This is a genomic window from Myxococcus sp. RHSTA-1-4 (assembly GCF_020037125.1).
Lineage (GTDB): Bacteria > Myxococcota > Myxococcia > Myxococcales > Myxococcaceae > Myxococcus.
On the sequence record NZ_JAIQDG010000053.1, the window covers coordinates 1 to 51,324 of the forward strand.

Annotated in this window: 42 protein-coding genes; 22 read left to right on the plus strand and 20 right to left on the minus strand. The window is 69.9% G+C overall.

The features are described 5' to 3' along the window. Nucleotides 1-173 precede the first annotated feature (173 nt). The 4 genes from K8638_RS41175 to K8638_RS41190 all read left to right on the plus strand — a co-directional run bounded on the left by K8638_RS41175 (nucleotide 174) and on the right by K8638_RS41190 (nucleotide 4,306). Nucleotides 174-1,043 (plus strand): hypothetical protein, encoded by an 870-nt coding sequence (locus tag K8638_RS41175; RefSeq protein WP_223760251.1) that lies wholly within the window; start codon nucleotides 174-176, stop codon nucleotides 1,041-1,043. A 193-nt stretch (nucleotides 1,044-1,236) separates the two neighbouring features. Then, a complete protein-coding gene (locus K8638_RS41180) occupies nucleotides 1,237-2,157 on the plus strand; it encodes an alpha/beta hydrolase (protein ID WP_223760252.1) in 921 nt (306 codons plus the stop codon). 139 nt (nucleotides 2,158-2,296) lie between these two features. Next, complete coding sequence (locus K8638_RS41185) at nucleotides 2,297-3,595, plus strand: glycerophosphodiester phosphodiesterase family protein (RefSeq protein WP_223760253.1); 1,299 nt, start codon at nucleotides 2,297-2,299, stop codon at nucleotides 3,593-3,595. Between the two features lie 117 nt (nucleotides 3,596-3,712). Next, a complete protein-coding gene (locus K8638_RS41190; RefSeq protein ID WP_223760254.1) occupies nucleotides 3,713-4,306 on the plus strand; it encodes a Uma2 family endonuclease in 594 nt (197 codons plus the stop codon). Nucleotides 4,307-4,319: 13 nt separating this feature from the next. Here the strand turns inward: K8638_RS41190 and K8638_RS41195 are convergent, their stop codons facing one another. The 5 genes from K8638_RS41195 to K8638_RS41215 form a co-directional block, all read right to left on the minus strand. Then, nucleotides 4,320-5,195, minus strand: a complete 876-nt coding sequence (locus tag K8638_RS41195) for an aminotransferase class IV (protein WP_223760255.1) — start codon at nucleotides 5,193-5,195, stop codon at nucleotides 4,320-4,322. Nucleotides 5,196-5,215: 20 nt separating this feature from the next. Beyond that, the gene (locus K8638_RS41200) at nucleotides 5,216-6,322 is read right to left on the minus strand and encodes a P1 family peptidase (protein ID WP_223760256.1); all 1,107 of its coding nucleotides are present in this window, start codon (nucleotides 6,320-6,322) and stop codon (nucleotides 5,216-5,218) included. 21 nt (nucleotides 6,323-6,343) lie between these two features. Beyond that, nucleotides 6,344-7,129 (minus strand): class I SAM-dependent methyltransferase, encoded by a 786-nt coding sequence (locus tag K8638_RS41205; protein WP_223760257.1) that lies wholly within the window; start codon nucleotides 7,127-7,129, stop codon nucleotides 6,344-6,346. Nucleotides 7,130-7,220: 91 nt separating this feature from the next. After that, complete coding sequence (locus K8638_RS41210; protein ID WP_223760258.1) at nucleotides 7,221-9,386, minus strand: diguanylate cyclase; 2,166 nt, start codon at nucleotides 9,384-9,386, stop codon at nucleotides 7,221-7,223. Further along, nucleotides 9,383-9,664 carry a septum formation initiator family protein gene (locus K8638_RS41215; protein ID WP_223760259.1) on the minus strand — a complete coding sequence of 94 codons (282 nt, stop codon included), beginning with the start codon at nucleotides 9,662-9,664 and terminating at the stop codon, nucleotides 9,383-9,385. The genes K8638_RS41210 and K8638_RS41215 overlap by 4 nt, the downstream gene beginning before the upstream one ends. A 510-nt stretch (nucleotides 9,665-10,174) precedes the next feature. Here K8638_RS41215 and K8638_RS41220 point away from each other — a divergent pair. Together K8638_RS41220 and K8638_RS41225 are read left to right on the plus strand one after the other, a co-directional pair. After that, nucleotides 10,175-11,203: a hypothetical protein gene (locus tag K8638_RS41220; protein ID WP_223760260.1), complete on the plus strand. Its 1,029-nt coding sequence runs from the start codon at nucleotides 10,175-10,177 to the stop codon at nucleotides 11,201-11,203. Next, nucleotides 11,203-12,414, plus strand: a complete 1,212-nt coding sequence (locus K8638_RS41225; RefSeq protein ID WP_223760261.1) for an acyltransferase — start codon at nucleotides 11,203-11,205, stop codon at nucleotides 12,412-12,414. The genes K8638_RS41220 and K8638_RS41225 overlap by 1 nt, the downstream gene beginning before the upstream one ends. Nucleotides 12,415-12,425: 11 nt before the next feature. Here the strand turns inward: K8638_RS41225 and K8638_RS41230 are convergent, their stop codons facing one another. Further along, on the minus strand, nucleotides 12,426-12,944 hold the full coding sequence (locus tag K8638_RS41230) for a TlpA disulfide reductase family protein (protein WP_223760262.1): 519 nt from the start codon (nucleotides 12,942-12,944) through the stop codon (nucleotides 12,426-12,428). Then, nucleotides 12,941-13,429 (minus strand): Fur family transcriptional regulator, encoded by a 489-nt coding sequence (locus tag K8638_RS41235; RefSeq protein WP_223760263.1) that lies wholly within the window; start codon nucleotides 13,427-13,429, stop codon nucleotides 12,941-12,943. The genes K8638_RS41230 and K8638_RS41235 overlap by 4 nt, the downstream gene beginning before the upstream one ends. A 389-nt stretch (nucleotides 13,430-13,818) precedes the next feature. Here K8638_RS41235 and K8638_RS41240 point away from each other — a divergent pair, with 389 nt between their 5' ends. From K8638_RS41240 to K8638_RS41250, 3 genes are all read left to right on the plus strand, one after another. Then, entirely contained in the window at nucleotides 13,819-15,036 is a 1,218-nt protein-coding gene (locus K8638_RS41240) for a hypothetical protein (protein ID WP_225938026.1), read from the plus strand. Nucleotides 15,037-15,052: 16 nt separating this feature from the next. Next, on the plus strand, nucleotides 15,053-15,358 hold the full coding sequence (locus K8638_RS41245; RefSeq protein WP_223760265.1) for an FmdB family zinc ribbon protein: 306 nt from the start codon (nucleotides 15,053-15,055) through the stop codon (nucleotides 15,356-15,358). A gap of 310 nt (nucleotides 15,359-15,668) precedes the next feature. After that, nucleotides 15,669-16,421, plus strand: coding sequence for a hypothetical protein (locus K8638_RS41250; RefSeq protein WP_223760266.1), 753 nt, complete (start codon nucleotides 15,669-15,671; stop codon nucleotides 16,419-16,421). A 21-nt stretch (nucleotides 16,422-16,442) separates the two neighbouring features. Here the strand turns inward: K8638_RS41250 and K8638_RS41255 are convergent, their stop codons facing one another. After that, a complete protein-coding gene (locus tag K8638_RS41255) occupies nucleotides 16,443-17,168 on the minus strand; it encodes a PHP domain-containing protein (protein WP_223760267.1) in 726 nt (241 codons plus the stop codon). Nucleotides 17,169-17,230: 62 nt separating this feature from the next. Beyond that, nucleotides 17,231-17,506: a hypothetical protein gene (locus tag K8638_RS41260; RefSeq protein ID WP_206727828.1), complete on the minus strand. Its 276-nt coding sequence runs from the start codon at nucleotides 17,504-17,506 to the stop codon at nucleotides 17,231-17,233. A gap of 229 nt (nucleotides 17,507-17,735) precedes the next feature. Here K8638_RS41260 and K8638_RS41265 point away from each other — a divergent pair, with 229 nt between their 5' ends. Continuing rightward, nucleotides 17,736-17,936: a hypothetical protein gene (locus K8638_RS41265; RefSeq protein WP_223760268.1), complete on the plus strand. Its 201-nt coding sequence runs from the start codon at nucleotides 17,736-17,738 to the stop codon at nucleotides 17,934-17,936. Between the two features lie 76 nt (nucleotides 17,937-18,012). On the opposite strand, the gene K8638_RS41270 is transcribed toward K8638_RS41265, so the two are convergent. Beyond that, on the minus strand, nucleotides 18,013-20,181 hold the full coding sequence (locus K8638_RS41270) for an alpha-amylase family glycosyl hydrolase (RefSeq protein ID WP_223760269.1): 2,169 nt from the start codon (nucleotides 20,179-20,181) through the stop codon (nucleotides 18,013-18,015). A 121-nt stretch (nucleotides 20,182-20,302) separates the two neighbouring features. Then, a complete protein-coding gene (locus K8638_RS45475; protein ID WP_370644241.1) occupies nucleotides 20,303-22,804 on the minus strand; it encodes a protein kinase in 2,502 nt (833 codons plus the stop codon). 136 nt (nucleotides 22,805-22,940) lie between these two features. Here K8638_RS45475 and K8638_RS41280 point away from each other — a divergent pair, with 136 nt between their 5' ends. From K8638_RS41280 to K8638_RS41300, 5 genes are all read left to right on the plus strand, one after another. After that, nucleotides 22,941-24,320 (plus strand): sigma 54-interacting transcriptional regulator, encoded by a 1,380-nt coding sequence (locus K8638_RS41280; protein WP_223760290.1) that lies wholly within the window; start codon nucleotides 22,941-22,943, stop codon nucleotides 24,318-24,320. Nucleotides 24,321-24,498: 178 nt separating this feature from the next. Continuing rightward, nucleotides 24,499-25,770 (plus strand): hypothetical protein, encoded by a 1,272-nt coding sequence (locus K8638_RS41285; protein WP_223760270.1) that lies wholly within the window; start codon nucleotides 24,499-24,501, stop codon nucleotides 25,768-25,770. 117 nt (nucleotides 25,771-25,887) lie between these two features. Next, entirely contained in the window at nucleotides 25,888-27,759 is a 1,872-nt protein-coding gene (locus tag K8638_RS41290) for a hypothetical protein (RefSeq protein WP_223760271.1), read from the plus strand. A 21-nt stretch (nucleotides 27,760-27,780) separates the two neighbouring features. Next, nucleotides 27,781-28,206 (plus strand): DUF5666 domain-containing protein, encoded by a 426-nt coding sequence (locus tag K8638_RS41295; RefSeq protein WP_223760272.1) that lies wholly within the window; start codon nucleotides 27,781-27,783, stop codon nucleotides 28,204-28,206. Between the two features lie 138 nt (nucleotides 28,207-28,344). After that, entirely contained in the window at nucleotides 28,345-29,325 is a 981-nt protein-coding gene (locus K8638_RS41300) for a DUF4382 domain-containing protein (RefSeq protein WP_223760273.1), read from the plus strand. Nucleotides 29,326-29,484: 159 nt separating this feature from the next. Here K8638_RS41300 and K8638_RS41305 read toward each other — a convergent pair whose 3' ends face one another. The 4 genes from K8638_RS41305 to K8638_RS41320 are packed head-to-tail and all read right to left on the minus strand — an operon-like array spanning nucleotide 29,485 to nucleotide 34,541. After that, on the minus strand, nucleotides 29,485-30,441 hold the full coding sequence (locus K8638_RS41305; protein WP_223760274.1) for a hypothetical protein: 957 nt from the start codon (nucleotides 30,439-30,441) through the stop codon (nucleotides 29,485-29,487). A gap of 11 nt (nucleotides 30,442-30,452) precedes the next feature. Next, nucleotides 30,453-31,151: a hypothetical protein gene (locus K8638_RS41310; RefSeq protein WP_223760275.1), complete on the minus strand. Its 699-nt coding sequence runs from the start codon at nucleotides 31,149-31,151 to the stop codon at nucleotides 30,453-30,455. Nucleotides 31,152-31,157: 6 nt separating this feature from the next. Then, nucleotides 31,158-32,966, minus strand: a complete 1,809-nt coding sequence (locus tag K8638_RS41315) for a metallophosphoesterase (protein ID WP_223760276.1) — start codon at nucleotides 32,964-32,966, stop codon at nucleotides 31,158-31,160. A gap of 60 nt (nucleotides 32,967-33,026) precedes the next feature. Further along, entirely contained in the window at nucleotides 33,027-34,541 is a 1,515-nt protein-coding gene (locus K8638_RS41320) for a patatin-like phospholipase family protein (protein WP_255663132.1), read from the minus strand. Nucleotides 34,542-35,734: 1,193 nt separating this feature from the next. Between K8638_RS41320 and K8638_RS41325 the strand changes: the two genes are divergently transcribed. Both K8638_RS41325 and K8638_RS41330 read left to right on the plus strand, forming a co-directional pair. Next, complete coding sequence (locus tag K8638_RS41325) at nucleotides 35,735-36,085, plus strand: hypothetical protein (RefSeq protein WP_223760278.1); 351 nt, start codon at nucleotides 35,735-35,737, stop codon at nucleotides 36,083-36,085. 108 nt (nucleotides 36,086-36,193) lie between these two features. Then, nucleotides 36,194-37,864: an Ig-like domain repeat protein gene (locus tag K8638_RS41330; RefSeq protein ID WP_223760279.1), complete on the plus strand. Its 1,671-nt coding sequence runs from the start codon at nucleotides 36,194-36,196 to the stop codon at nucleotides 37,862-37,864. A gap of 125 nt (nucleotides 37,865-37,989) precedes the next feature. On the opposite strand, the gene K8638_RS41335 is transcribed toward K8638_RS41330, so the two are convergent. From K8638_RS41335 to K8638_RS41350, 4 genes are all read right to left on the minus strand, one after another. After that, entirely contained in the window at nucleotides 37,990-39,489 is a 1,500-nt protein-coding gene (locus K8638_RS41335; RefSeq protein ID WP_223760280.1) for a HAMP domain-containing sensor histidine kinase, read from the minus strand. Continuing rightward, on the minus strand, nucleotides 39,486-40,160 hold the full coding sequence (locus K8638_RS41340; protein WP_223760281.1) for a response regulator transcription factor: 675 nt from the start codon (nucleotides 40,158-40,160) through the stop codon (nucleotides 39,486-39,488). The genes K8638_RS41335 and K8638_RS41340 overlap by 4 nt, the downstream gene beginning before the upstream one ends. 121 nt (nucleotides 40,161-40,281) lie before the next feature. Then, on the minus strand, nucleotides 40,282-41,250 hold the full coding sequence (locus tag K8638_RS41345) for a protocatechuate 3,4-dioxygenase (protein ID WP_223760282.1): 969 nt from the start codon (nucleotides 41,248-41,250) through the stop codon (nucleotides 40,282-40,284). A gap of 131 nt (nucleotides 41,251-41,381) precedes the next feature. Continuing rightward, nucleotides 41,382-41,981, minus strand: a complete 600-nt coding sequence (locus tag K8638_RS41350) for a sigma-70 family RNA polymerase sigma factor (RefSeq protein ID WP_223760283.1) — start codon at nucleotides 41,979-41,981, stop codon at nucleotides 41,382-41,384. Nucleotides 41,982-42,169: 188 nt separating this feature from the next. On the opposite strand from K8638_RS41350, the gene K8638_RS41355 reads away from it, so the two are divergent. The 5 genes from K8638_RS41355 (at nucleotide 42,170) to K8638_RS41375 (ending at nucleotide 50,663) form a co-directional block, all read left to right on the plus strand. Beyond that, nucleotides 42,170-44,164: an alpha-1,4-glucan--maltose-1-phosphate maltosyltransferase gene (locus tag K8638_RS41355; protein WP_223760284.1), complete on the plus strand. Its 1,995-nt coding sequence runs from the start codon at nucleotides 42,170-42,172 to the stop codon at nucleotides 44,162-44,164. Between the two features lie 14 nt (nucleotides 44,165-44,178). Continuing rightward, nucleotides 44,179-45,834: a maltose alpha-D-glucosyltransferase gene (treS, locus tag K8638_RS41360; RefSeq protein WP_223760285.1), complete on the plus strand. Its 1,656-nt coding sequence runs from the start codon at nucleotides 44,179-44,181 to the stop codon at nucleotides 45,832-45,834. Then, the gene (locus K8638_RS41365; protein WP_223760286.1) at nucleotides 45,831-47,165 is read left to right on the plus strand and encodes a phosphotransferase; all 1,335 of its coding nucleotides are present in this window, start codon (nucleotides 45,831-45,833) and stop codon (nucleotides 47,163-47,165) included. The genes treS and K8638_RS41365 overlap by 4 nt, the downstream gene beginning before the upstream one ends. Beyond that, nucleotides 47,162-49,366 carry a 1,4-alpha-glucan branching protein GlgB gene (glgB, locus tag K8638_RS41370; protein ID WP_223760287.1) on the plus strand — a complete coding sequence of 735 codons (2,205 nt, stop codon included), beginning with the start codon at nucleotides 47,162-47,164 and terminating at the stop codon, nucleotides 49,364-49,366. Before K8638_RS41365 ends, glgB begins: the two co-directional genes overlap by 4 nt. A gap of 79 nt (nucleotides 49,367-49,445) precedes the next feature. Further along, nucleotides 49,446-50,663: a glycosyl transferase family 39 gene (locus K8638_RS41375; RefSeq protein ID WP_223760288.1), complete on the plus strand. Its 1,218-nt coding sequence runs from the start codon at nucleotides 49,446-49,448 to the stop codon at nucleotides 50,661-50,663. A gap of 126 nt (nucleotides 50,664-50,789) precedes the next feature. Here K8638_RS41375 and K8638_RS41380 read toward each other — a convergent pair whose 3' ends face one another. Next, a complete protein-coding gene (locus K8638_RS41380; RefSeq protein ID WP_223760289.1) occupies nucleotides 50,790-51,248 on the minus strand; it encodes a hypothetical protein in 459 nt (152 codons plus the stop codon). Nucleotides 51,249-51,324: the final 76 nt, after the last annotated feature.

A 51,324-nucleotide genomic window follows, 5' to 3' on the forward strand; every position in this document is an offset into this window, starting at 1 on the left:
AGGGCGCGAGGGCCCCTGCTGGCTACGCTACGACACCAGCCCTATGTCCGTGCCCGGTGTGACCGATTCGGGCTAGCACCTTCGACCAGTTCAAACTTCTTTGGGAGTTAGCCTGCTGGGTCGCAGCAGATGGCGACGCGGCACGACAGGCCCAAGAAGACATCGAAACGCTGATGTTTCTGTCGCCAATCATCAGCCTGCCAAGGGCGAGTTCTTTAAGTGAAATATGGAAATATCTTGGCGATACGCCGCCACATCGCCTGGTGGGCGATGCTCCACTTGAGAAATTCTGCCAGCAGACAACGGAGTTACTCCAACGAATTCTTAAGGCAGAAGAGTCGATCCGCTTAGCTCTAAGAAAACAAAGGGTCAGAAAAAACAGGTCGCAGCCTGTCTCTGCGCAACTAGAGATCTCGCGCGAATCTACCTCGGCAGAGTCCGCCTTGCTCGAAGGAGTCCGACCACGCCCAACTCGCGACTTAGCGCTCGATATCATCGTCGGCGACAGCCCAATCAACCTTGGCATGGAGCCGGATCAACTCCTCTTCTGCTTGGGATTTCATTGGCTTGCCCCGCGGCCCCCTGACGAAATGCCCTGGACTGGAACGCGACTTGCCCAAACACTTCGTAGTCGCGTCGAAACCATCAGGCAGACCGCACAGCTTGCGCTTGTGGACCCATTGCTCTGGACTGCATCGTGGGATGCGGATCAGACGTTAGCTCAAATTCGCATTATGTCCCTGATGGGTTCTCTTTCGGAAAACACTGACAGTGTCGCCGGTCTTGATCGCCAACCCACAGAGGACGCAGGCCGATTTCAAATCTCCGGCCAAGTCCAGGGGATATCCGCAGCGCTTTGGCTGTACCCCCAGATCGGCATAGCCAAGGGATATGCTATCGTTCTGAATCGCGGGGATTCGCTTGATAGCGCACAGGAGCGACTGAAGTCCTTGATTGATGAGCTATCTCAAGCTCTTGCCCAGAGGAACTTGAAGCTTTCGTCTGGATTCAGCCGACGGCCGCCCACGCCAACCAAGCGGTAGCCCGTATTGGGCACGGGTGGAGGGAGCGCCATGTGGAGCCGGCGGCTACTGACAGGCTATGCTGCGGCACCTGCCCTATGTCCACGCCCGGTGTGACCGATTCGGGCCCAATCCGTGCCCAGTGTGATCAATCCAGATTAGGGCCGGGAGCGCTTGCCGCAGCCCCGCACATTCAACTGGACGGAGCGAAATCATGGAGCCCGCGAGCCCGCGCAGCCTTCGCAGTCGCCTGCTCTATCACTACCTGAAGTTCAAGCTGGCGCGGCGCGACCCGGGGGGCTCGCTGGTCGATGGACGCCGGCGGCTGGAGGGGCTGAGCGCGAAGCTGCCCATGCCCCAAGGCGTGGACGTCGAGCCCCTCACTGTCGCGGGCCGTCCCGCGGAGTGGCTCCGGCCCCATGGCGGAAAGCCGGGCCGAGCGGTCCTCTACCTTCATGGTGGTGCGTACTCGGCGGGCTCGCTCGCCTCGCATCGCGCCCTCGCCGCGCGCATCGCCCTCGCATGCGCGTGCCCGGTGCTGCTCCTGGATTACCGGCTCGCTCCCGAACATCCCTTCCCGGCCGCGATCGATGATTCGGCTGCCGCATTCACGTGGATGTGCTCACCCTCGGTGGGGCTCGATGCGAGGCGCGTGGCCCTGGTGGGGGACTCGGCTGGGGGCGGACTCAGCCTCGCGCTCACGTTGAGGTTGCGAGACGAGGGCCACCCACTGCCCGGGGCCGTGGTGGCGCTGTCTCCCTGGACCGACCTGGAGCTCGCGGGCGAGTCCATTACCTCCCGGGCCGCGGTCGACCCGTTCTTCCCTTCAACGCGAAGGCTGCGGGAGAGTGCGGCCGCGTATGCGGGAGCAACGTCCCTGCGTCATCCCTACGTCTCCCCCATACACGCGGACCTGCGCGGCCTGCCCCCGCTCTACGTCCAGGTGGGTGAGTGCGAGATTCTGCTCAGTGATTCGGAAGCCGTGGCCCGGCGGGCGCGAGATGCGGGCACGGAGGTCACGCTCGAGGTCTGGCCCGGCCTCTGGCACGTGTGGCACGTCCTCGCCGCGTATCTGCCCGAGGCTTGCCACGCCATCGAAGGCATCGGCGCGTTTGTGAGGTCGAGGACGGGCTGACACCGTTCTTCACATCTTCGCAACACTGCGTGGAGGGCCCGCTGAATCGTGGCGGACTCTTGACGCAACGGGCTTGAAGAGGAAGTGCATGGTTCGCGCGCTTTTCCACTCCGCTCTCCTGCAAGGAGCCGTGCGCCTCATGAACCCGACGAGGTTGATGTCACTCGCCGCCGTGACCCTTACCGCGTGCCTCGCCTCCCCCACTGTCGTGTCCGCCCGGGACAACGACGACTTCCGCGACCGGGGCACGGAGAAGCACAAGCCCCACCGCCGCCTCAACGTCCAGGTCGGCCCCCGTCCCTACTACCTCGTCGAGGACATGGACGAGAGCGCCCTGAAGCGGAAGCTCCAGCAGTGCTCCGAGGGCCCGTTCTACAAGACGGACTTCTCCATCGGCCACCGCGGCGCCCCGCTCCAGTTCCCGGAGCATACGAAGGAGTCCTACGAGGCCGCGGCCCGCATGGGCGCCGGCATCCTCGAGTGCGACGTCACCTTCACGAAGGACCGGCAGCTCGTGTGCCGTCATTCGCAGTGCGACCTGCACACCACCACGAACATCCTCGCCATGCCCGAGCTGGCGGCGAAGTGCACGCAGCCCTTCCAGCCCGCGAACCCGGCCACGGGCCGTCCGGCCTCGGCGCTGTGCTGCACCAGCGACATCACCCTCGCCGAGTTCAAGCAGCTCTGCGGGAAGATGGACGCGTCCAACCCGGCGGCGACGACGGTGGCCCAGTACCTCGGGGGCACTGCCAACTGGCGCACGGACCTGTACTCCACCTGCGGCACCGTCCTCTCCCACAAGGAGAGCATCGAGCTGTTCAAGAAGCTCGGCACGAAGTTCACGCCGGAGCTCAAGGCGCCCAGCGTGCCCATGCCGTTCCAGGGCGAGTACACGCAGCAGCAGTACGCGCAGCAGATGATCGACGAGTACAAGCAGGCCGGCGTGCACCCGAACGACGTCTGGCCGCAGTCGTTCAACCTCGACGACGTGCTGTACTGGATCCAGAACGAGCCGCGGTTCGGCAAGCAGGGCGTGTACCTGGACGGCCGCTACGAGATTCCGGGCACCGTCTTCGACCCGAACAACCCGACCACCTGGGTCCCCAGCATGGACGAGCTGGTGGACTCGGGCGTGAAGGTCATCGCACCGCCCATCTACGTGCTGCTCACGCTGGACGCGGAGGGGAAGATCGTCCCGTCCGCGTACGCGAAGGCCGCGCGGGCCGCGGGCCTGGACATCATCGCCTGGTCGTTCGAGCGCTCGGGCCCGCTGAAGACGGGCGGCGGCTTCTACTACCAGTCCGTCTCCCCGGCGATTGACAACGATGGCGACATGCTCGTGGCGCTCGATGTGCTCGCCCGGCATGTCGGCATCATCGGCATGTTCAGCGACTGGCCCGGCACCGTGACGTACTACGCGAACTGCATGGGGCTGTAGCCAGGCCGGTCGCACACGTCAGACCGGCCCGTAGACTCGTGACCTGACAGGTTGCCACCCTGATGAATCGGATGCGATAATGACAACCTGTCAGGTCAATTCTTCTGGGGCGTGTGCATGGGGAAGGACAAGGGGAAGAAGCCGGTCACGTATGAGGACATCGAGGCGCTTCCGCCTGGGTGGGTGGGGGAAATCCTCGCGGGAGAGCTGTACGCTTCACCACGACCGACGTTCGGGCACCTCCGTGTCGCGACGCGGTTATCGGCGCTGCTGAGTACACCGTTCGAGTTGTCGCCGACGGGCCCGGGGGGATGGTGGTTCCTGGTCGAACCGGAACTGCACTTCGAGCCCAACGTCCTGGTTCCGGACGTGGCGGGATGGCGACGTGAGCGGGTGCCAGAACCGCCGGATCCAGAGACTCCCTGGCTCACGGCCGCGCCGGATTGGGTATGCGAAGTGCTGTCGCCCTCGACACGCTCCCTGGACCGGGTGCGCAAGATGCCGCTGTACCACCGTGAAGGCGTGGAACACGCGTGGCTCATCGACCCCGTGCGCCGCACGCTCGAAGTGTATGGACGCGGGGTCGATGGCTGGGTTCGGACGGGCCTGCACGAAGGGAGCGCCACGATACGCGTGGAGCCCTTCGAGGCTGTCCCACTGGAACTGGGACTCTTGTGGACGCCGCAACGAAGCAGTGCGGCCCATCCCTGAGAAAGCCCCACACTCACGAACGTCCCCTTACGGCGGAGCCTCCACCCCCCATCCGCTGGAGCAGCGCCCGTTGGAGCGCGAGCGTCATAGGCCCGGGTCTCCCCTCCCCCACCTTCCCCCCGTTCACCACGACCACCGGCTGCACATCCGTCGTGGTTCCGGCGAGGAACACCTCCTGGAACCGGCCGCGCTCCGCCACCTGCACCGGTCGCTCGTGCACCGTCATGCCCAGCTCCCGCGCCAGCGCCAGGATGATGTCCCGGGTGACGCCCGGCAGGATGTGGTGGTCCTTTGGATGCGTGTAGAGCGCCCCGTCCATGACGACGAAGACGCTCGTTGACGCTCCCTCGGTGATGACGCCGTCGCGCACCAGCAGGGCCTCGAACACTCCCGCCTCCCGCGCCTGCTGCTTGGCCAGGATGTTGGGCAGCAGGTTGACTGTCTTCAAGTCGCACCGCGCCCAGCGCAGGTCCGGCAGCATCAGCGCGCTCACACCCTCCTTCCGCTGCGTCCACGGCACCTGGAACGGTGACGTGGACAGGTAGAGTGTCGGCGGAGTCCCTGGAGCCGGAAACGCGTGGCTGCGAGGCGCCGCGCCACGGGTGAGCTGCAGGTACACCGTCGCCTGCCGCCCCGTCAGCCCGTTGGCCTCCAGCAGCTCCAGGCTGATGCGCCGCACCATCTCCCGGGAGAAGCCCTCCGGCGTCTCCAGCTTCAGCTCGCGGATGCCACGCTGGAGCCGCTGCCAGTGCGCCGACTCCTCGAACAGCCCGCTCGGGAGCACGCGCGTCACCTCGTACACCCCGTCCCCGAAGAGGAAGCCCCGGTCCTCCACCGACACCCGGGCCTGCTCCAGCGGGAGGATCTCCCCGTTCAGGTACACGTGCATGAATCGCCTCCGCGCGGCCGCTACGGTGCCTCGGACTGCCCCACCCCGTGATGACGCAGCACCTCGCGCACGCGGGACAGTGGGATGGCATCCACCTTCTGGCCGTTGCCACGCACCGTGGTGGCCATGAAGAGCGAATTGTAGATGGCCTCCTCCGTGGCCTCCACCACCGCCTGGAACAGCGGTGACATCGCATCATTGCCGAGCGTCTCTCCGGGCAGCCGCTCCGTGCCGAACGGCCGGCGCACCGGCGCAGCGGTGGAGAACGCAATCACGTAGTCCCCCGAGCCATTCGACATCGAAGACCCCGTGCGCCCCAGCCCCAGCGTGGCGCGCTCCGCGAGCCGCCGCAGATTGCGATGCCCGAGCGGCGCGTCCGTGGCCACCACGATCATGATGGAGCCGTCCCCCCGCTCCTCCACGTCCTTCTGGAACGCGTACCGCCCCAGCGCCTTGCCCACGGGCGCTCCCATCACCTGCAGCACGCCACCGAAGTTCGACTGCACGAGCACTCCCACCGTGAAGCCCCCCAGCTTCGCGGGCAGCACCCGGGACGACGTGCCGGTGCCTCCCTTCCACCCGAACGCCACCGTGCCCGTCCCCGCCCCGACACTGCCCTCGGCCACGGGCCCGGAGGTGGCCTGCGCGAGCGCGGCCCGCACCTCCTTCTCCCCCACCGGCCGGGTCCGGATCGCATTGAGCCGCCCATCGTTCGTCTCGCCCACCACCGGGTTGATGGAGCGCACGTCCTCCATGCCGGGCTGCTCCAGCATCCAGCCCACCAGCGCATCCGCCACGCGCCAGACGCACAGCGTGCAGGTGATCAGCACGGGCGATTCCAGCTCGCCCAGCTCATTCACCTGCGTGCTCCCGAGCAGCTTCCCGAAGCCGTTGGCCACGTGGATGGCGGCGGGCACCCGCTCGCGGAACAGGTTCCCTCCATGCGGGAGGATGGCGGTGACGCCGGTCCGGACGGAGTCACCGGCAATCAACGTCGAGTGCCCCACCCGCACGCCGTCGACATCCGTGATTCCGTTATGAGCCCCCGGCGAGAAGATGCCAGGGGCCACCCCGAGCGCCCGCGCCCGGACCCGCGTCTCCGGGGCCGCCTTCTTCTGCTCCGACATCTTCTCCTCCTCGCGGAGCGCTCACGGCCCCGTCACGGGCCCGATGCGTCCCCAGACGACATCCGTGAACCGCGAGCCCGGCTCCGACTCGAGCCCGAGCTTCCGCAGGTCATCCGTGTACCGCGCTCCCTTCACCACCACCCACCGCCGCGCCACGCGCCGGCCCTCCGCGAGCGCCTCCGGCGTCAGCGGCGCATGTTCGGCGAAGCGGCGCAGCACCTCGAACGCGGGCTGCGCCTTCTTCGGCTTCGCGAACATCGGGTCGAAGAAGACGACGTCGAAGGACGCAGACGGCAGCGTCTTCAGGTACGCGTGCGCGTCCGCGTGGACCACCTCGATGGGACCCGAGTCCGCCCCCAGCTCGTAGCGCTTGAGCCCCTCGGAGGCGACCACCGCCAGCGCCAGGCTCTTCTCCAGCCCCACCACCCGCCCCTGGGGCCCCACGGCCAGCGACGCCACCAGCGCGTCCTGCGCCAGCCCCAGCGTGCAGTCCAGCACCGAGTCTCCGGGCCGCAGCTCCGCCACCCGGACGAAGGCGTCCGGCTCCCCGGCCCGCAGGCGCATGCGGCGCAGGTGGGCCATGCCGGCGTGGAAGCCGAACGAGCCCTCCGCGTCCCACAGCGTCACCCCGTCCCCGCCCACCGCCAGCAGCGCATCGGCCTTCACCCCGAGCCAGGGCGCGATGCCCTCCTTTCCACGCCGGGGCAGGAACGGCAGGCCCCAGCGGGCCGCCACGGCGCGGGCCTCGCGCACGAGCGCCGCGTCCACCTTCGTACTGGTCGTCACCGCGAGCGGAACCGAAGCCATGTCCGCCGCGCATCCTGCCCCACACAGCGCCCGAGACAACGCATCCGTGCCACCCACCGGCCCCGAGCGCACAATCGCGCACCCGACACGCTCAGGACGCCTCGGCGGCCTGGAGCTTGCGGCCGCCCTGCATCTTCTCCACGGTGACGGACTGGTTACGGCCGTTGCGCTTGGAGTGGTACAGGCACTGGTCCGCGAGGTCGATGAGCTGCTGCTTCTCCATGCCGTGGTCGGGGAAGGTGGCGATGCCCAGCGACATGGTGATCTTCAGCGGGCCCATCTCGGTCTGGAAGGTCTCCGCCTTCACGGCCTCGCGGATGCGCTCGGAGATGGTGAAGGCGCCCTTGGAGTCCGTCTCCGGCATGACGATGACGAACTCCTCGCCGCCGTAACGGGCCACCACGTCCGTGTCGCGGGCCAGGGACTTGATGATGCGGGCCACGCCCTTGAGCACCTGGTCGCCCGTCGGGTGGCCGTAGGTGTCGTTGACGCTCTTGAAGTGGTCCACGTCGGTGAGGATGACCGAGCACTTGCGCTGGTAGCGCCGCGCCTGCGCGAGGATCTCGTCCGCCTTCGCCTGGAAGGTGCGGTGGTTGAACAGGCCGGTGAGGCCGTCGGTGGTGGCCATCCGCTCCATCTGCTCGTAGAGCTGCGCGCGCAGCACCGCCTGCGCGGCCTGGATGGCGATGACCTCGATCATCCGCAGCACGTCCTGCTCGAAGGCCGCCTTCTTCCGCGAGCCGGCCACGAGCGTGCCGAGAATCCGGTCCCCCGCCACCAGCGGGAAGATCTTCAGCGCGCCGAGGCCGCGAATCTGCGTCTCGTCGTCGAAGATGATCTGCCGGTCCATGGCCTTGATGTCCCTGCCCGGCAGCGGCGCCCCATAGCGCACCACGTTGGCGACGAGCCCGTTGTTGTCGGGGAACGTCTGCCCCTCCAGCGCCTTGCCATGCGCCGTGACGCCCGTCATCCGGACCACGCGGTGCATCCGCTTGCCCTCGACCTCGGACACCAGCGTCACCGCGCAGAAGTCCAGGCCCGCGAGCTGGCGGGTGCTCTCCAGCACCGCGACGAACACCTGGTCCGGGCTGCCCGCGCGGTTCAGCTCCTCGATGGCGCGGAAGAACCGGTCCTTCTCGTCGCGCGTCTTGCGGATGTAGCTCATCACCCGCTCCACCTCGATGGAGCGCAGCACCTCGCCGGCGATGGTCGACAGCAGCTTCTCGTCCTGGTCGCTGAACGGCTCGTTCGCCAGCCGGTCCGCCACCAGCACGCCGCGCACCAGGCCGCTGCCCTCGAGGATGGGCACCGCGAGCAGGGCGTTCACCGAGGGGCCGCCGCTCTCGTAGTGGGTGACGCCCTTGAGTCCCTGCGGCGAGTTCATCCGCACCGGGGCCCGGCGCTTCAGCACGCCGCCGATGATGCCCTCGCCCGCGTTGAAGCGCTCGCGCTGCACGCGCTCGGAGCCGGAGCGGCAGTCGTACAGCTTGAGGCTGCGGTCATCGGAGGTCAGCAGGAACGCCGCGCAGGTGTGGGTGCGCAGGCCCGTCTCGGCGATCTCCAGCGCCGCCTGCACCGCGCCCTCGATTTCCTTCACCGAGGCGACGAGCCACTTCTCGTCGCTGCTCATCCCGCTGAAGCTGTCCTGCGTCCCGCTGGACACCAGCCGGAAGGTGCGCGCGCGCTCCTCCACCTCGCGGATGCGCTTCTGCACCGCGTCGCTCTCCGCCCGGCGCGCCGCGGCCATCCGCGTGGCCAGCACCAGGTGGTACAGCCCGGAGAACAGCGCCAGGAAGGCCGCGTGTGTGAGGAATCCGGTCGCATTGGGAACGGGGCCGCCGAGCGTCACCAGCGCGTCGAACACCAGCGCCACGCCCAGCAGCGTCAGCCCCGCGTTGCGAGGCAGGAAGGCCACCAGGAACGCCATCAGGAGGTACACGATGGGGAACAGCTCCCCGCCGCCGATGGCCACCACGATGAACGCCGCGGCGATGAGTCCGCCGCCCAGCTCCAGGTCGTCCCGCAGGTCGATGACGGCGCCCACCGCGCCGCGCATGGCCCGGCGCCACGCGGCGACGCCGATGCCCACCAGGAGGCAGCCCACCAGGGCCGCCTCGGTCCAGTCCAGGGTGTGGAGCCCCCGGAAGCCTCCGCGCGCCAGGTGGATGAACGTGGCGAGCGCGGCGGCCGCGGGGATGGCCCGTACGGCGTGACGCAGCAACCTTCCGGGAGACGGAAACGCGGTCAGCGACGTCATGGGGACTCCAGGTGAAAGACAATCTCGCCCGGCTTCACGTAGCCGAGCTCTTCGCGCACGGCCCGCTCCAGTGCCGCCGGGTCCTTGCGCAGGGCGTTGATTTCCTCGCGCAGCGCCTCGTTCTGCTCGGACAGAGAGCGGTTGCGCGTCTGCAGCGCATCCACTTCCTGGCGCAGCGAGAGGTAGCGGCGGAAGCCCTTGGCGTCCGCCACGGACAGCAGGCTCAAGGCCCCCGCCACTCCCACCGCCACCACCAGGAACTTTCGCCTCGCCGTCATGAACGCCACCGAAGGTACCAGTGACCCCCTGCCCCGCAAGAAAACCGCTCCAGGCATGTAGCACCCGCGCCCCCTCTCGGGCGGCGCCCCGCGACGGGCTCGAGCCAACCCGGCGCCCTCCGGCCAATGAGTCCGAGGAGATGCGGACGCTCCGTGAGCCCGCGGCCATGGGGCGACGGCGACCCCGACATCCCGAGCCGGACTTCACCTACGTGCCCTTCGTGGCCACCAGCTTCGTCATGGCGGTGTCCTTCTCGGACGCGGGCCCGGTGGGCCGCTCGCTGCTCGCCTGCTCTCGGCCTCGCCCTACTTCGCGGACCAGACGTGGTGGATGTCCTCGCGCAAGGAGTGGATGAACATGCGCTTCACCGAGGTGGACATCGCCAGCGACCCGAACCTCTCCGTCACGGTGCTCCGGGAGTAGCGGATTCGCGCGTGCGCCGGGGAGAGAGCAGGCGGCCGGGACGGGCGGCTTGCGTCCCTCCTCGGCGCACGCCTACGCTCGTGGCGATGGCCATCGCCCTGGTGGCTCGGTCCCCCATCCGGTGGGTCCGCAGCCGAGACTTCGACCTGCTGTTGCTGTTCGGTCCGCTGCTGCTCGCGTTGGGCTCCGCCGCGCTCGTCCTCGTCTGGCCGTCGACATACGTGCTGGTGCTCACGCTCGACATGTGGCTCCTGAGCTACCACCACGTGGCGTCCACCTTCACGCGCCTGTGCTTCGACCGGGCGAGTTTCCAGCAGTACCGGCTCCTCGTCCTCGGACTGCTGCCCCTGTGTGTCGCCGCAACGGCCGCCGTCGAGGCCACCGCTGGCGGCTGGATAGTCACCTCCCTCTACTTCTACTGGCAGGCGTTCCACTACGCGCGGCAGAGCTACGGCATCGAGCGCATCTTCCGGGGTGTCCACGCCGGACCTCCGACGGATGCGCGCCTCACCCAGGCCATGCTGTACCTGCTGGTGTTGTGGGGCGTGTTGCACCGCTCGAACCAGGGCGCCACGACGTTGCTGGGCATGGACATCCGGATGATTCCGGTGCCCGGCGTCTACGTGCAGCTTGTGGGGGTGGCCTTCCTCCTCGTCGCGGCGGCGTGGGGCGTGCACCAGCTCCGGGCCCTGCTCACCGGGGCGTCGCCGGTGCACCCCGCCTACGTCCTCAGCCACGTGGCCATCTTCTCGCTGGGGTACTTCGGAGCGGAACGCATCAACGACGGCTGGCTCATCCTCAACGTCTGGCACAACGCGCAGTACCTGCTGATTGTCTGGATGTACAACAACCGGCGCTTCAAGAGCGGCAAGAGCGCCGAGCACCCGCTGCTCTCCGAGCTGAGCCAGAAGCAGAACGTGCTGAAGTACGTGGTCATCTGCCTGGGGCTGTCGTCCCTCGCCTACACCGCGCTGTACACGGGCGCGGCCCTGACCACGGCCACCGTCCTGTTCGTCGTCAACATGGGGATCAACTTCCACCACTACATCGTGGATGGAATCATCTGGAAGATGCGGCACGCGTCGGTACGCCAGGGGCTCGGGCTGTCGGCGTGATGGCGGCGCTGCTCCAGTACCTGTCGTTCCGCAGGGTACCCGGGGCCATTCCGGAGCTGGACGGGCTGCGCGCGCTCGCGGTCCTGCTGGTGGTCGCCCGCCATGGCGCGCGTCTCTTCCAGCAGGCGGGCGTGCCGCTGCTGCCGCTGGGGAGCTGGGACGCGGCCACGCCCTTCTGGAACGGGTGGATGGGGGTGGACCTGTTCTTCGTCCTCAGTGGTTTCCTCATCACCCACCACCTGCTGCGGCATGACCCGGCGGCCTTCACGCCCGCGGAGACGCGCACGTACCTGCTCAAGCGGGCCCTGCGCATCATCCCGACCTATTACGGCGTCCTGCTGCTCATCGTGGCCGGCGCCTTCCCCTTCTACGTGCCGCAGGCGCCCATCACCCACGGGGTGCTCGCGTACCACCTGCTCTTCCTGCAGGACTACTTCCGGTCCACCATCGTGGTGGCGTTCTGGTCGCTCGGCGTGGAGGAGAAGTTCTATCTCCTCCTGCCCGGCGTGCTCACCTGGATGGCCCGGCTTCGGACCCTGAAGGTGCGTATCGCGGTGCTCCTGGCCATCGTGGCGGCGGCCCCCCTGCTTCGCGCGGCGACCTTCGCGAGCCGCGCGGGGCTCACGAGCTACGACGTCTTCTTCCCGGTGATTCGCAGCCCCTTCCACCTCAACCTGGACTCGCTGTTCATCGGCGCGCTGTGCGCCCTGCTCTACCACCACCGCCGGGACTTCGCGTGGATGGGCGACCGGCGGCGCATCATCGCCCTGGGCCTCGCGGGCGGCGCGCTGGCGGCCGGGCTGCTCGCCTATCGCCCGTGGATGGACCGCATCGGCTGGCTCGAGGCGTCGCTCCTGACGTGGCTGCTCTCGCTGGGGCTGGGAGCGATGATGCTCTCGCTCCTCCTGCACCGGAGCGCGCTCGCGGCCCCGCTGCGGTGGAAGGCGCTGCACGTCGTCTCGAGCATCTCCTTCCCCCTGTACCTCGTCCACATGCTGTTCCTGGACGGAGTGCGCGGCTGGCTGGACACGTTTCCGGCGTACGGCCAGCTGCCGCTCGGCGGGAAGTTCGTGCTGCACCTTGGCGTGTACGGCGCCCTGTCGATGGCGGCCGCGCTGCTGCTGCACTACGTGCTCGAGAAGCCCTTCCTGCGGCTCAAGGAGCGCCTCTCCTCGGCGCCCGCGCGCCGCGTGAGCGCGCCGGCCAGCTGACGCCGGGCGCGTCAGTCCTCCGCCAGCAGCTTCTCGATGGCCTTCGCCACGTCGGTGTGCCCCTCCACGCCCTGCCACGCGGCCACGGCGCGGCCGCGCCGGTCCAGGATGATGGTGGTGGGCAGCGCGCGGATGTGGCCGAACGGCGTCAGGCCCTCGCGCATCCGGTCATCCGCGATCAGCACCGGGTAGCGGAGCGCGTAGTGGTCCGCGAAGGGCTGGAGCACCTTGGCGCCCTCCAGGTCCATGCCCACCGACACCACCTGGAAGCCTCGCGCGCCGTAGTCGCGCTGGAGCGCCTCCAGCGTGGGCATCTCCGCCAGGCATGGGAAGCACCACGTCGCGAAGAACGAGACGAGCACCACCTTGCCGTGCAGGCTGCGCACGTCGTGCCGCGTGGGCCCCACCGACGGCAGGGCCAGCGATTGGATGAAGGCCGGTCCCGCGTCCACCGGCTTCATCCCACGGCAGCCCGCCAGTCCCACCAGCAGCAGGGCCGCGCACAGCCGGGCTCGAGTGGCCGCGCTCATGCCGCCGTCGTGGGGGCGCCGGTGGAGCGCTGGCAGTCGCGGCACAGCCCGTACAGCTCCATCTTGTGCGACGTCACCTTGAAGCCGTGCTTCCGGGCCACCGCGTCCTGCATCGCCTCGATGCGGTCGTTCTCGAACTCGACGATGGTGCCGCACCGGGTGCAGATGAGGTGGTCGTGGTGCTCGCGCCCCGCCGCCGCCTCATAGCGCGTCTGCCCGTCGCCGAAGTTGCGCGCGTGGGCCAGGCCGCACTCGTTCAGCAGCTTCATGGTGCGGTACACGGTGGCCACGGACACCTTGTTGTCCTGCTCGCGCACCTTGTTCCACAGCTCTTCCACCGAGAGGTGGCCGCCCACGGAGAAGAAGGTGTCGATGATGAGGCTGCGCTGCCGCGTGCTCTTCAGCCCGTGCTGGGCCATGTACCGCGCGAGCACCTCGTCCTTGGACTCCTCATCCTCATGGCGATGGCTATGGCTCGTGCTCATGTGAGTTCCTTCAACCGCCCCGCGGGTCCGCGCCTGCATGAGCTCCCTGGTAGGAGGCCGACGCTGATCGGCCCTCCGCTCCTGTTGTAACCGGTCTGACAGGCCACCGCGACCCGCCTCCGCCCTCTTCGGACCTTCCCCCACCCGAAGAAAGTGTCACCAACAACTGTTGGTCTCCGGACGCGGGGGGCCTGATACTCCCACCCGCCTCAGTCAGCAATGTCGGGCAACCGGCGCCAGGGAGCCCCTGCTCCCCTGCCCGTCCGGCCCACCGGCTTGCACTCGCCGCTGGCTGTTTACATTGGAGTCGGACTGGCTCATTGACACCCGTCTGGCGCCGAAGATAGAGGCATCCGCTCTCGTAAACGAGCATTTTTCCGCGATTTTCCATGACCAGCTCCTGGCAGCGAAGACGACAGCCCGATGACGTTCCCACCCCCGTGGCGGTTGCCGTCTCGGACTTCTGCCGGCGCGCGAAGTCGCCGGCCCCGGCTCCCGAGGTCCGCGAGGCGCTCGCCCTGTTGGCCGAGGACGATGACTTCCGCGTGCGCGCCCTGACGGACGGCGAGCCCGAGGTGTCTCCCCTGGGCCCTTTCGCCGTGGTGGACGTCCTCCGCGGCACCCCCCCCGCCCTGGCCGCCCAGCGCCAGGCGTGCGGCTTCTATGACGTGGTGCGTGAACTGGCCCAGGTGCGAGAGGAGAAGACACCTCCGCCCGCCCCGGCTCCCAGCGTCCCCACCTTCGCCACGCCGCCCACGGCCGAAGGTGATGGCAAGGCCGGCAAGAAGGGCGGCAAGGCCGCGAAGGAGGCCGCCGTCCAGGAGCGCATCGCCCCGCGCAAGCGCCCGGTGGGCGAGTCCGATACCGACGAGGGCGCGCTGCCTCTGGAGTCCTACGAGGACGCGGGCCTTCCCCGCAGGGAGCTGCCCCGTCCCCGGGGCCGCTTCACCCGCGTGGAGGCGCCCCGCTCGTCGTTCATGGAGCTGACGCGCCTGTCCACGAAGCCCGCGCTGGAGGCCGCCCTGGAGGCCGCCGAGCACCGCTTCGCGCTGCAGCGCAACCTGTCGCAGCGCTACAACGGCTCGCGCGGAGAGCTGACCCTGGTCGACCTGGAGAACGTGCTCAAGGACCATGGCCTGCTGGACGCGCTGACGGACAAGGAGCGCCGGCACGTGCTGGCGGCGTACTCGGATCAGCGCGGGGCCTCGGGCCGCGTGGCCTGGTCCCTGGGGCTGAGCCCCTCCGAGTTGCAGCGGCTCGTCTCGGTCCTCGGCCTGGGTGAGGAAGTGGAGGCGCTGCGCGAGCGCTTCCGCCGCGAGGCCCTGGCCACCCCGCACCTGACTCACCGGCTGGATCTGCTCGGCCGCGAGAAGTACCTCGCGGACCTGGGCATCCAGCGGAAGTTCGCGGACTCGCTCCGCAAGGAGCTGGAGCGCCTGGTGGCCGACGAAATCGCGGACGCCACCGACCTGCACGGCCTGGCGGATGCCGTGGGCCGCAAGCATGGCGCCCCCGCCGAGCTGGTCTTCCGCGCCTTCGAGCGCCTGGGTCTGGCGACCGGACTGCGCAAGCAGCTCCTCGCCGGCGCCCCTCCCTCAACACCCTGACGAGGCACCGAGAACCATGCCCATCTACGAGTACTCCTGCCAGAGCTGTGGAAAGATCATCGACGTGCTGCAGAAGATCTCCGACCCGACCCCGGCCGCGTGCACCGCGTGCGGCGCCGAGGGCTCGCTGTCGAAGGTCGTCAGCCGCTCCAGCTTCGTCCTGAAGGGCGGTGGTTGGTACTCCGACCTGTACAGCTCCACGAAGAAGGACGGCTCGTCATCGAGCGACTCCTCGTCCAGCAGCAGCTCCTCGTCCTCGAGCAGCAGCGCGTCCACGTCCAGCACCCCGGCGCCCGCCGCGGCGTCCGGCGACAAGACGTAGCGGAAGTCGCGGAAGGCGGAAAATTCGCCCTGGGCCCGGGACAGGCGCACACTCGCGTCCCGTGCCCTTCCCACCTTCCAAGCGTCCTCCCCGTCACTGCGCTCTGTGCGGTCACCCGGAGCTGACGGATGCGCGCGGGCTCGGCCGTTTCCTGCTCGTCGCGGACCCCCATGGCCGTGGCCCCGTCTGCCCTCCCCAGCGGGGCTGCCGCGGTGGCACCCGGCGCGAGGAGCAGGCTCCGTCTTCGCTGACGCAGGCCGCCCGCTGAGCTAAGCAGACACCCTCCCGCGCCCTGTGCCGTGGAGGTGCCATGCCGCTCAACCACACCCGACTCCCCTTCTTCTCCGTCCTCCTGCTCGCCGCGCTCGCCGCGGGCTGCCGCAACTACACCCGGATGCCTCCCGAGGCCCGCGCCTCGCTGGGGAGCGCCCTCACCGGCCCGGAGGCGGAGCAGTACCTGCGCGTCTCCGTCAACGTCACCCCCTTCTTCGGGGACGCCACCAAGCGCCTGCTCACCCCGTACGCGCCCGAGGACGTGCGCCTGCTGGACGACACCCGCGGCAAGCCCATCAACCCCGGCGCCGTGGAGCGCATCCTTCCCGCCGGGACGAAGCTGCGCATCACCAAGGTGGAGTTCCCCACCTCGTGGGTGGTGACGGAGCGCGTCCTCTACACCCCGCGCACCTGGCCCTGGGTGTACCTGGCCGAGGCGGACGCACCCGCCGGGAGGCCGCCGCTGATGCTGGTGCTGCCGCCCAACCTGGAGCGCCCGGAGGACTTCCGCACGGAACTGGAGAAGTACCTCTCTCCGCGAGACTTGAAGGCGCAACTGGAGGCCCTGGCCCCCGCGGTGCGCGAGGCCGTGCGCGAGAAGCGCCTCGTCCCCAACATGCCCATGGACGCGGTGCGCATGGCCTGGGGCCCCCCGGAGCGCATCGTCCGCTCGCTGGAGGGCACCTCGAAGAACGAGGAGTGGTCGTACCCGACGGGCCGCCGGAAGGTGTTCCTCACCGACGGCCGGCTGGTCCGCGCCGAGGAGGGCGGAAAGCCGCTGCTCCCGTGACGTGAGGTGGGGGGCCGGGGACTAGCGGCGGCGCCGCTTGCCACCCCGGCCACCGCCCCCGCCCGACTTGCGCGCGGCCTGGGCCTCGCCGGGACGGGTGAGGCGCGGGAGCTCGCCGGCCATCACCGGCCAGTACTCGCCCTTCAGCAGCTCCGCCACCAGCTCCGCCTGCGTCTTGATGTCGCGCTTGAAGAAGGTGGCACCCCGGCCCACCTCGTCCAGCGAGCCGCGTGCGTCGCTGCCCCCCACGCAGGGAAGCTTCAGCGCCTCGGCGGCCTCCACGGCCAGGTCGTTGGCCGTCTGCTTCACCCGGGCGTTGTAGCCCTCCACCGCGCTCAGCAGGCTCAGCGAGCGGATGTAGTCCATGGCCGGGTACTGCGAGTCCCGGTCATACGGCCGCGCGGCGACGATGGCGGCCCCCAGGGACTTCACCTTGGGCAGGCACTCGGCGGCGCTCCATGGCTTCTCGCGGTTGCTGCCCCAGAGCTGCACCGGCTCGGGGGCCAGCTCCGGCTTCGGGAAGAAGCAGAGGTATTGGCCGCGGTCCGTCAGCAGCTCCAGCCCGACGAAGACCTTCAGCTTGGACTTCGCCCCCAGGTCGAACAGCTCATCACAGCCGTCCTGGGTATTCGTCTCGGTGAAGGCCACCCCGTCCAGGCCGAACAGCGCGGCCCGCTCCAGGACGGCGCGAGGATCCAACTCGCACCCCTTGGAGAGGTAGGAATGGGCGTGCAGGTCGATGAGCATGGGCGTCGCTCCCTAACAGGCCCCCCCGGGGCCTGTCGAGCGCGCGGTGCCCGCTCCCGGCCTCAGGCGAAGGCGTAGGACTGGAAGGTCCCCTGCCGGGCCTGCGTGTTCTTCTCCTCGTAGGTGCGGATGAGGTACCCCATCAGCATCAGCGAGGAGGTGTTCTCCAGCACCCGGGAGGGATCCTTGGAGATGAGGTTCGCGCTGTAGTTCAGGAAGAACTGGGCCAGCTCCTCGCCCGCTTCCTTGACGATCAACGCGTTGAGCGCGGTCGGCTCCATCGTCCGAATCGTGTTGATGAAGTCTACCGCGAGGTCCTTCTTCGTCTTCATGTCCACGGGCCTTCCCCCTTCCCCACCGCCGCCTTCATTCGCGGGCCCCTGCCCCGAATGCCCCGAACACCAGGTGCGACCCAGCCAATCTAGGCACGCGCCCTTCCCTGCAAACCCCCGCGCCTTCCCGATCAACATCCGACCGGCGGGGAAGCCGGGTTTTTGACACCTCTGGAAATCACATGCCATAACCCCCTATTGTCCTTTGTCAGTACCGCACAAGGAGTGGCAGGCGATGTTCACGGGCGTGAAGGTCTTCTCCGCCACCAAGGCGAAGGAGCGCGAGGAGCTGGGTGAGAACGTCACCCGTTGGCTGAAGAGCAACTCGGATCTGGAGATTGTCGACCGGGTCGTCTGTCAGTCATCCGACAACGAATTCCACTGCTACACCCTCGTGCTCTTCTACAAGCACGGCAAGGGTCAGCAGCAGCCGTAGCAAGCAGCGCAGGACGCAGAAGGAAGGGGCAGCCTCCCCCTCCCTCCCCGGTCGACCCCGGACGCACCGGGTGTTGCTAGGGGATGTTCATCTCCGCGGGCACGTAGACAGAGACGCTGCGCGGCGGGAGGGCCACCACGGTCGCCGTTCCGGCGAGCTGTAGCGTGCGCTCACTGAAGATGTCCTTGTAGAGCGCGTTGCCGCGGGCCAGGGGCCCCACCACGTCGATCTCCAGCGGAGGCCGCAGCGCGGTGCCGCGGTTGATGACGACGATGGCGCCCGTCCCGTCCGGCAGGCTCCGCTGGAAGACGTAGAGGTCATCCTCCACGCGCAGCGTGTGCCGGTCGCCCGTCTGGAGCGCCGGATTCTGGCGCCGCACCTGCCCCAGCTTCTGGACCAGCTCCAGCAACTCCCGCTCCAGCGGCTCCACCATGCCACCGAAGCGCATCATCCGCCGGTTGTCCGGGTCCCCCGCGCCCGGCATGCCAATCTCGTCGCCGTAGTAGATGAGCGGCACGCCCGGCTGGGTGAGCAGGAAGGCGAAGGCGTACTTCGCCTTCTCGAAGGCGGCCGGGTCCGCCACCGTGGGCGGCGGGCGGTTCGGGCTGAAGGGGTCGCCCCCCTCGCCATCGAGCTGCTTCGCCGCCTGCGACATGAAGCGCGCCACGTCATGGTTGCCCAGGAATGGCGAGTTGAGGGTCCCCGGCGCGTAGAAGACCTCGTTGGCGCGGACCGCCTCGTCCACCCGCTGCAGGCCCTGCCCGTCCGCGAAGGCCTCGCGCAGCGGCCAGTACAGGGGGAAGTCGAACTGGCCATCCAGCTCGCGCGGGCTGATGTAGCGGGCAATCTGCGAGCGGCCATCCGAGCCGACGAAGGTCTCCCCCACCAGGTAGAACTCGGTGCCCGTCATGGCGGTGATTTCCTTCAGCTTCCCGCGCAGCGTGCGACCCGCCACCTGGTCCATGTGCTTCACGGCGTCCATGCGGAAGCCGTCGAAGTCCGCCGCCTCCAGCCACCAGAGGGTGTCGGCGATGAACGTGTCCACCATGTCCGACGACCGCCAGTTGAAGTCCGGCAGGTAGTGGGTGAACTTGCAGGTCAGGCGCTTCTCCTCCCAGTCACAATCCTGGGTGCCGCACACGCAGCTCGCGGAGGTGTTGAACCAGCCGTCCGCCTGGTGCTGGAGCCAATAGGGATGCTCCTGGTGCACGTGGTTGAGCACCAGGTCCGCGATGACGCGGATGCCCCGCTTGTGCGCGGCGGTGGTGAGGGCGCGCAGCTCCTCCAGGGAGCCGAAGCGGTGCTGCGTGGTGCGCGGCTGGTTCGGCCAGTACCCGTGATAGCCCGCGTAGTACTTGCCACCGGTGCCGATGAACCGTCCCTCGGGGTTCTGGTCCACGGGGGAGAGCCACAGCGTGCGCACGCCGAGCGCGTCGAAGTAGCCCTCTTCGATCTTCTCGGTGATGCCCGCGAAGTCACCGCCCTGGTAGTTGGCGATGGGGTCCACGTCGGCCACCGGCCCGTCGTTGTCCGCGCGGCCGTTGCGGAAGCGGTCCGTGAAGGCGAAGTACATCAGCCCCGACTCCCAGCGGAAGTCCTGGGGCTCCACCCAGAAGGGCAGGTAGAGCGGCTCGGGGGCGCGGCCCGCGGAGTCCTTCGCCCTCACCTTCACGTGGTGCTTGCCCTGTACCAGCCCCGACACCTGAAGGCGGAAGCGGCCGGTGGCCGGGTCATACGCCTCGGGACGGACCTCGCCGTCCAGCGACAATTCCATGTCCTGGCGGGACGGGCCCGCCTCGTCCGTGCCGTCGAGGTATGCCACCTCCACGTCCAGCGTGCCGTCCGGCGTCGCCGAGAAGCGCTTCAGCTCCAGCACCGGCTGGCGGCAGTCAGGCACCCGGAGCCGCGAGTACTCGTCCGCGCGCACCCAGCGCGAGTACGGGTTCTCGGGGTCCATCATCTCCTTGGCACCCACGACGAAGCGGTAGCCGTAGTCGCGCGGCTCCAGTCCCTCCAGGCGCGCCGTGAACACGCCATCTCCGCGGTCCTCCAGCTTCAGCGCGCTGGAGGAGAAGCCGTTCCACTCGCCGATGACGGACACGCCGCCCTGGACGGATTGCTGCGGCGCGTAGGTGAGCCGCACCTCGCAGGTCCGGACGGGAATGGAGTCTTCGGTCTCACCGCAGGCGGAGGCGAGCAGCAGCGCCGGCAGCGCCAGGGCGCGGGGGAAGCGGAAGGGCGTCATGCGGGCACCTTTCTACGGGACCCCCGCTCGCTTTTCCAAGCCCCCGGGCCGAAACGGACTGACTCAGTGCGTCGTGGCTCGACTCACCCTTCCGGGGCCGGGTTCCAGGGACGTGTGGGCCCTACCGGGACTCATATTCCTGGACGAGCCGGAGGACCCTGCTGGCGTGGGGGTGGTCCGCCGGGGCGACCTCCAGGAATCGCCGGTAGTAACGGGCGCCCTCCTCCATCCGGCCGCTCCGGGCCGCCGCGGAGCCCGCCACCAGGAGGCAGTCCGCGTGGGTGGGCACCCGCTCCAGGCATTCGCGGGCGGCGGCCAGCGCGCGCTCGGGCTGCCTCGTCCGTAGCAGGGCCTGCGCGCGGGCGAAGAGCCGCGCCGCCGGGTCCTCCTGGGCGTCCCACTCGGGCTCCGCCCCCCGGGCCGGGAGGTTCGTCCCGGCGCCCGGGGCGGAGGCCAGCGCCGCCCTGGCCCCGGACCGCTGCGCGGGGGCGGCCTTCGTCGCGTCCGCGCGGGTGCCTTCGGCGGCCCGCTCCGACAGGGGGCGGGACTTCTCGACGCGGACGCGCACCGCGCCCTCGTTGTCCGCCGGGTCGTCGTCCACGAAGCCGCAGTGCAGCCCGCGCATCTTGTTGAGCCGGACCTCCTCGCCCTGCGCCAGCAGGAAGCGGCCGGCGCGGGCCGGGGGCGTCTGGGGCAGGTCCTCCTCCGTCACCTGCTGCACGCAGGCCACCGTCAGTGCCGGACCGCGCTCCCGCCCGCGGGTGAAGGCGCCCTCGCCCACCGGCTCCACCGTCAGCCGGTAGGTCTCCTCCGGCGACAGGCCCTTGAAGAGGAATGCCCGGTCCACGTCCGTCGTCATCCACTCCGGATGGACGATGAGGCGCTGGCCCTGGCCCGTCTTCGTGTTCGTGGCGGTGACGGCGCGCTCGGGCAGGTTGTCCTGCGCGGTGGGGGCGCCCACCGTGAAGAGCATCAGTCCGGAAGCGCCCCGGACGGCCTCCGGCTTCCGGGACACGAAGCCCACCGCCGCGTTCGCGGACACGCCACCGCCAGTGAGGAAGTAGAAGAGCGTGGGCATCGGCTGGCCGCGCTCCTCGAAGGACAGGGGCAAGGTGGTCTCCGCGATGCGCCACTCCACGTCGGGCTCGAGCGTCCCCAGCGCGGCGCGCCCGGAGGAGACCCGGAACACGTGCCGCCGGGCCTCCAGCTGGAAGGTATCCACCGGCCAGGTGGCGGAGTCGGGCGCGGCGGGCTCCGCCCCGGACGGTTTCGCCGGGGCCGCCTTGGCGGTGCTCGTCGGCGGCGGGGCGAGGGGCTGCGGGGAGGACGCCGGGCTGGGCGGCCCATCACCCTCGGGGGCCCCCCACTCGGCGCGCACCCTGTCGAACGCCACCCAGGCCAGCACCAGCAGGGTCAGGATGCCGGCGCCCACCAGCACGTGCGACGCGCGGAGGCCATCGGTGACGGAGCCCCCCTCCGGGGCGCGGTCCTCCGCGTCCTCGGCCGGCTCCCGCGGGGCCGGCAGGGCCGGCAGGGCCGGCGGGTGGCTCTCCTCCGTCTGGATTTCCCCCGTCAGCTGGGGCCTGCCGGGCTCCGTGGGCCGGGGCAGCGCCGGGGCGGAGCGCCAGACGGACAGCTCCTCCAGGAAGGACGCGGGCACCTTCGTGTCGCGCCCCTCGGCGGTCAACTCCGGCCGGAACAGCTCGCGCAGCAGGTAGGCCACGGACATGGCGGAGAAGCGCGGCGCGGACGTGTAGAGGAACCCGGCCAGCGCGTCGCCCAGGGCATGGGCGGACTCGAAGCGGTCCTCCCGCTTCACGGCGAGCGCCTTCTGGAGGATGGCGTCCAGCCTCGCGGGCAGGTCCGGCCGCACGTCGCGGGGGCGCGGCACCGGCTGGCGCTGCGTCAGCCGGCGCATCACCACGTACTCAGGCCCCTCCAGCGGCAGCCGCCCGCAGAGCATGTTGAAGAGCACCACGCCGGTGGCCCACACGTCCGTGCGCGCGTCGACCGTCTCGCCCCGGGCCTGCTCCGGCGAGAAGAAGAGGTACTTGCCCTTCACCACCCCGGGCGCGGTGTCGAAGCTGCGCAGCGAGCGCGCCTTGGCGATGCCGAAGTCGACGATCTTGACCTGGCCTTCGTAGCTGATGAGGACGTTGTCGGGAGAGATGTCGCGGTGGACGATGCCCAGCGGGGCGCCCTTCTCGTCGGTGCGCGTGTGCGCGTAGTGCAGCCCCCGGCACATCTCCATGGCGATATAGGTGGCCATGGGCGTGGGCAGGCAGGTGAGCTCGGCGCGCAGCGCCCTCTTCAGGATGCGGTGGAGCGGCTGGCCCTCCACGTACTCCATGGCCAGGAAGTACTCGCCGTCCACCCGGCCGAAGTCGAAGACCTGGGCGATGGAGCCGTGCGACAGCGTGGCGGAGATGCGCGCCTCGCTGATGAACATGGAGATGAAGGCCTCGTCGTTGGCGAACTCCGGGAGCACCTTCTTGATGAGCACGGGCTTGGTGACGCCGGCGGCGCCCATCAGCCGGGCGCGCCAGGTCTCCGCCATTCCCCCGCGGCCGATACGCGCCTGGAGCTCGTACCGGCCGAACTGTCTCCCCTGCTCACTTGCCATGGCGGGCCGTACCGTACCCCCCTGGCGGGGCGCTTGCTAAGCCCCCAGGCGGGGGCCGCGGCGGTGCGCGTTCCGCCGGATGTCCTCCGGCCACCAGGAGAGAATGCCTGGCGATGCGCTGAACGGGCCCCGTGTTATGTTGCGCGCCGTGGCAAGTCTGGGAGACGAGGACGGGGACGAGCTGGTCCGAACCGATGCCCTTCCGGCCATTCGAACCCCTCGCGTCCGCATGCGGTTGGCGGTGCTGACGGGGCCGGATGCCGGCAGGACCTATCCGCTGTTCCCGGGGAGCCACCGCATCGGCTCCTCCGAGAGCGCGGACATCGTGCTGCCGGACCGGGCCGTGTCACGCCAGCACCTCATCCTCGAGGTGTCGGAGGACGGCGTGCGCGCGGTGGACCCGGGCTCGCGCAATGGCTCGTACTGCGAGGGCATGCGCTTCTCCGAGCTGCAGGTCCGCCCCGGCGCGGTCCTCACGCTGGGCACCACCGAGCTGAAGCTGGTGCCCGAGGGCGAGAAGTCGCGCGCCATGCCCCTGTCCTCGCGCCACAGCTTCGGCGGGCTGGTGGGCAACAGCCGGCGGATGCGCGAGGTCTTCACGCTGCTGGAGCGGCTGGCCGCGGGCGAGTCGGACGTGCTCATCCAGGGCGAGACGGGCACCGGCAAGGAGCTGTGCGCGGAGGCCATCCACGCCCACAGCCCCCGGAGCAAGGGCCCCTTCGTCATCGCCGACCTGGCGGGCATCGCCCCCTCGCTGCTGGAGAGCGAGCTGTTCGGCCACGTGAAGGGCGCCTTCACCGGTGCCAACTCGGACCGCGCGGGCGCCTTCGAGCGCGCGCACGGGGGCACCCTCTTCCTGGACGAGGTGGGCGAGCTGCCGCTGGAAGTGCAGCCACGCCTGCTGCGCGCGCTGGAGCGGCGGCAGGTGAAGCGGGTGGGCGCCAACGACTACCGCACCGTCAACGTGCGTGTGGTGGCCGCCACCCACCAGGACCTGGAGGGCGCGGTGAAGGCCGGCCGCTTCCGGGGGGACCTGTTCCACCGGCTCGCCGTGCTGCGCGTCGTCCTCCCTCCGCTTCGCGAGCACCTGGAAGACATCCCCCTGCTCATCGACACCGTGCTGTCGCGCCTGGGCCGGCCGCCCAGTGCCCTGTCGGACCAGACGCGCGCGCTGCTGGCCCAGTACCCGTGGCCGGGCAACGTGCGCGAGCTGCGCAACGTGGTGGACCGCGTGGTGAACCTGGGCGAGGAGGCGCTGCCGGACATCCCCGACGTGCCCGCGCACGGCCGGCCCATGGCGTCGGACGACGACGAGAACACGGTGCCCATGGCCCTGGACCTCCCCTTCAAGGAGGCCAAGGAGCGGCTCATCGAGGGCTTCGAGCGGGACTACCTCCGCACCCTCCTGGAGCGCTGCGAGGGCAACGTGTCCCGCGCCTCGCGCGAGGCCGGCATCGACCGCGTCTACCTGCGCAAGCTGCTGCGCAAGCACGGCCTGGACACGTCCTCTTCCTGAGTCTCGAGAATCGCGCCGGACGTAGACCGTCCGCCAGCCCCCACTCCTCCGGGACTCCGGGGATGCTGGGCGCGCGGGCGGTGGATGAACGCGACGGGAGACGAACGCTCACGGGGAGGTACGCCAGGGCTGTGTGCCTTGTTGCCGCACCGGACGTGCACAGCGTTCGGCGGCTACCATGCTTCCTCGCCCTTCCCGTTATTCCCTGTCCACGGCGCTGTCCCTGCTCGTCGCGCTGCTGTCCACCGGCTGTGGGCCGCGTGGAGACGATGAGGCTCCGGCGGGCCTCGCGCCACGCACCTGGACGCTGCGGCACCTGCGCGACAGGGCCGCCGCCGGACGCGCGCTTCCGGGTGGAGCCGCCGCCACCGAGTGGCTCACCCCTCGCGGCCAGCCACTGCCCCAGTGGTCGCCGCCCTACCACCGCCTGGCGCGAGTCCAGGCCGAGGGCCGGGATGGCTTCAACGTCCTCCCGGCCTTCAGCGAGGGGAAGCCCGCGTCCTTCGCCGTGCTGGAGGTCTGGGAGCGTGTGCCGGAGGTCTGGGTACAGCCCTGGTACGTGCTCGTCACCGCGTATGACCCCGCCCATCCGGACGCGCACCGGCTGCCGGGCGCGCTGCCCCTGGTGGACATCGGCGAGGAGAGCGTCTTCTACAGCCCCTTCTGGGAGGTGACCTACGTCGTCGTCCCGGAGGGCACGCCGCCGGAGCGCTACACGAGCGTGGTGGACCTCTTCTCCGCGCGGCTCCCCATGTACCGGGGCGGTGGGTTGCTGGCTCCGCTCGCGCCGGCGGACGTGGCGCCCGTGGCGACGGAGGGGGGCACACCGGTCCGTCCTCTCTCCGGTGACGACGTGGGGGCCCCGAGGGCGGGCGAGGTCTGGCTGCGAGGCCGGCGCGTGACGTACCTCGACTTCGGCGCCTCGGCCTTCACCTGGAGCACGGCCGCCGAGCGCAACGGCGCGGTGACGGAGGTGCCCCTCTACCTCTTCGCGTCCCGGGATGCGCGCGGGCACCCGGTGTCGCTGGGGCTGCCCGCGGTGATTGGCTCGAGCCCTCGCGGGTCGGCCCGCGCCGCCACCCGGTCCGCGTCCGGGGCCCCGCGCTTCGGAGCACTGACGCGCCCGCACCTCGCGCTGCTGCCACCCGGGGCGGGGCCGTTCATTCCCTCGGAGCTGGGGATGCTCAAGGTGTCGCTGCGTGAGCGCGGTGTCACCGTGGTGGACGCCCACCCGACGGTGGAGCACCTCGCCGAGGCGAAGGACTACGTGCTGCGCGTGGCGCTGAACCCGGAGTGCTTCAAGGACCTGGTGGGCTTCCCCCGGGCGTGCCGGTGGCTGGACTCGCAGGCGGCGGTGGAGGCGAACGTGGAGCCCCTGGCCGTCGTGCCCCAGGACGTGCTCTTCACCTCGCCCCTGCTGTCGTTCGCTGACTGGAGGCCGCGCCCCTGAGCGGGGCGTCACGGCCCTCGCGTGTCGGCTGTCCGTCACTTCGGCGCCGGCGCGTGGATCCGCCCTTCCGCGCTCTGGTACCGAGGGGCCGTCACACGTCTCTTCCCCCGTGAGCCCGTGGACACCCCACTCCGTCCCCCCACCGCACAGCAGCGGCTGCCGGCCTTCCTCGTGGAGGCGATCTGCCTCGCGGCGCTGGTGCTCGCGAGCGTGAAGCTGGGACGTGGTGTCGAAGGGGTGAGCGACCTGGGCCTCTGGGACGAGGCGGACTACCTCCACCGCGCGCAGCTGCTTCCGGTGCGCGGGCTGCCGGATCCGGAGTGGGGACCGCTGTACTCGGTCTGGTACTTCGTGCTCGCGCGCGTGTGGCCCGATCCGGTGGACCTCTACTATGGCAACGCGCGCCTGCTGCTCCTCCTCACCACGGTGGCGGGCTACGTCTTCCTCCGGCGCGTGAGCGCGCGGCCGTGGCTCGCCCTGGCCGGCGCCGCGGCGTACCTGCTGTCCATGGCGCCGCATGTCCTGCCGCGCCCCACCCTGCTCGCGCTCCTCGTCATCCTGGCCGCGCTGATTGCTGCGTCCCGGGTCCGCTCTCCCGTGGCCGCCAGCGCGCTCGTGGGGCTGGGGCTGCTCGTCGCCTCGTTCGCGCGCCCCGAGTACTTCCTGTCGTTCCTGCTCATGTCCGCGCTGCTGGGCGGGCTGCTCGCGCGCGGCATGTGGAGGGCGCCGGCCCGGTGGCCCCGGACGGTGGGCGCGGGGGCGGCCTACGGACTCATGGCGCTGGCGCTGGTGGCGGTGATGGGCAACCCGTTCGGCAACACCAGCAACCGGCGCTTCTACGCGTTCTGCCAGCACTTCGCGGACAACTACGTGCGGCGCACGGGCTTCCCGGTGAACCCGTGGGGCGAGTGCGGCACCGTCATCCGCACCGTGTTCGGAGACGTGGACACGCTGGGCGAGGCCGCGCGCGCCCATCCGCGCGAGTTCCTCGCGCACCTGGGACAGAACCTGCGGCGCTACCCCCTGGAGTCGCTGAGGATGTTCGCCAGGGGGTACGGCGGTGTCTCGCCCCTGCCCGGGCGCGGGCCGTGGAGGCGGGAGGAGGTGGGGCACCTGCTGCTCCTCGCGCTGGCGGTGGGGCTCCCGCTGGGGACGTTGGCGGTGAACGGGCGAAGACTCTCCCGCGCCACCCGGCGGCCCCGCGTGGTGCGCGTCCTGGTCGCGGCGTGCGCGGTGCTGCTGCCCGTGGCGCTGTCCGTGGTGCTCATCCAGCCCCGGCAGCACTACCTCGTGCTCCAGGGCCTCATGGCGCTCGCCGTGCTGGCCGCGCTGGCCTCCTCGGTGGCTCGCGGGGAGAGGCGCCTGGAGGCGCGGCTCGCCAGCGGGCCCGGTGCCCTCGCGCTGTCTTCGCTGATGGCGGGCGTACTGGTGCTGTCGGTGCCGGACCTCGTGGCCCGCGGGGGCGGGCCCTCCGCGGTGGTGAAGGAGCAACTGCGCCGGGTGCGCGCCATCCGCTCGCTCGGGCTGGAGACGCGAGTCACCGCGGGGGACACCATCAACGTGCTGGACGCGCAGGGCGGCCTGTCCGTGTACCTGGGAGCGCCGTTCCGCCGCGTGCCCCCGTGGACGAAGCTCGCGGGAGAGTCCTTCTCCGACTACCTGCGCCGCCAGCGCATCGACCTGGTCGTCCTCGACGGCAGGCTGCGTGCTGACCCGCGCTTCGCGAACGAGCCGGAGCTGGAGCCCTTCTACTCGGAGCCGGGAGCGTTCGGTTACGCCACCTGGCGCCTGCCGGAACTGAACGAGGTCATCGCCCTGCCGGACGCCTGGGCCGCCGAGGGAGCGCGCCGCTCCGTCCTCCCCCTGCCCGAGCCCCCCGTCCCCGCCTCTCCTCGCTGCGAAGGCTCCCTGCCTGCCATGGAGCCGGGCATGTCGGCGGATGCCGGGATGCGACCCGGTTGTGCCCGCCTGCCCGCGCCCCATCTTTAGGGGGAACCGAGGAGTGAGCACATGCGCCAGTGGACATGGGTGTGGGTGGCCGCGGGCCTGGGGTTGACCACCGCGTGCAAGGACGCCGTGGAGACCGAGCGCGGCCGGCTCGGCGAGGAGCGCAAGCCGGAGCAGGAGGCGCCGCTCGAAGGCCAGGGCACGCTCGGCGGGGAGGACCTCGCGGAGCAGGAGTTCTTCGGCACCATCACCTCGACGAGCGGCAACAGCTTCACCGTGCGCGACGACGAGGGCGTCGAGCGCCCGTTCCGCGTCGAGCAGGACACGCGCTTCATGCGCGAGGGGCAGCCCGTGAACCGCGACCAACTCCGCGAGGGCACGCAGATCCGCACCACCTACGACGAACAGGATGGCCAGTACGTCGCGGACCAGGTGGAGATCTATCCGGGCACCCCGTCGCGTGAAGGCCCGACCTCGCCCGGCAATTGAATTTCTTCAGTGTCGCTAAACCGAGGTAACCCCCCGGTTTCTGGCGTGAAAACGGCGTGGCCGTTGATTCGCCGGGCGGGTCTCTAGCAGTCGAAAGGCCCCGGAAGTGACGGGGCCCCTGCTGGAGTCACTGACCCTATGACGATGATTTCACGCCTTCGCTCGAGCTTCACCGCCCTGCTTGCCGTCACACTGCTGCCCCTGGTGGTGGCCTGTGGCGGTGAGGGCAAGGTCTCGGTGCTGATGACCGATGCGCCGGGCGACGATCTCAAGACCGCCGTCGTCACCATCTCGGAGATCTACCTCCAGGGTGGCGGTGACGAAGACGGCGATACCACCAACGACGACATCAGCAAGGCCGGCAGCGACGACAAGGGCGGCCGCGTGGTGCTGCTCGACGAGCCCGTGACGGTGAGCCTGCTGGACCTGGCCAACAAGACGTCGGAGCTCGTGTCCGAGGCGGTGGTCCCCAACGGTGACTACTCCGAGCTCCGCTTCGTCATCACCGGCGGCTACATCGAGGTGAAGAACGCGGACGACACCACGACCCTCTTCGCCACCTCCGACGACTACGCCGGGCTGCCCGAGGGCGCCCAGGTCGGTGGCCGCCTGCACATGCCGAGCTACGCCTCCTCCGGCCTGAAGGTGAAGTTCACCGAGACGCTGTCCATCGAGGGTGAGCAGAAGATCCTCCTGGTGGACTTCGACGTCGCGCAGAGCTTCGGAAAGGAGGCCGGTGGCTCGGGGCGCTGGGTGATGAGCCCGGTCATCAAGGCCGCCGAGGTCACCGCGTCCGGCAGCATCAACGTGACGCTGGCGGCGGGCGAGGGCGTGACGCTGCCGACGGTGGGTGACCACCAGGTGACGCTGGCGGACTTCCGCGCGGTGATGATCAACGCCGCGGGCAGCCGCGAGGAGCTGCCGCTGGCCGACACCAACGGCGACGGCACCTTCGAGGCGAGCTTCAAGTTCCTCATCCCGGGCACGTTCTCGCTCAACATCGCGGGCCCTGAAGGCATCACCTTCACCACCTCGCCGGCCGGTCCGGTGTCGGTGGAGCTGGGCTCCGGCCGGGACATCACGCAGGCCTTCACGCTCACCGGCGCGCAGTCGCAGTAGCGCCAGGAGCGTTCACGAATGCAGGTGGGTTGGCGCGGGGCCGACCCAGGCGAGGCGTCGGGGCGTGCTCCCCGACGCCTCGTTTTTTATTTCCGCCTCCCCTGCTCCAGGCGGGAAGCGGGCCGCGCTCGCGGTGCTTGGGCCGCGAGCGGCTCGGGCTCAGTCAACGACCAGCGGATGCGGCGGGTGGTAGCTGACGATGGTCAGCACCGGGATGCGGGGAGCCTCGTCCTCGGTGTCGGCGCCGCCGGACATCAGGCGCATGCCGTCGAAGCGCGCGAGGATGACGTAGTCGCGGCGCGTCTCCAGGAACGGGTCCGCGCGCGGCAGCCGTCCCAGGGCCTCGCGGCCCGTCTCGTCGGAGATGTTGTCGTAGTGCCGCCGCGTCAGGCTGCGGTCCGTGCGCTGGCGCGTGGTCACCGCGCCGCCGAGGCGCCCCGGGCCGGTGAGCTGCGTCTGCCCGTCCAGGTCGCCGGAGAAGGAGGACATCGTGTCGGAGCGCTCGCCATACCCCACCGGCGCGTTCGTCTCCACGGAGCTGAGGCTGTGCTCCACGAGCCACACCGTGGGGCGCTCCCCCTCCGTGCGCTGGTCCGCGACCTGGGCACGCAGCAGGACGTAGCGGCCCTTGTACGTGTCCGGCCGGTCCATGGCGGACGACAGCGAGAAGATGGGGATGTGCTGCTGCTGGAGGACCTGCAGCTCGCCGGTCACGCTGCCGCCGCGCTGGGCGACCACGCGGGCGATGAGGGACGCGGCCTCCGGACGCACGCGCAGGTCCTCCGCCCAGGCGCGGCCCAGCAGCGCGTTGAGCTGGGTGAAGGGCGTGTGCTCGATGCAGGCCTTGAGCGCGGCCCAGCCCTCCTCGCGCGAGCGGGCCCGGACCCGGCGCGCGACGGACTCGCACAGGGCGGGATTGGGGTAGCGGGCCGCGAAGCCCTTCGGGTCCTCCACGGCGCTGGGCGGGGGCGGCTCGGCCGGAGGCTTCGCGGCGGCGGTCACCTCCCGGCGGGGCGGCGGGTCCGTCCACGTCACGTGCGAGTGCGAGCCGCTACAACCGGCGGCGAACGAGCCCATCAGGGCCCAGGTGGGGAGCATCCAGGAATGACGGCGCATGGGCATGACTCCTAGAGCGAGGCGGAGCCGGAGCGGGAGGACCTGTCGCGCTCACGGGCGGTGGGCGCGGACCGCGAGCCCGACGACACCGATGGGAGCACCATCGAGCACGCATCCGCGCACCGGTCATTCAGGCACGCGAGCGTTGCGGGGGGCGCGATCTGCTGGGAGACGTCGGCGTAGCAGCGGTCTCCGGTGCCGGGGCAGCCCGCGCGGGCGGCGCACTCGCAGCACGGAGAGGCCACGGTGGCCATGAGCTGCACCTCCTGCAGCACGCTGGACAGGGCGCGGTAGCAGGCGCGAGCGCCCGGAGCGAAGCGCCCCTTGGCGTCGATGACCGACGCGGTGCCATCCAGTCCACACTGGTCGACGGCGGTGGTGAAGCGCCGCTCGCACAGCGCGGTGAGCTTCGTGTCCGGGCGGCCTTCGCGCATGGTGCCCACCGCCTCCGAGCACAGCGCCCTGGCCGCGTCCTGGAGAATCTTCTTGTTGGCGGTGTCCTGACTGTCATCGGGGCGGCCCGTGGACAGGTCGGCCTCGAAGACGCACTCCTTGCCCGCGCGTAGCGTGTCGATGGTGCACGCCCACGCGGTGGGAGAGTCGTCCGCGACGGGAGGCGCCGCGAGCGCATCAGGGGGAAGGGCCGGGGCGTTGCCGTCCGGCGCCGCGCCCAGGAGGAACAGGGAGACGAGGATCGCCTTCATGGACATGGCAGGTTAGGACGTTGCGCTCCCCGGCACAAACGCTCCCACCTGGGAGTGTTCCATGCGCCCCTTTCCTACCTTCGTGGGTGGGGCCTTCGTCCTTCCCACGACGATCGGAGGCTCTATCAATTCCGGCGGCGTGGCCCGCTTGTCTTTGGGGTCGGCCACCCACTCCGGCTCGCGCACCGTCACCCCGGCCTTCCAGGCCCGCGGAACACGGCGGATTCCCACGGGATAGAGGGTCAGCCGCCCTTCCCTGTCGATTCTCAGCCGCAGGAAGTTCTTCCAGTCGGGAATGGCCAGTGACGAAAACGCCTCGTTGGGGTGGCAACCAAAGACGTTGAGAGAAATGAGCAGATAGAGGCCCATGAGGGTGGGGCCCACCAGGAACCCACCTGCGAACAGCAGCAGTCCGCTCGCCACGTCCCTCCGCAGGCTGTCCGTCCCGTCCACCAGGTTTCCGGCCAGCGCGGACGCGGCCCAGGTCAGCAACAACGCGGCGACGAGGTGGGCGAAGCCATGGAGGATTCCCGCGCTCCGCCGCCACCAGGTTCCGCGGCGCCCATCGGCGAAGCCATACAGCCCCAGCACCACCACCGCGGCCATCAACAGGGAGCCACTGTTCTCGAGGGCCGCCGCCAGCACCGACCCCAGCGTGTGCGGCGCCCCGGTGGCATTCAGTTCCGCCGCGAGCCCCCAGCCGAGCAGCGCGTAGACGATGCCCATGAGCACGCCGAACCAGGGGTTGTGCGCGACGAACCCCAGGTTGCGCCAGGTCATGCGCCGGGACACCTCGCGGCTGGGGAAGCTCTGCTTCAGCTCGTAGCCGCCCGGCCGCGAGTCCACGCGAGGCAGGTGCGTGGGATGCAGGAAGGCGCCGCCGCCGCCCGCGACGATCTTCTGCCGCCCCTCCTCGTTCTCGTGGCGCCGGTAGTGGTGCAGGTCCCCCGCGAGGAAGACGCTCACCTTCTTCCCGAGCACCTCCTCCTGGAGGAAGTCGATGTTGTTGTCCAGGAAGGTGCGCCCCGCGTGGGGCTTCACCTGCTGGTAGATCCACGCGGGCTCCGCGTTGCAGAGGATGACGCGGTCTCCGTCGCCCATCTTCTTCGCGACCTCCTGGAAGAACTCCACCTGCGCGGCGTCCACGTCCGACTCGAGCTGCATGTCCGTGCCCAGCAGCCACCAGCCGCGCGGCAGCTTGAGCGCGAAGTAGCTGCGCCGCTGGTGTGTCCGCCACGCCGCGGACTGCCGGCCCTGGCAGAACAGGCGTAGGAAGGACACGAGCCCGTCGTACCAGTCATGGTTGCCCGGCACGGCGAACAGGTGTGGCGGCACGCGGCCGTGACGGAGCGCGGCCTCGTAGGGGCGCACCGTGCGCGCCTGGTACTCGTCCACGCTCGCGGTGGGGTACACGGCGTCGCCGCCGAAGACGAGCACCTCGCCTCCCCGCGTCTCGTGGGTGGCTCCAGCCGGGTCCTTCAGCGACAGCTCCGGATGGGTCACCGCCAGGGCCACCGTGTAGGTGCTGTCCCAGCCGTCGCCCAGGTCGGACACGTAGTCCAGCCACAGCTCGTCCCGGGGACGCCCGGCTTCATCCACGGAGAAGTCGAAGAAGAGCGGCTGCGGAGAGGCCACCGCGTCCAGCAGCCGGCGATCCGCCTGCTTGCCGATGGTCGTCGACAGGAGCGTCTTCAGGCCCGTCTTCGCGAGGACGCCCGGGTTGTACCAGGACACCATGGTGCGTCCGGGCGGAGCCGAGGGACGGGGCGCGCGGCCCCTGCCAGGAACGGCAATCGTATCGGCGGTCAGCGGCTCGGACATGGCGATACCTCCCAGAAAGCGAGCGCGGAACCTGACTCCCCCTCCCGCGGAGCCCCACCCTCACACCGGTGGCGCCACGCTCCGTTCCTGTACAGGGGGCCTCGCGGGTTCGTGAGCCCAGACCGCCCGGGTCATCGGCGCGTAGCGCTCCCATAGCGGTCCGAGGAAGAACCTCCCGAAGCGGGCCATGGCGGTGAGCCCCGCGCCGCCACGCCGGGCCGGGTGCATGCTGGAGATGAGCTGGAGGAGCTGCCGCACTCCGAGCGTGAGGACTCCCGCGCCCACCACGCGGCCCCGGGCATCGATGCCCTCGTGGAGCTGGCAGTAGAGCCGGGTGGTGTCCTTCCACAGCCGGGTGCCCTCGGCGGCGGGGATGGCGCGTGTGCCCTCCAGGTAGTACTCGCGCCCGTCGTGGGCGAAGCGCAGGCCATAGGTCATCCGCCGCGTGCGCGGGTCGTCCTGCGAATGGAAGATGTTGAAGCTGCCCTGGCGCACCGGGAGGTCCTCTCCGAGGGGCGCGTAGCTGAGGCGGGCCACGAGCCGGGCGGAGTGACGGATGTCCGTCACGAAGGCGTCCATGTCGGCGACGCTGATGGTGAGGTGGAGGGTGAGCGGCAGGGCCCGGTCATGGAGTGCGCCCTCCATCGGGTCCGTGGCGCCCAGGGCGAAGGGGCCGGTGAGGGACTCGCGGAAGGTCAGGTCGGGGGTGGGCTCGGTGGTGAGGGTGATCTCCGGGGTGAGCGGCAGGCCCTGCTCGCCGCGCACGTCGAGGTACCGCCAGGCATCCGAGTAGCCCATGTCGATGAGCGAGGCGGCGGTGACGTGCCCGTCGTAGACGTCCGTATCGAGCGGCAGCGGACGCTCGGGCTTCACGAGGTGGACGGCGATGGGACGCTGGTGGCCCATCACCACCTCGCCGGCGAGGATTCGCTCGTTGATTTCCCGGAGCCGGTCGAGCTGCGCGAAGAGCGCGCCGTTGGCGCTCAGCTCCGCCAGATGGGTGTACTGATGGAGGAGGCCGCGGCCATAGGCGGGGGTATTGCCGATGCACCACAGCACCCAGATGACGTCGGCGCCCCGGCGCACCGCCTCCATCAGGTTGCCGTCCTGGACCCACAGTGAGTCGGTGTAGAGCGTGCCGTCCCGGTCCACGGGAGGCATGAGGATGGGGGGCGAGAGCCCGGCCACGAGGAGGTCCAGGTCCACGCGCTCATGCGGGACTGCCTCGTTCACCTTGCGGGCGAAGTCACAGACGTTGAAGGTGCCGTCCAGGAGCTTGCTCGCGCGGATGGCGGACGTGTCCACGCCCAGGTGCGGCAGGACGCGGTGCACGAGCCGCTCCGCGTCTCCCAGGGCCTCCACGTCCAGCAGGTCCAGTGACTTCCGCGGAGCCGCGAAGGAGAGGAAGTCCCTCACGGGCAGCGTCCGCCACCGGTCGCACATCTCTCGAGGCGACAGGCCGGACAGCCACATCGCGAGGTTGAGGATGCCGCTCGATGTGGCGTCGACGTGCTGGAAGGTGATGCCCGCGTCCGCCAGGGCTCGAAGCGCTCCCGCCTGCCAGGCAGCGCGCATTCCGCCTCCGCCAGCCAGGATGAGCGAGCGCTGCTTCCCGTCCCCGCTCCCTCTCGCCTTCGGCGAAGCAGCGTGCTCGGACACGGCTCGCGCCTTCCGCCCGCGCTTGCTCTTCGAGGCCCTCTTCAGTGACTCGGCTGCCTGGGGCCTCCGTGCGCCCCTGCCCTTCGCGACTTCTGATGAGGCCTCATGCGCCGCGACCGTCAGTGGCCGCTCCTCGGCCCTGCCCCTGACGAGCTTCGATAGCGCCTTGCGCACCGTGCCTGGCTGAGGCTCCCACTCGCGCTCTGCGGCCGTCGGAGGTCGCTTGCCGTCCCTCTTTCCCACCGCCTTCAAGGGTGCTGCGAGTACCCCGGCAACGAAGGACTTCCGCCCGCGCCCGGCCCGGTCCCCCTCCGGCGGCGCGGCGCTCACCAGGACGCCTGCTCCAGCCATCCGCTGAGTCCGGCCCTCCGGCGAGGCAGTGCTCACTCCGCCTGCCATCATCCTGCCGGCACGCGCGGAGGCCACCGGTCGCCGTGACATGGCGCCGGTCTCCAGACGTCGGGAGTCACCAACGGATCGTGGGCTCCGGCGCGAGAGCATGAGCGAGCCGAGCGCCAGCGCTCCGCCGAGCAGATGCCCCGCCGCCAGTCCCAGCGCGAGCGGTGACAGCCGGGCAAGCCAGGCCTCTGGAATCACCGGCCCCCCGCCCTGCCCTTCAGGCTCATGGGCGGGGGAGCGGGAGTCCTCCATACGAGGTGGGATGGGCGGTTCGGCTGGCATGACGCAGGCCCCACGTCTCGACTCGACCAGGCTCATCACGGTCAGGACTGCTTCACTCCGTGGGCCTGCCCCTCCGGCGGCACGGCGTCAGCCAGGGGAACCTATCGCAAACGTGTGGAGCACTCCCGTGGGGTGCAACCCCACCAGCACCCGCGCGGTTCCGTGCCCTCAGGGGAGTTCCTACCCGTTCGCTCATGCATGGAGGCTCATGACCAACCGGCGATGCGGGCGGACGTCTCCACCTCGCGCTGCCGCCGCTCGTCCACGCGCTCTCAATCCCTCTCGGTCGCGGCGCACCGCGCACGGTTGGGCCCCGTGGCCGACACGGTTTTCAATCGTCTCGAGACGCGCCAGCGGGCACCGGCCGGTTTACGCGGCCGTTTCGGGGAGGCGATGATGTCCCTGACCCTGACGCGCGAGGTGGACCGGTGAGCCAGCAGGAGGCGGGCTGGAAGCCCTATGAAGACGGTGGCTCCATCGGCTGGATGGGCTCGCAGGGAGGCACCATCGCTCGCGACGAGGACCTCGCCGGGCAGGTGCGCCTCACCTACGAGGTGGACGACTCCCGCTCCTTCCACGCCATCACCTGCTCCGTGGCGGGCTGGCTCCTCCACCACCGCTTCTTCGACAACGCCGCCGACGCCCTCGCCGCCTTCGACGCCATGAAGCCGGCCCTGGAGAAGCTTCGTACCCGGCTCACGGAGGGAGGTCCGAAGTCTTCCGCAGAGGCCCGCGCGGGAGGCCCCCTCCTCGCGGCCTTCATGGCCCGTTTCTCCTGAAGCAACGCGGTCTCGCCCCCGGGTCATCCGCGCCCCGTCGAAACTGTCATGGGGTTCACGCTAAAGGTGCGGCGTCTCTCCGTACCTTTCCGCTGAGGGGGACCCTCCATGCATCGATTTCGTCTCACCGCTTCGGGCTGTCTTCGGACGTGCGCGCTGCTCCTCACCCTGCTGTGTACACGCGCCTACGCGCAGGCCGAGCCGAGCTCGGTCACCGTCGTTGGCACCTTCCAGGCCTCGCTGGGCTGTCTGGGCGACTGGGATCCCGCGTGCGCCAATACCCACCTGGAGCTCAACCCGGTGGACGGCGTCTGGCGCAGGCTCTTCGTCATCCCGGGCGGCCCTCAGCGGTTCAAGGTCGCCATCAACGACTCCTGGGATGAGAACTACGGGGCCAACGCTCAGCGCAACGGCGCCGACCTCGAGTTCGACAACGGGCAAGAGGCGACGGTGAAGTTCTACTACGACCCGGTCAGTCACTGGGTCACCAACTCGACCCTCACGTCCATCGCCGTGCTCGCGGGCTCTATGCAGAACGAGCTGGGCTGCGAGAACGACTGGGACCCGGCGTGCATGATCACGTGGCTCAAGGACATTGATGGGGACGGAGTGCAGGAGCTCGTCATTCCCTCGCTCCCGGCGAACACCTATGCGCTGAAGGTTGCCCACCACGAGGGCTGGAATGAGAACTACGGCGCGAACGGTGAGTTTGACGGGGCCGACATTCCGTTCACCGTGCCCGCGCCCGACCAGGAAATCCGGTTTCTTTACGACACCCCGACCCACCGGCTCGTCATCCAGATCGCCGCGCCAACCACCACGACGCTCGCTGTCACGCCCAACCCGGCGCGGGCCGGCGAGACCGTGACCTTCACCGCCACGGTGGCGGTGACCGATAGCCCCACGGTTCCGGTTGGGTTGGTGACGTTCAAGGAGAACGGACAGGAACTGGCCACTGTGGATGTCGGCCCCGACGGGACTGCGACGCTGTCCTCCTCCTCCCAGCCCGCGGGAACGTACTCGATTACCGCCGAGTACGGCGGCATGTACGACCCCAGCGCCTCCGAGCCGGTGGTGCTCGAGGTCATCGATGTGGATGCGGGCACGGGGGACATGGACGCCGGCAGTGACGCGGGGACGGGCGAAGTGGACGCGGGGCCTGCGCAGGACGCGGGCCCGGGCGAAGTGGACGCGGGCCCAGGCGACACGGATGCCGGCTCCGCCGACGCGGGCCCCGGCGACACAGACGCGGGCCCGGGCAGCACGGACGCAGGCACGGGCGACACGGACGCAGGCACGGGCGACACCGACGCGGGCCCGGGCAGCACCGACGCAGGTCCGGGTGACACGGACGCGGGCCCGGGCGACACCGACGCGGGCCCGGGCACCACCGACGCGGGTCCCGGCGACATGGACGCGGGCTCGGGCAGCACCGATGCAGGTCCGGGTGACACGGACGCGGGCCCCGGCGACGCGGATGCCGGCACGGACACGGACGCAGGCACGGGCGCCACGGATGCCGGCACGGACACGGACGCAGGCACGGGTGACACGGACGCGGGCAGCACGCCGGGCAACAGCGACGCCGGGGCTCAGGGGCCGGACGCGGGCAGTGGCAACACGGATGCCGGCACCACCGAGCCCCCGCCCTCGGATGAGGCCGCGAGCTGCAACTGCGGTGCGGGCAGCGGCGGTTCGCCGATGCTCCTGCTCGGAGTGTGGATGGGCCTCACCGCCCTCCAGTCGCGTCGGCGCTCACGCACTCAGCAGCGAGGCTGAGCAATCCACGTAGCCTGGAGGCCCACGAACCCTCCGGTCTCCAGGCTCCGGAACGGTGGAACCCCGGCGGTCGCGCACAGGCCGCCGGGGCCGCGCCGGGCATCAGCCCAACGCAACGCCGCAGCCTATCTGCGCGACACCTCCCCCTCCATTCCAACCTCCAGCCCGCCGTACTCCGAGGGCTGGAGCGTCAGCGTCCAGCCATGGACGTGCGCGACGTGCCGGGTGATGTGGAGTCCGAGCCCCTGGCCCTGAATCCCTCGCGTCCGCGCGGCGTTGCCTCGGAAGCCGCGCTCCAGCAGCCGGGCGCGCTCCTCCTCGGGAATGCCCGGACCATCGTCGATGACGCGCAGGCGGAACCGCCCCTGGCGCGTGCTCTCCAGCACCACCGCGACGTGCCCGTCCTCGCGGCCATGGTGGATGCCGTTGAAGACGACGTTGCTCACGGCCTGCTCGATGAGCGTGACGTCCCCGTTCACCCAGACGGGCGCCTCGGGTACGCCGCTCACCAGGGAGATCCGCCGCTGCCGGGCAATGGGCTGGTGTCGTCCGATGACACGTGCGACGACGGAGTTCAGGTCCACTGGAGCCCGCTGGAACTGTGGTTCCCCTGCTTCGAGCCGCGTGGCCGCCGCCAGGTTGTGCACCAACGAGGCGATGTAGTGCGCCTCGCCCATGGCGGACGTCATCACCGCCGGCTCCATGGGCTCCCCGCGGCCGAGCCGCTGCTGCATCGCGGACAGGTGTCCCTGGAGCACGGTGAGCGGCGTCATCACGTCGTGCATGGTGTTGGCGAGGAAGTCCCGCAGCGCCTGCTCTCGCGCCTCCTGCTGGGAGAGCTGGTGCTGGATCTCCGCGCGAGCCTCCTGGAAGGCCCGCGCCAGCTCGGCGACCTCGTCGTTGCCTCGCACCGAGACAGGTTGCTGGTAGCGGCTGACGGCGGAAGCACGCACCTCGCCCGTGAGCTTCCGGACGCGCCGGATGACGGGCCCCAGCGCTACGACCACCGCCAGCGCGGCGAAGAAGGGCACGACCAACAGCTCGGGAGGAGGCATTCCCCCCAATGGCGGGCTCCGTGGCTCCTCGCGCCGGGCCAGGATGTACGCACAGGGCCCGCCGTCCCACGGCATGCGAAGCAGCACGTCCAGGGTGGGCCGCCCCGCCTGCGTCGAATGGTGGATGACCACGCCCTGCCCGGCCCGGACTCCTCGCAGCAGCGCTTCCGGCAGGACGGGCGCCCGCGGATTGCGCGAAACAAGGCCCGCGTCATAGGGGAAGTGCTGCACGCGCGAGGGAGACCGTCCCGGGCGTTCAGGTCCGCGGCCTGGAGGAGGTTTCCCATCCGTCCTGGGCTCCCGCTCGCGAGGCCCCGGCTCCCGGGGAGGCCCCGGCTCATCCGGGAGAGACCTCCCCTCTCCCGGCGGAGGCGCCCTTCGCACCGTCCACGTCTCGGGAGAAGCCTCGCAGCGCTCCCGTTCCCCCGCCTGCATCTGCGCGAGCGTGGACGCCTCGAGCACCTCCTCCTGGCCGCGCTGCCGTAGCGAGTGCTGGAAGTACCCCATCCCCACGACGCCCGGGACGGTCATCACCGTGACGGTGAGTGCCAGCCGCAGCCTCAGCTTCACGAGCCATCCCCGGGAACGAGCCGGTAGCCCACGCCCCACACCGTCTCCACGCCATGCATGGGGCCGAGCTTGCGCCGCAGCCGCGAGACATGGACATCCAGGGTGCGCTCGGTGCCCTCGCGCTCCGGGTCCAGCACGTGCTCCACCAGCCACTGCCGTGTCACGGCCTCCCGGGGGCGCCGGGCCAGCGCGGCGAGCAGTGCGAACTCCACGCGAGTCAGCTCCACGGGCTGCCCCTGTACGGCCACCTCGTGGGCCTGGAGGTCGATGCGCAGGACGCCCACCTCGACGACGGCCTCCGCCTTCTGCAAGGTCGGCCGGCGCAGGCGGGCGCGCACCCGTTCGATGAGCTCCTCCGGCCAGAAGGGCTTCGTCATGTAGTCATCCGCGCCGAGCTTCAGCGCCCGCACCTTGTCCAGCGTGTCGTTGCGGGCGCTCAGGATGAGGACGGGCACCTCGGAGAAGGTCCGGAGCGTCTTGAGCATGTCCATGCCATAGGTGCCCGGCAGCATCAGGTCGAGCACCACGAGGCTGACCCCGGGTAGCCCCTCGGGCGTCAGGTGGCGGCCCTCCTGCCACCACGTGGGCTCGAAGCCCGCGCTCCGCAGGTGCTCGACGATCTGCGCGCCGAGCTGCGGGTCATCCTCCACCAGCAGGATGCGCTCCCCCATGTCACTGCTCTCCTCTCCCCAAACCGAGGCTGCCCGGACGTCCGTCCTCCGGGCAGTACGCACGTCGTCACGCGGAATCAAGCCGTCGCGAGCCGCGAACGGCAAGGCGTTCATCCCCGCCTCAGGGAGGAGGCAGCATGCCCCCATCCCGGCCAGGAGGCGGGCCCATGCCGCCATCCCCGCCAGGAGGCGGCCCACCGGGGCCACCGCTCCCGCCCGGCACCGAGCACAGCGCGTTGTCGAGCGACGAGCGGATGACCAGGGTCTTCCAGGCCAGCATCGCGCCGTCCGGCATCCGCTCGGTCTGGAGCACGTAGTCCGAGACGGCGTCCGCCGAGATGACGGTGTCGGTGCTGTTGGTCGTGTCGCGCGCGCCACGCGTGTTGTACAGCGGCTGGGTATTGATGATCTCGTCGTCCAGCGCGTCGTCGAAGAAGAGCTGCGACGTGACGTACTCGTTGCCGTTCACCCGGATGGTGAAGTGGATGTGGATGGTGCGGCTGCTGTACCAACCGGGGAAGCAGGTATCGAACTCCACGCGGCCGTTCGCATCCGTCGTCTGCACGCCGCGGAACCACCTCGCGGCCCTCGCCTCGGCATCGCCCGAGGTGCAGAAGTCGCTGGCATCCTCTCCCGAATAGAGGCCGTGGGGCGCGGTGTGCCAGATGTCCACGGACGCGCCCTGGATGGGCTTGCACGTCTCATCCACCACGAGGAGCGCGAGCCGCACGGGCAGCCCGTCATGGCCCTCGCTGATGTCCTTGCGCTCGAGGGTCGTCGCGTAGCAGGGGCCCAGCGTCGCCGCGCACGTCAGGGTGCACGTGGTGCCGATGCCGGAGGCGAACGGGTCGGGATAGGACGCGGCCATCGTCATCGCCGCGGTGCCGCCGGTCGCCCAGCTCGTGCTGGAGCCGGTCCCCGCGTCGTCGCCGGTATCGCCGCCCGTGTTCGTGTCGTCTCCCGACCCCTCGCCGCAGGCGATGACGAGCCGGGCCAGTGGCACTGCCGCGAGCGTCAATCCCATGCCACGCAGCACGCGCCGGCGCGTCATGGCCTCGGATGTGGGGTGGTTCTTGGCGTCACTGCTCATCGAAGGCCTCCGAAAGGGTGGTCTCGTTGCGCCCGGCATCTCGGGCGTGACCGTCCTTCTCGCGGAAAGACCTCAAGAAACCCTTAAGCGCCCGTGGCCCCCGGGCAGGCAGCCGGCCCCTGCCCCGGAAGCTAGGAGCCCGGCTCCAGCTCCCGCAGCAGGTCTCCCAGCTTCTCCAGCGCCAGTCGCGCCCGGGTCTTCACGGTGCCGAGCGGGTCGCCCGTGCGCTCCGCGATCTCCCGCTGGGACAGGCCCTCGAAGTAGGCCAGCTCCACGACCTCGCGCTGCTCGGGAGGAAGCTGCTTCAGGGCCGCGAGCACGCGGACCCGCCCCTGCCCCTGCGCGGCCGCTTCGTCCGGTGCGGGGGGCATCGCGCTGACGGGAGGCGGCTGGTGCGTCGCGCCCTCCACCACGCGGGACACCGTGCCCATGGCCCGCAGCCGGTCGATGGCGCGCGTGCGGGCGATGGTGGTCACCCACGTCTCCAGTCCACCGCGCTCGGGGTCGAACTCGCGCGCGCGGCGCCAGACCTCCAGGAAGGCCTCCTGCAGCACCTCCTCCGCGTCGGCGCGAGTGGGCAGCAGTCGCAGGGTGACGGCGAAGGCCCTGCCACCACAGCGCGCGTACACCTCGCGCATCGCCGCGCCGCTGCCCAGGGCCACCTGCCGCAGGAGGGCCCTGTCGGCGGCCGGGTCGCTCGCTCGGGGGACGGAGGGGTGGGAAGGCGCCATTCTGGTCCCGGATGCCCCAACCAACGGGGCGGCTCGCATCCTCATGTACCACGGTGGGCGGCTCCCCACCCCATCCCTAACGTTCACGGGCCAACGCGGCCGGCGCGAAAGCCGTCCTGCATCAACGCCCCGCGCGATACGCCGCCCGGCTACCGCCAACCCACGACCTATAAGGGCCGCCAGCCGATATGACCGAACGAATCGGAAGCGTGTTCATCGAGGGAGTCCGACCCGAGCTGGACGCAGGCCGCCATGCCGTCAAACGCGTCGCCGGGGACCGGCTCACCGTCAGGGCGGACGTCTTCAAGGAAGGACATGACGTCCTGGTCGCCGTCGTCCGCTGGCGCCAGGTCATCCCCAGGGAGCAGCAGACCGACTGGCAGGAGGTGCCCATGCGCTTCCTGGGGAACGACTTGTGGGAGGCCGACTTCCCCCTCGCCCACAATGGCCGCTACGAATACACGATTGAAGCCTGGCCGGACCTCTTCCGCACCTGGGCATCCGAGCTGAAGCGCAAGGTGGACGTGGGCCGGGACGTGACGAGCGAGCTGCTGGAGGGCGCCGCGCTCCTGGAAGCCGCCGCCGCCCGCGCGCGCCCGAAGAGTGAGGATGATGCGCGGGTGCTGGCCGAGGCCGCCGTCCGCCTGCGTGGCCCCGCCGAGCCGGAGCTCATCGCCGTGGCGCTCGCGCCCGAGCTGGCCATCATCGCCTCCACGTATCCGGACCGCACGCTGGCGAAGCGCTACGACAAGGTGCTGCAGGTGTTCGCGGACCGGGAGAAGGCGCGCTTCGGAGCCTGGTACGAGTTCTTCCCCCGCTCCGCGAAGCGGGACGGAAGGACCCACGCCACCTTGCGGGACGCGGAAGAGTGGCTGCCCTACGTCCAGAAGCTCGGCTTCGACGTCATCTACCTGCCGCCCATCCACCCCATCGGCCGCACCGCGCGCAAAGGCAGGAACAACAGCCTCAAGGCCGGGCCGGACGACGTGGGCAGCCCGTGGGCCATCGGCGCCGCGGAGGGGGGCCACAAGGCCGTGCACCCGCGGCTCGGCACCCTGGAGGACCTCCGCCACTTCGTGGACGCCGCCCAGTCGCACGGCATCGAGGTGGCGCTGGACCTCGCCTTCCAGTGCTCGCCGGACCACCCGTACGTGAAGGAGCATCCGGAGTGGTTCCAGCACCGCCCGGACGGCACCATCAAGACGGCGGAGAACCCGCCCAAGCGCTACGAGGACATCGTCAACTTCGACTGGATGGGCCCCGGCCGCGAGACGCTCTGGGCCGAGCTGGAGTCCGTCGTCGTCCACTGGGTGAAGCAGGGCGTGCGCACCTTCCGCGTGGACAACCCGCACACCAAGCCCATCCAGTTCTGGGAGTGGCTCATCCGCCGCGTCCAGGACGTGTACCCGGACGTCATCTTCCTCTCCGAGGCCTTCACCCGCCCGAAGGTGATGAAGGCCCTGGCCAAGGTGGGCTTCTCCCAGTCGTACACGTACTTCACGTGGCGGAACTTCAAGGGGGAGCTCCAGGAGTACCTGGAGGAAATCACGAAGCCGCCCGTGTCGGACTACTTCCGCGGCAACTTCTGGCCCAACACGCCGGACATCCTCCCGGAGATGCTCCAGAACGCGGGGCCCGGCGCCTTCCGGCTGCGTGCCGCGCTGGCGTCCACCCTCTCCTCCGTCTGGGGCATGTACTGCGGCTTCGAGCTGTGCGAGGGCCGCCCGCTTCCGGGCAAGGAGGAGTACATCGACTCGGAGAAGTACCAGCTCGTCGCGTGGGACCTGGACCGGCCCGGCAACATCAAGGACTGGATCGCCCGCCTCAACAACGCGCGCCACACCCAGCCCGCGCTGCGCCAGTACGACACGCTGGAGTTCTTCGACTCGAACAACGAGCGCGTCCTCTTCTACGGCAAGCGCACGCCGGACGGCACCAGCACGGTGCTCGTCGCGCTGAGCCTGGACCCGTACGCGCCGCAAGAGGCGCTGCTGCACGTGCCCATGGAGTGGCTGGGCGCGAAGCCGGACGAGACGTACCAGGTGCATGAGCTGATGTCGGACCAGCGCTCGCTCTGGCAAGGTCCCGACGTGCGGGTCCGCCTCACACCCGAGCAGCCCGCGGCCATCTGGGCCGTGTACCGCTTCCGCCGTACCGAGCAGGCGTTCGACTACTACGAGTGACACCCGAGAGGCGTATGGAACTGGATCCCCTCTGGTACAAGAAGGCCCTCATCTACGAGCTGCACCTCCGCGCGTTCTACGACTCCAACGGCGACGGCCACGGGGACATCCCGGGCCTGATTGAAAAGCTGCCGTACCTGCAGGACCTGGGTGTCGACTGCCTCTGGCTCCTGCCGCACTACCCCTCGCCGCTGCGCGACGACGGGTACGACATCGCGGACTTCTACGGCATCCATCCGGACTACGGCACCCTCGCGGACTTCCAGCGCCTGGTGGACGAGGCCCACAAGCGCGGCATCCGCATCATCACCGAGCTGGTCGTCAACCACACCAGCGACCAGCACCCCTGGTTCCAGGAGGCCCGCAGCGACCCGAAGAGCCCCAAGCGCGACTGGTACGTCTGGAGCGACACGGACAGCAGCTACAAGGGGGCGCGCATCATCTTCCTGGACACCGAGCGCTCCAACTGGACGTGGGACCCGGTGGCCAAGCAGTACTTCTGGCACCGCTTCTTCAGCCACCAGCCGGACCTCAACTACGACAACCCCGAAGTGCAGGAAGCCATGCTGGACGTCATGCGCTTCTGGCTGAACATGGGCGTGGACGGGTTCCGCTGCGACGCCGTGCCCTACCTCTTCGAGCGCGAGGGCACCCACTGCGAGAACCTCCCGGAGACGCACGCCTTCCTCAAGCGCCTGCGGAAGACCATCGACTCGGAATACCAGGGGAAGATGCTGCTGGCGGAGGCGAACCAGTGGCCCGCCGACGTGCGCGTCTACTTCGGCGAGGGCGACGAGTTCCACATGGGCTTCCACTTCCCGGTGATGCCCCGCCTCTTCATGGCCGTGCGCAAGGAGGACCGGACGCCCATCGTCGAAATCATGCAGCAGACGCCGGACATCCCGTCCAACTGCCAGTGGGCCATCTTCCTGCGCAACCACGACGAGCTGACGCTGGAGATGGTGACGGACGAGGACCGGGACTACATGTACCGGGAGTACGCCACCGACCCGCGGATGCGCATCAACCTGGGCATCCGCCGCCGGCTCGCCCCGCTGATGGACAACGGCCGCCGGCGCATCGAACTGATGCACAGCCTGCTGTTCACCCTGCCGGGCACGCCCGTCCTCTACTACGGGGACGAGATTGGCATGGGCGACAACATCTACCTGGGCGACCGCAACGGCGTGCGCACGCCGATGCAGTGGACGGGCGACCGCAACGCGGGCTTCAGCCGGGCGGACTACGCGCGCCTGTACGCCCCCGTCATCGCCGACCCGGTGTACGGCTACCAGTCCATCAACGTGGAGGCGCAGGAGCGCGTGAAGACCAGCCTCCTGCACTGGGTGAAGCGGATGATTCGCATCCGCCAGCGCTACCCCGTCTTCTCCCTGGGGACGCTGCGCTTCCTGCCCATGGAGAACCCCAAGGTGATGGCCTTCGTGCGTGAGCTCGAGGGCATGACGGTGCTGGTGGTCTGCAACCTGTCGCGCTTCGCCCAGCCGGCGGTGCTGGACTTGCGCGACTGGGACGGCGCGGTGCCGGTGGAGCTCATCGGCGAGACGCCCTTCCCCCGTATCAGCCACCTGCCCTACCAGCTCTCCATGGGCCCCTACATGTTTCTATGGTTCCGGCTGGACAAGCCGGCCGTGGGGAGGAGCGCGCCGTGACGACCCTGGACCTGACGAAGCTGCCGGACTACCTCAAGCACCAGCGCTGGTTCAGCGGCAAGGCTTGGCCCATCAAGCACGTGAGCGTGGTGGACCACGCCGCCATGGAATTGGGAGCGTGCTCCTTCACCCTCGGGGTGGTGGAGGTGGTGTACGAGCTGGGCAAGACGGAGCGCTACCTGTTGCCCGTCAAGCCCGCGCCGGAGGGCGTGCGTGACGCGCTCGAGGACGACGAGTGCCTTCGCGCCCTCTTCCGGCTCATCCGCGAGGGAGCCAGCGTGGGCTCCGCGTCCGGCCGGGTAACGGGCGAGTGGATTCACACGCCGGAAGGACTGCAGGCCCTGCCCTCGCCGGTGACGGTCCGGCGGCTGATGGTGGAGCAGAGCAACACCTCCGTGGTGCTGGGCGAGAAGGTCATCCTGAAGATCATCCGCAAGCTGGAGGCGGGGGTGAACCCGGAGCACGAGGTGGGCCGCTTCCTCGCCACGAAGACGTCCTTCCGGGCCACACCCACGCTGCTGGGCGCGCTGCACCTGGAGGGGCCGGCGGGCGCCACGCTCGCGGTGGCCCACCGCTTCGTCCCGGACGCGACGGATGGGTGGAAGTACACGCTGGACCGGCTGCGCCAGGAGCGGCCGCTGGGGGAGCGCTTCCTCGGTGAGATGCGCGACCTGGGCCAGCGCGTGGGCGAGCTGCACAACGCCTTCGCGTCGGCGACCCCGGACGACCCGGCGTTCGCCCCGGAGCCGCTCCTCCAGGAGGACCTGCAGCGCTGGAGCGCCTCCATCGTGGGCGAGCTGGGGGTGACGCTGGCGGACGCCGGCCGTCTGCACGCGGACCTGGAGGGGCGGCGCGAGGCGCTCATCGGGTACGCGAAGCGGCTGGCGCAGGTGGCGCCCTCGGGGCAGAAGATCCGCATCCACGGCGACCTGCACCTGGGACAGGTGCTGCGCGCCAACAACCAGTGGCTCATCTTCGACTTCGAGGGCGAGCCGGCGAGGAGCTTCACGGCGCGGCGCGAGAAGTACAGCGCGCTGAGGGATGTGGCGGGGATGATTCGCTCGTTCGACTACGCGGAGGCGACGGTGGCCCTGGAGGGCGGCGAGCCCCGCGGGCGGGTGGGCCCCACCCGCGACGCCTTCCTGGAGGGTTACAGGAAGGCCACGAAGGGGGCGCCCTACCTGCCGGCGGACGGTGCCACGTTCGACGTGATGCTGCGTGCGTTCGAACTGGAGAAGCTCCTCTACGAAGTGCGGTATGAGCTACAGAACAGGCCGGACTGGGTGCGCATCCCCGTCGAGGCCCTGTTGCGCATGGAGGAATCCAAGTGAGGAAGCCAGCCGACAAGGCGCAGGTCGAGGCGGAGCTTCAGCGCGTGGTGGAGCTGAGGCATCCCGAGCCGCACTCCGTCCTGGGCATCCACCCGGATGGAGACGGGGTGGTGATTCGGGCCTTCCGTCCGGACGCCGTGCACATCCACGTGCTGCCCGAGTCCGGGGGCCGCATCGCGATGACGCACCGCCTGGGCGGCATCTTCGAGGCGCACGTCAACGGGAAGGACCAGCCCTTCCCGTACCTGCTGGAGGTGGAGTACCCCGGCAGGAGGGTCTTCAAGCTGCGAGATCCGTACAGCTTCCTCCCCACCCTGGGGGAGATGGACCTGTACTACGCGGGCGAGGGACGGCACGAGCGCCTCTGGGAGCGGATGGGCGCGCACCTCATCCACCACAACGGGGTGCGCGGCGTGTCCTTCGCGGTGTGGGCACCCACGGCGGCTGGCGTGTCCGTGGTGGGAGACTTCAACAGCTGGGACGGCCGGCTGCACGCCATGCGGCGCATGGGCGCCTCCGGCATCTGGGAGCTGTTCGTCCCCGAGGTGGGGGAAGGCGCCCGCTACAAGTTCGAGATCCGCCCCGGCCATGGCGGTACGCGCCTGTTGAAGGCGGACCCGTTCGCCTTCCAGACGGAGGTGCCGCCGGCGACCGCGTCGGTGGTGCACGACCTGACGCGCCACCGCTGGGGGGATGCCCGGTGGCTGGAGTCGCGAGAGCAGAAGCAGGACGTGACGCACCAGCCGTGGAGCGTCTACGAGGTGCACCTGGGGAGCTGGCGCCGGGTGGTGGAGGACGGCGACCGGCCCATGACGTACCGCGAGCTGGCGCCCGCGCTGGCCGAGTACGTGAAGTACCTGGGCTTCACCCACGTGGAATTGCTGCCCGTGGCCGAGCACCCCTACGGAGGCTCGTGGGGCTACCAGGTGAGCGGCTACTACGCGCCCACGGCGCGCTTCGGCCACCCGGACGACTTCCGCTACCTGGTGGACCACCTGCACCAGGAGGGCATCGGCGTCATCGTGGACTGGGTGCCCGGACACTTCCCCCGGGACATCCACGCGCTGGGGCAGTTCGACGGCACGGCGCTGTACGAGCACGCGGACCCGCGCAAGGGCGCGCAGCCGGACTGGGGCACGCTGGTCTTCAACTTCGGCCGCAACGAGGTGCGCAACTTCCTCATCGCCAACGCGCTGTTCTGGATTGAGGAGTACCACATCGACGGCCTGCGCGTGGACGCGGTGGCCTCGATGCTCTACCTCGACTACAGCCGCAAGCATGGCGAGTGGATTCCCAACCGCTGGGGCGGCCGGGAGAACGAGGAGGCCATCCAGTTCCTGCGCGAGCTGAACGAGACGGTCCGCCGCAAGTACCCGGGTGTGGTCGTCATCGCCGAGGAGTCCACGGCCTGGCCCAAGGTGAGCGCCCCGGTGAGCGAGGGCGGCCTGGGCTTCCACTTCAAGTGGAACATGGGGTGGATGCACGACACGCTGTCGTACTTCTCCAAGGACCCCATCTACCGGCAGTACCACCACAACCAGCTCACCTTCGGCCTGCTGTACGCGTTCAGCGAGAACTTCATGTTGCCGCTGAGCCATGACGAGGTGGTGCACGGCAAGGGCAGCCTCTACGGCCGCATGCCGGGGGACCCGTGGCAGAAGCGGGCCAACCTGCGCGCGCTCTACGCGTGGATGTGGGCGCACCCGGGCAAGAAGCTGCTCTTCATGGGCGGCGAGTTCGGCCAGCCGGCGGAGTGGAACCACGACAAGAGCCTGGACTGGCACCTGACGCATGACCCGGGGCACGAGGGCATCATGCGGCTGGTGGCGGCGCTGAACCGCCTCTACAAGGACCTGCCCGCGCTGTACGACGCGGACAGCGAGCCGGTGGGGTTCCAGTGGCTGCAGCCGGACTCCGCGTCTGCGAACGTGCTGGCCTTCGTGCGGCGCTCGCGCCAGCCGGGGCGCCACGTGGTGTGCGTCGCCAACCTGTCGCCCACGGTGCGCGAGGGCTACCGCGTGGGCTTCCCGCTCCATGGCAGCTACGTGGAGCTGCTCAACACGGACGCGGGGGAGTACGGCGGCTCGAACCAGGGGAACATGGGGCAGATCCAAACCGAGCCCACCGGGTGGGATGGCCAGCCGGCATCCGCGGCCATCACCCTGCCCCCGCTGGCGGTGCTGTGGTTCACGCCGGGGTGAGGAGCCTCTCCCCGCGCCTCTCCCACGTTCCAGTCTCCCGTTGCCGGGCCGGCGTCGTGAGGGTAAGGGCCGCTCACCCATGCCCGCCGAGAAGACATCCCGTTGGAGACTGCCCAGGCACTGGATCCTGTTGCTGCTGGCGCTCGGGGTCCTCCTGAGCTTCAAGACGAAGTGGCCTGGCACCAACCTCTACGCGCTCCAGGCGGAGGCGTGGCTTCAGGGGCGGCTGGACGTGGACGCGGGCCCGCATGACCTCGCGCTGCATGGCGGCAGGGCGTGGGTGCCCTTCCCGCCCTTCCCCTCGGTGTTGCTGCTCCCGGTGGTGGCTGTCGCTGGCCCGGAGCGGGCGCCTGTGCGCGCGGTGGCCGTGCTGCTGGCGCTGATGACCGGGTGGGCCCTGTGGAGGACCCTCGAGCGGCTGGGACTCCCCCCGCGTGAGCGCGGATGGATGGTGGCCGCGCTCCTTCTGGGCACGGGCTACTGGTCCTGCCTGCTATGGAGCAGCGGCGTCTGGTTCTTCGCGCATGTGGTGGCCACAACCTTCCTGGTGCTGGCGGTGGCTGAGGCGCTGGGCCGGGGGCGCGGGGCGCTCGTGGGGCTTTGGGTGGGCTGTGCCTTCCTGTCGCGGCAGCTTGCTGTCTACAGCCTCATCTTCCTGCTGGTGGCGCTATGGCAGCGGGCAGCGGCGGAGGGGCGGCGGCGGCAAGCGCTCCAGGTGATGGGGGCGCTCACTGCGTTCGGAGGATGCGCGCTCGTCTACCTGGCCTTCAATGCCGCGCGCTTTGGCAGCCCCTTCGACACCGGCTATGCCCACATCCCGCTGAACGACTACCTTCTGGCGAGGGTGGAGAAGTATGGCCTCTTCCACCTGGCGTACCTGCCCTTCAATTTCATCTCCATGTTCCTGGAGGGGCCGCACTTCATCTTCTCTCAGCCGCGCCTGCTCCAGCCGGTGGCGGTGGATGGTGTCGGCACCTCACTCACCATCGCCAGCCCGTTCATCTTCGTGGCGCTGGCCGCACGCGGAAGCGGCACCTCCGTGCCCGTACGGGCCGCCTGGGCAAGCATTGGCCTCGCCCTGCTGCACATGCTGCTCTACTACAACAACGGATTCGTGCAGCTGAACGCGCACCGCTTCTGTCTGGACTTCCTGCCCGTGTTGATGGTGCTCATCGCACTGGGCACGCAGCGTCTGCGGCCGGAGCGCTGGAAGCCCCTGGTTGGCTGGGCGGTGGGGCTCAACCTCTTCATCCTGGCGGTGCTTCCCCTCCTGTCGCGTGCGCTGCGACGGCTCTGAGTGGCCGCGGAGGTGATGCGCGCGTGGAGGGCGGAGAGAGGGATGCAGCCGGCGTTCATGTGTCGGCATCGGCTGCCCGCGCCCCCGGCACCGTGAGCTTCTCCGGCTTCTTGCCGTCGAGCGCGTTCAGGAGGTCCGTGGCGCTCTCCTTGTCGGACGAGCCGCCTTCCCCAGCCCGGACACCAGGTCCGAGTACTTGTGACCTAGGGACTGCTTTCCGTAGTTCCTGGCGTCGCTCGGAATCTTGAACGGCTTGTCCGAGGTGTGGAACCTGCTGCCATTGACTGGACCGAACGGCGTGGCGAGCTGCGTCTTGGCCTCGCTCTTCGCGTTCTTCCCCGCGAGGGCCTGGGCGTCCTCCCGAGAGCTGCTGGTGCCGCCCTGGGACGCCACGCCGCTGCTGGGCTCCAGGCGCCGCTGAGCCCGGACGAACTTCCGCTTCAGCCGGGCCTCGGTGGTGTTGTCTGTGGGCAGCTCATCCGTCTTCACCGGGGAGGAGCCGCAGGCATCATCCGAGACGTGGCGCGACGCCGGACGCGGAAAAAAGAAAACCCCCGGCGCCACGAGGGCGACGGGGGTCTTCAAAAAAGAATCCGGCAGCGACCTACTCTCCCACGCGGTTTCCCGCGGAGTACCATCGGCTCTGGAGGGCTTAACTTCC

Excerpts from the sequence above, each read along its gene's own strand:
- K8638_RS41185 (WP_223760253.1), top strand. The coding sequence starts at position 2,297 with ATGAACCCGACGAGGTTGATGTCACTCGCCGCCGTGACCCTTACCGCG.
- K8638_RS41190 (WP_223760254.1), top strand. The coding sequence starts at position 3,713 with ATGGGGAAGGACAAGGGGAAGAAGCCGGTCACGTATGAGGACATCGAG.
- K8638_RS41250 (WP_223760266.1), top strand. The coding sequence starts at position 15,669 with ATGCCGCTCAACCACACCCGACTCCCCTTCTTCTCCGTCCTCCTGCTC.
- K8638_RS41215 (WP_223760259.1), bottom strand. The coding sequence starts at position 9,664 with ATGACGGCGAGGCGAAAGTTCCTGGTGGTGGCGGTGGGAGTGGCGGGG.
- K8638_RS41330 (WP_223760279.1), top strand. The coding sequence starts at position 36,194 with ATGCATCGATTTCGTCTCACCGCTTCGGGCTGTCTTCGGACGTGCGCG.
- K8638_RS41180 (WP_223760252.1), top strand. The coding sequence starts at position 1,237 with ATGGAGCCCGCGAGCCCGCGCAGCCTTCGCAGTCGCCTGCTCTATCAC.
- K8638_RS41210 (WP_223760258.1), bottom strand. The coding sequence starts at position 9,386 with ATGACGTCGCTGACCGCGTTTCCGTCTCCCGGAAGGTTGCTGCGTCAC.
- K8638_RS41305 (WP_223760274.1), bottom strand. The coding sequence starts at position 30,441 with ATGCGCCGTCATTCCTGGATGCTCCCCACCTGGGCCCTGATGGGCTCG.
- K8638_RS41205 (WP_223760257.1), bottom strand. The coding sequence starts at position 7,129 with ATGGCTTCGGTTCCGCTCGCGGTGACGACCAGTACGAAGGTGGACGCG.
- K8638_RS41245 (WP_223760265.1), top strand. The coding sequence starts at position 15,053 with ATGCCCATCTACGAGTACTCCTGCCAGAGCTGTGGAAAGATCATCGAC.
- K8638_RS41315 (WP_223760276.1), bottom strand. The coding sequence starts at position 32,966 with ATGTCCGAGCCGCTGACCGCCGATACGATTGCCGTTCCTGGCAGGGGC.
- K8638_RS41225 (WP_223760261.1), top strand. The coding sequence starts at position 11,203 with ATGGCGGCGCTGCTCCAGTACCTGTCGTTCCGCAGGGTACCCGGGGCC.
- K8638_RS41340 (WP_223760281.1), bottom strand. The coding sequence starts at position 40,160 with ATGGGGGAGCGCATCCTGCTGGTGGAGGATGACCCGCAGCTCGGCGCG.
- K8638_RS41285 (WP_223760270.1), top strand. The coding sequence starts at position 24,499 with ATGCTTCCTCGCCCTTCCCGTTATTCCCTGTCCACGGCGCTGTCCCTG.
- K8638_RS41195 (WP_223760255.1), bottom strand. The coding sequence starts at position 5,195 with ATGCACGTGTACCTGAACGGGGAGATCCTCCCGCTGGAGCAGGCCCGG.
- treS (WP_223760285.1), top strand. The coding sequence starts at position 44,179 with ATGGAACTGGATCCCCTCTGGTACAAGAAGGCCCTCATCTACGAGCTG.
- K8638_RS45475 (WP_370644241.1), bottom strand. The coding sequence starts at position 22,804 with ATGGCAAGTGAGCAGGGGAGACAGTTCGGCCGGTACGAGCTCCAGGCG.
- K8638_RS41350 (WP_223760283.1), bottom strand. The coding sequence starts at position 41,981 with ATGGCGCCTTCCCACCCCTCCGTCCCCCGAGCGAGCGACCCGGCCGCC.
- K8638_RS41310 (WP_223760275.1), bottom strand. The coding sequence starts at position 31,151 with ATGTCCATGAAGGCGATCCTCGTCTCCCTGTTCCTCCTGGGCGCGGCG.
- K8638_RS41295 (WP_223760272.1), top strand. The coding sequence starts at position 27,781 with ATGCGCCAGTGGACATGGGTGTGGGTGGCCGCGGGCCTGGGGTTGACC.
- K8638_RS41375 (WP_223760288.1), top strand. The coding sequence starts at position 49,446 with ATGCCCGCCGAGAAGACATCCCGTTGGAGACTGCCCAGGCACTGGATC.
- K8638_RS41175 (WP_223760251.1), top strand. The coding sequence starts at position 174 with ATGTTTCTGTCGCCAATCATCAGCCTGCCAAGGGCGAGTTCTTTAAGT.
- K8638_RS41235 (WP_223760263.1), bottom strand. The coding sequence starts at position 13,429 with ATGAGCACGAGCCATAGCCATCGCCATGAGGATGAGGAGTCCAAGGAC.
- K8638_RS41220 (WP_223760260.1), top strand. The coding sequence starts at position 10,175 with ATGGCCATCGCCCTGGTGGCTCGGTCCCCCATCCGGTGGGTCCGCAGC.
- K8638_RS41200 (WP_223760256.1), bottom strand. The coding sequence starts at position 6,322 with ATGTCGGAGCAGAAGAAGGCGGCCCCGGAGACGCGGGTCCGGGCGCGG.
- K8638_RS41280 (WP_223760290.1), top strand. The coding sequence starts at position 22,941 with ATGTTGCGCGCCGTGGCAAGTCTGGGAGACGAGGACGGGGACGAGCTG.
- K8638_RS41345 (WP_223760282.1), bottom strand. The coding sequence starts at position 41,250 with ATGAGCAGTGACGCCAAGAACCACCCCACATCCGAGGCCATGACGCGC.
- K8638_RS41230 (WP_223760262.1), bottom strand. The coding sequence starts at position 12,944 with ATGAGCGCGGCCACTCGAGCCCGGCTGTGCGCGGCCCTGCTGCTGGTG.
- K8638_RS41240 (WP_225938026.1), top strand. The coding sequence starts at position 13,819 with ATGACCAGCTCCTGGCAGCGAAGACGACAGCCCGATGACGTTCCCACC.
- K8638_RS41300 (WP_223760273.1), top strand. The coding sequence starts at position 28,345 with ATGACGATGATTTCACGCCTTCGCTCGAGCTTCACCGCCCTGCTTGCC.
- K8638_RS41355 (WP_223760284.1), top strand. The coding sequence starts at position 42,170 with ATGACCGAACGAATCGGAAGCGTGTTCATCGAGGGAGTCCGACCCGAG.
- K8638_RS41320 (WP_255663132.1), bottom strand. The coding sequence starts at position 34,541 with ATGCGCGCTGCCTGGCAGGCGGGAGCGCTTCGAGCCCTGGCGGACGCG.
- K8638_RS41270 (WP_223760269.1), bottom strand. The coding sequence starts at position 20,181 with ATGACGCCCTTCCGCTTCCCCCGCGCCCTGGCGCTGCCGGCGCTGCTG.
- K8638_RS41265 (WP_223760268.1), top strand. The coding sequence starts at position 17,736 with ATGTTCACGGGCGTGAAGGTCTTCTCCGCCACCAAGGCGAAGGAGCGC.
- K8638_RS41255 (WP_223760267.1), bottom strand. The coding sequence starts at position 17,168 with ATGCTCATCGACCTGCACGCCCATTCCTACCTCTCCAAGGGGTGCGAG.